Genomic DNA, 55,511 nt, shown 5'->3' on the forward strand with positions numbered 1-55,511 from the left:
AAGGTCCAGTTGGAGGCTTCGGTGTCGACGAAGATGATGCGTGCGTCTTGGTATTGCTTGTCGTCGTCGGCCCAGACGTAGTAGTCGCCGTAGGGGCCTTCGGGGTCGGTGCGTGAGGCCTGGAACCACGGGTGCTGGTCGCTGGTGTGGTTCATCACGAAGTCGATGATCACGCGCATGCCCCGCTGATGCGCGGAGTCCACGAATTCGACGAAATCCCCGAGATCGCCGAACTCGGGCAGGACGGCGACGTAATTGGCCACGTCGTAACCGCCGTCGCGCAATGGTGAGGTGAAGAAGGGCGGCAGCCACAGGCAGTCGACGCCCAGCCACTGCAGATAGTCCAGCTTGGCGGTGATGCCCTTGAGGTCGCCGATGCCGTCGCCGTCACTGTCGTGGAAGGAGCGGACAAGCACCTCGTAGAAGACGGCGCGCTTGAACCACTCGGGATCGCGGTCCTTGGCGGGCGTGTCCTCGAACAGGTCGGACACAGGCTTGTTGACGGTCATGCATCCTCCGTTGCCGCACGGCTGATGGCGCGTGCTTCCTCACTCGACCGCGCATACGTGCGCGGGGGAAACGCCCGGTGTGAGACGGACGTATATGACCTCGCCCCACGTGTACGTCGTGTCGCTCAGTTCGTCGCGCACGCGGAAGGAAGAGCCGGGCGCGATGTTCAGAAGCGTGGGGTCGAGGCGTACCGTCGCCTCCTGGGTGTGGTGCGGGTCGAGGTTCACGACCACCAGCACCGTGTCGCCGGACGCGTGACGGCTGTACGCGATCACCTGGTCGTTGTCCACGGGGTGGAAGTGCACGTTGCGCAGCCGGTGCAGCGCCGGGTGGCGTCGACGGATCGTGTTGAGCGTGGTGATCAGCGGCGCGATGGTGGTGCCCGCGCTTTCCGCCGACTCCCAGTCGCGGGGCCGCAGTTGGTACTTCTCGGAGTCCAGATAGTCCTCGCCACCCGGCTGGAGAGGCGTGTTCTCGCAGAGTTCGTATCCGCTGTAGAGGCCCCACGTCGGCGCGAGGGTCGCGGCGAGCACCGCGCGCAGCTCGAAGGCGGGGCGGCCGCCGTTCTGGAGGAACTCGGGCAGGATGTCGGGGGTGTTGACGAAGAAGTTCGGCCGCATGCAAGCGGCCGTCTCGCTGGCCAACTCCTGCACGTACGAAGTGAGTTCAGGTTTGGTGTTGCGCCAGGTGAAGTATGTGTAGGACTGCTGGAAGCCGATCGCGGCGAGGGTGCGCATCATGGCGGGGCGGGTGAAGGCCTCCGCCAGGAAGATGACGTCGGGGTCGGTGTGGTTGATGTCGGCCAGGACCTGCTCCCAGAAGGCGACCGGTTTGGTGTGCGGATTGTCGACGCGGAAGATGCGCACGCCGTGGTCCATCCAGAACCGCAGCAGGCGTACGGTCTCGGCGACCAGGCCCGGCATGTCGCGGTCGAAGGCCAGGGGGTAGATGTCCTGGTACTTCTTGGGCGGGTTCTCCGCGTAGGCGATGGAGCCGTCGGCGCGGTGCTGGAACCACTCGGGGTGTTTGTTGACCCAGGGGTGGTCGGGGGAGCACTGCAGGGCGAAGTCCAGGGCGACTTCGAGGTGCAGGTCCGTGGCGCGGCGTACGAAGGCGTCGAAGTCGGCCAGGGTGCCCAGGGCGGGGTGGATCGCGTCGTGGCCGCCCTCGGGGGAGCCGATGGCCCAGGGCACGCCCACGTCGTGCGGGCCGGGGGACAGCGAGTTGTTGGGACCCTTGCGGAAGGTGGTCCCGATGGGGTGGATCGGCGGCAGATAGACGACGTCGAAGCCCATCGCGGCGATGGCCGGAAGCCGCTCGGCGGCGGTACGGAAGGTGCCGGACTTCGGGGCCTGGCCCTCGCGGACGACGGCGCCCTCCGAGCGCGGGAAGAACTCGTACCAGGAACCGAACAACGCCCGCTCCCGCTCCACCAGCAGCGGCAACGGCGCGCTCTCGGTGAGGCGTTCGCGCAGGGGATGGGCCGAAAGGAGCGCGCGCACTTCGGGTGCCGTCGCTGCCGCGAGGCGGTCGAGCGGGGTGCGGGTGTCATCGCGCAGCAGACCGAGCGCGGACTGCAGGGTGGAGCGCGTCGTGTCGTCGGGGGCCTGGGCGACGGCACGCTCGAAGAGCAGGACCCCGTCATCGAGGGTGACCCCGGTGTCCACGTCGGCGTGCACCTTGATCACCGCGTCGCGCTGCCAGGCGGCCATGGGGTCGGTCCAGGCCGCGACGGTGAACGACCAGTGGCCGACCGCGTCCGGGGTGACGTCGGTGGTCCACCGGTCCGTCCCGGGCGCCGACTCCCGCATGGCCCGGCGCCGGGGGGCGCGGCCATCGGGCGCGTACAGGACCGCCTCGGCGCCGACCACTGCGGAGCCTTCGGCGAACACGACAGCCGTGACCTCGACGGCCTCGCCGACGACCGCCTTCGCCGGGCGCAGGCCACCGTGCACACAGGGCCGCACATCCTCGATGGGGATGCGGACGTGGCTGGGGTCCACCGACATGTTGTCCACCTCCGTGGGTCGTCCGGTGCGTTGCTCGTCTCGGAGTACGTCTCGGCTTCGTTCCTTGCGGCGTCGTTCCTCGCGGCTCCGGCTCCCGCGTCGGCCGACGCGCGTCATCCGCCGCGTGTCGGGCGTTCCGCGGCCTCGGCCGCCTCCCGCCCGCAGCGTTCGCTCGTCACCGCGCACAGTGCGGCCACGGCGTCCTCGAACCGGGCGCGCACCGCGGGGTCGCCGGGCGAGGCGAGGAAGCGGCGCTGCCATGCGCGGTACCTCACCAGTTGCCGGTCAACGTCTTCTGTGACGCGCTCCAACCGCATCGCACTCGACCTCCTGGACCCCCGCGACGGCGAGTCCCGGCGGGGCTCGCGGGCCGTTCACGGAGGGGGAGCGAGCCGTCACAACGGGTTTACTCCCTCCCCCATGGTGCGAGCTGAAGCGCGCCGCGTCCTGTTGAACGCAGCGCACTCGGCCGATCACGCTCGTGTTGCACGAATGGAGTAGGGGGGTGAAAGTGGTGCTGACTCTCGAGCGAACACCGCTCACGTTCTGTGCACATACCGGCTCTGCCGAGGCATCGGAGCGCGAGCTTCCGCGGTGAGGAGCATGAACGATGAACCACCACGCAGTGCCCCGCTACTACCACCTCGACGTGGATCTGGTGCCTGAGCGCGTCGGTCAGATCCGACGCATCCTGGCAGCCCATCTGAGGTACTGGGGGCTGAAACAGCTTGTTCCGGACGTGTCGCGAGGTGTCGGTCTCCTGCTGGAGCCGACGGCACGGAACGCCTCCGCGGGACGGACCGCGATCGAGACCTGGTGGACCGGGCAGCATCTGATCACCGCGGTCTCGCACGGCGACGCGGCCACCGAGGGGGAGCATCGCGCGGAGCCGGACTTCCTGGCCGAGATCGCGGCGCTCAGTGACGGGTGGGGCCGCTGCACCGCCGACGACAAGCACATCGTGTGGTTCTCGCTGCGCAGCCGTACGGAGGTCCGCGAACCGCTGCTTCCCAAGGGCCCGGCGCCCATCACGATCGAGGCGCGGCCGCTGCCCCGGGCCGTGCCGCAGCCGGTCGGCGTGGGAACGCCCGAGCCGGCACCGCCTCTTGAGGTCGCCGAACCCGCCTGACCGGACCGTGGCGGCGATCGTGCGGCGGGTGCGTTCCCGGAAGGGCGCGCACCCGCCGCATGCCCGATGGTCGAACCAGGGACACCAGGGACGACGACGGGAGACCTTGTGCGCGTGTGGACCGGCCGACCTTTTCCGCTCGGCGCCACGTACGACGGCGACGGGACGAACTTCGCCCTCTTCAGCGAGGTGGCCGAGCAGGTCGTCCTCGTCCTCCTGGACGAGGACGGCACCGAACAGGCCGTGACGCTCACGGAGGCCGACGGCTCGGTGTGGCACGGCTATCTGCCCGACGTCGGGCCGGGCCGGCGCTACGGATACCGGGTGCACGGCCCCTGGATGCCGACCGCCGGACATCGCTGCGACCCGGAGAAGTTCCTGCTCGATCCGTACGCACGGGCGATCCACGACCTGGCCGACGACGGGCCGCGGAAGAAGGCGCCCACTCGTGGCGCGGCATCCCGCGAGGGCACCGGACCGGCCACCCTGTGCGGTGTCGTCGTCGATCCGTCCTTCGACTGGACCGGGGACAGCCCGCCCTCGCACGCCTACGCCGACTCGGTGATCTACGAGACGCACGTACGCGGACTGAGCCGCACCCATCCCGGCGTCCCCGAAGAACTCCGCGGCACCTACGCGGGCCTGGCGACACCGGCCGTCATCGACCATCTGACCTCCCTGGGGGTCACCGCGGTCGAACTGATGCCGGTGCACCAATACGTCCAGGACGGGTTCCTGCTCGACAAGGGCCTGTCCAACTACTGGGGCTACAACACGATCGGATTCTTCGCGCCGCATCACACCTACGCGGCCCACGGAACGCTCGGACAGCAGGTCACCGAGTTCAAGTCCATGGTGAAGGCCCTGCACGCGGCGGGCCTCGAAGTGATCCTGGACGTGGTGTACAACCACACCGCGGAGGGCAACGAGAACGGCCCCACCCTCTCCTTCCGCGGTATCGACAACGCGTCCTACTACCGGCTGTCCGACGAGGACTTCAGCCGGTACTACGACACCACGGGGACCGGCAACAGCCTGCTGATGCGCCACCCCAACGTCCTTCAGCTGATCATGGACTCCCTGCGCTACTGGGTCACCGAGTGTCACGTCGACGGTTTCCGCTTCGACCTGGCCGCCACCCTCGCCCGGCAGTTCCACGAGGTGGACCGGCTCTCCGCCTTCTTCGACCTCATCCAGCAGGACCCCGTGATCAGCCGCGTCAAACTGATCGCCGAGCCGTGGGACCTCGGTGACGGCGGCTATCAGGTCGGCAACTTCCCGCCGCTGTGGTCCGAATGGAACGGGAAGTACCGCGACTGTGTCAGGGAGTTCTGGCGCGGCGGCGAGGGGGCGCTGGCGGAGTTCGCGTCACGGCTGACGGGATCCGCAGACCTCTACCAGCACGACCGGCGCCGCCCGCGCGCCAGCGTCAACTTCATCACCGCCCACGACGGATTCACCCTGCGCGACCTCGTCTCGTACGACACCAAGCACAACGAGGCCAACGGCGAGGGAAACCGGGACGGCGAGAGCGACAACCGCTCCTGGAACTGCGGCGCGGAAGGCGCCACGCGCAACCCCGAGGTGCGTGCCCTGCGCGCACGCCAGCAGCGCAACTTCCTGGCGACGCTGATGCTGTCCCAGGGCATTCCGATGCTCGGCCACGGGGATGAGATCGGCCGCACCCAGCTCGGCAACAACAACGCGTACTGCCAGGACAACGAGACGGCGTGGATCGACTGGGACCTCGACGAGGAACGCGAGGACCTCCTTGACTTCACCCGCCGGGTGGTGGCGCTACGCACCGAACATCCCATCCTGCGCCGCCGCCGCTTCTTCCGGGGCGACACCGTCACGCACCAGGGGCAGCCGCTGCCGGACCTGGTCTGGCTGCGGCCGGACGCCGAGGAGATGACGACGGAGGACTGGGACCGCCCCGACGCGCACTCGGTGGCCGTCTTCCTCAACGGTGACGCCATCGCGGAACGGGACCGCGTCGGCCGGACCGTCGTCGACGACTCGTTCCTCGTCCTGTTCAACTGCTTCTGGGAGCCGATGGAGTTCCGGCTGCCCGACGCCGCCTACGGCTCGTCCTGGACGACCCTGCTCGACACATACGAAGCCGGCCTGCCGGACGAGACGGAGCACAAGGCCGATACGACCCTGAGCGTGGGCCCGCGTTCCCTCATCGTCCTCTCCCGCCCACCGGGCAGATGAAGCTCCCCCGCCCACCGGGCAGATGAAGCGACCGGGTCACGGGCGGTCCAAGTCCACCTTGAGGTCGTCCGTCTCCGTCCAGAAGCCCTCGTCCGCGTCCTGCAGCCGGGACGCCGCGTGCTTCATGTGACGGCGTACGGCGCTGCGGGCCGCCCCCGCGTCGCCCGACTCGATGGCCGCCAGAATCGCGTGGTGCTCCACCCGCACCGCCTCGATGAAGTCGTCGCGCCGGGCCTCGTTGGCCCGCGTGACGCGGATACCGCCGCGCATGACCTCGCCCAGATACCGCACGGTCGACACCATCACCGGGTTGCCGGTCGACTCGGCGATCGACTGGTGGAACGCCAGATCCTCCTCCACCCCGTCGCCGCCCGCCGCAACCGCCTCGTCGATCGCGGCCAGCGACCGCCGCATCCGGGTGACGTCGTCCGGCGTGGACCGGGTGGCCGCCAGGGAGGCCGCCTCGCCCTCCATGGCGCGGCGGACCTCCACGATCTGCAGCACCTTGGACTTGGTACCGGAGGCCTCGGCCTCCAGGTCGAGCGGCCTGGTGCGCCGGGGCATCACGAACACGCCCCGGCCCTGTCGCGGTTCGACCAGGCCCGCGTTCCGCAGCCGGGAGACGGCCTCACGGATCACGGTGCGGCTGACGCCGAGCTGCTTGACCAACTCGACCTCGGTCGGCAGCTTGTCGCCCTCGGCGAGACGCCCGGACTCGATCTCCTCCGAGAGGATCGCGGCGACCCGGTCCGCGAGCCGAATGGGGCCACTCACCTTGGAGAACATGCTCGTCAGTCTATCCGTCAGGCCCCGATCGCCCCGGGCGCGGGCAGGTCTCCCGCGGTCACCGCCCCGGGGTGGTCCTCGACGTACGCCCGGACGACCGACTCGAAGCTCGCGTCGGGACGCAGGCCGAGCGCGGTGGCGCGCGCGTTGTCGAAGACGGCGGGCCACGAGCCGACGATGGCCTCGACGGCGGGGTCGGGCGCGAGCGTCACCAGGTCGGCGACGGCGTCACTCGCCACCCTGCGCAGCGTGTCCAGCATCTCGGCGACCGAGACCGTCAGCGCGGGAAGGTTGACCGGAAGCCCGCCCTCCAGCTCACCGGGGCCACTGCCGCGCCCGGCCTCCGCGATGCGCAGGATGCCCTCGACGGTGCGCCGCGGCGAGGCAAGGGCGACCCGCAGCTCCGGGCTGACCGGGCAGGTGGCCGGCAGTCCCGCCAGGGGCTCGCGGATGATGCCGGACAGGAAGCCGGAGGCGGCGGCGTTCGGCTTGCCGGGACGCACCGCGACGGTCATCAGACGCGCCACGCGGCCGTCGACGAAGCCCCGCCGCGTGTACTCGGCGACCAGCTGCTCGCAGACGCGTTTCTGCGTCCCGTAGCTGGACTGCGGGGTGGCCAGCGTCGACTCGCTGACCACGGGCGGCAGCGGCAGCGCGGCATCGGAGCCGTAGACCGCGACGCTGCTGGAGAACACGACCCGGGGCGTCGGGCCTCCTGCGGCCGACTGTGCGCGGGCGGCGTCGAGCAGCGCGCGGGTGGTGTCCAGGTTGGCGCTCATGCCGAGGTCGAAGTCGGTCTCGCACTCGGCGGACACCGCCGACGCCAGGTGGATCAGGACGTCCACCGGCCGCGCGAAGATCTCGTCGAGGCGCTCGCTGAGGTCGCCCTGGACGACGGCCACCAGTGGATCGGCGGCCACCGCTGCCTCCTCCGGCACGAACCGGTCGGCGAGCACCAGTTGGCCGATGGGCGCCCCGCACAGGGTCCGCCGTGCGAGCAGGGCGTCGGCGACCTGGCGGCCCAGGAAGCCGAAGCCACCGGTGATGACGATCCTCATGCGTGTTCTCCTCGGTCGTTCTCGATCCGGCGGTAGTTCTCGAACCAGCCGAGCCCCTCGCTCGTACCGGCTCGCGGGATGTACTCGCAGCCGATCCACCCGTCGAAGCCCAACTCGTCGACGACGGCGAAGAGATGGCGGACGTCCAGTTCGCCCCGGTCTGGCTCATGGCGGTCGGGCACGCCGGCGATCTGCAGATGGCCGACGCGTCCTGTGGGAAGGTCGCGGCGCAGTGTCGTGGTGAGGTCGCCCTCCACGATCTGGCAGTGGTACAGGTCGAGTTGCACCTTGAGGTTCGATGCGCCCACCTCCTGTACGAGAGCGTGCGCCTCGGCCTGCCGGTGCAGGAAGTAGCCAGGCATGTCCCGGCCGTTGATGGGCTCGATCAGGAGGTCGACGTCCATGGCGGCGGCCCGCTCGGCCGCCCAGGCCAGGTTGGACAGATAGGTCTCGCGGTGTCCGGCCCGCTGCTCAGGTGTGGCTTCCGGCGGCAGGAGACCGGCCATCACATGCACCTGGCCGCAGCCGAGCGCGGCGGCGTACTCCAGCGCCCGCTCGACCCCGGAGCGCAGCTCGCCCTCTCGGCCGGGCAGCGACGCGATGCCACGCTCCCCGGACTCCCAGTCGCCGGGAGGCGCGTTGAACAGCACCTGCCGCAGGCCGTGTTCGTCGAGCCGACGGCGCAGCTCGGCGGGCTCGTAACCGTAGGGGAAGAGGTATTCGACGGCCTCGAAGCCGTCCTGTGACGCCGCGGCGAAGCGGTCGAGGAAGTCGTACTCGGTGTACATCATGGACAGGTTCGCGGCGAACCTCGGCATGCTTGCTCCTGTGGTGGGGCCGGGACCGGACCCGGTCAACGGTTGACGACATCCTTCTTGGTGGTCAGCACGGCGGCAGCGCCGATCACCAGACTCAGGGCAAGGACGTACATCGGGATGGACGTCGAGCCCGTGGCGTCCTTGAGCCCGCCGATCATGTACGGGCTGACGAAGCCGGCCAGGTTGCCCACCGAGTTGATCAGAGCGAGCCCGGCCGCCGCCGCGGTGCCGCCGAGGAACGCGGTGGGCAGCGACCAGAACAGCGGGGCACAGGTCAACACGCCCGCCGCGGCGAAGGACAGGGCGATCAGGGACAGCACGGTGGAGCCGCTCCAGCCGGCGGCCAGGGAGAAGCCGACGGCGCCCATGAGACTGGGGACGACCAGGTGCCAGCGGCGCTCGCGGCGCTTGTCCGCGGAGCGTCCGAAAAGGTTCATCGCGATCAGTGCGGCCACGAACGGCACGGCGCTGAGCACACCGATCGTGAAGGTGTCGTCGATGCCGGTCGACCTGACGAAGGTGGGCATCCAGAACGTCAGGGCGTACTGGCCCATCACGAAGCAGAAGTAGATGAGGCACATCAGCCACACCTTGGGGTCGCGGAAGCCGTCCCACACCCGGCCGTGCTTCTGGTGGGCGGTGTCCCTGGCGATCGCCGCCTCGACGATGTCCTTCTCCTCGTCGGAGAGCCACTTGGCGCTGCGCACGCCGTTGTCGAGGTAGAACATCGTCGCAACACCGATGAGGAGCGCCGGAATCGCTTCGAGCAGGAACATCCACTGCCAGCCCTGCCATCCGCTGACCCCGTCGAAGGTGTCCATGATCCAGCCGGAGAGCGGGTTGCCGAAGATGCCTGCCACGGGGATCGCCGACATGAACATCGCTATCACGCGGGCCCTGCGGTGGGAGGGGAACCAGTACGTGCAGTAGAGGATCACACCCGGGTAGAAACCGGCCTCCGCTGCTCCGAGGAGGAAGCGCAGCACGTAGAACGTCGTCTCGTTCGTGACGAACGAGAACGCCCCGGAGACCAGACCCCACGTGATCATGATCCGGGCGATCCAGGTGCGCGCGCCGACGCGTTGCAGCATCAGGTTCGACGGGACCTCGAAGAGGAAGTAGCCGATGAAGAACAGACCTGCGCCAAGCCCGTACGCCGCTTCGCTCAGGCCCAGGTCGTCGGACATCTGCAGCTTCGCGAAGCCGACGTTGACGCGGTCCAGGTAGGAGAAGACGTAACAGAGGATCAAGAAGGGGACGATGCGGAGGACGACCTTACGGAACACGGCGTTCTCACGGGCGAGTTCGGGGGTCTCGGCCGTCGCGGTGGACGTGGACATGCGGAATCCTTACTGCGGCTCAGGGGATTCTCCGACGGGCGGTGTGCGGCGCGGGCGGTCACCAGGAGGCGCCGAACACGGCCTTGAGTTCGTCGAGAGCGGGGGAGGGGAGCGGCTCGGGGCGACGGTCGGTCAGGAGCCAGAGGCGCGCCGTTTCCTCGAGTTCTTCGAGGACGGCGAGAGCGGATGCGGCGTCCGGGCCCCAGACCACCGGGCCGAGACGGTCGAGCAGCACGGCCCTGATCGGCGTGCGTCCCGCCGCGCGGTCAGCCATATGGCCGGTCACCAGGTCGGCCACGCGGGGATCGCCGGGCCGGTGGTAGGGGATGAGCGGGACGTGCCCGACCTTCATGACGTAGTACGGCGTGAGGGGCGGAAGCACGTCGTCCTGACTCCACACGCCGGCCAGGGTGAGCGCGACGAGATGCGTGGAGTGGGTGTGGATGACGAACCGTGCCGCGGGGTCGGCGGCACAGATGCGTCGGTGCAGGGTGAGGGTCTTGCTGGCGCGCTCGCCCGCGATCTGCTCGCCCCCGGCGTCGACCAGGGCGAGGCGCTCGGGCGACAGGAACCCCAGGGCGGCGTCGGTGGGCGTGATCAGGTGGGAGTCGCCGACCCGCGCGCTGATGTTGCCGGCGCTCGCGTGGACGTACCCCCGGGCGAACAGGCTGGAGCCCACGCGGACGATCTCGGCGCGCGCCGCCTGCACGGCAGCGCTCGGCGTTTCGCTCACGACTCCCCCCGTTCGAGGCGGGTGAAGGCCGAGGTGAAGAAGTCGGGGCCTCCGAAGTTGCCGGACTTGAGCGTGATGTGGAGCGGGTCCCCGCCGGGCAGGGAGGCCGCGCACCAGGGCACTCCGGGGTCGATCTGCGGTCCGATGCGCAGGCTCGTCAGGCCGAGGGCCTGGACGACCGCGCCCGAGGTCTCGCCACCGGCGACGACGAGTTGGCGGACACCCAGCTCCACGAGCCCTTGGGCGACGCGGGCCAGGATCTGCTCGACGAGCTCACCGGCCTCGGTGACGCCGAGGCGGCCCTGGACGTTGCTGACCGCTTCGGGTGCCTCGGTGGAGTAGACGAGGACCGGCCCGTCGGTCAGGTGCGCGGCGGCGAAGGCCAGGGCCTGGCCGGCCACGCCCTCGCCGGCCGCGATCCGCAGCGGATCCACACGGAACGCGGGACGGCCACCGCGCAGGAACTCCCGGACCTGTCCGTTGGTGGCGGTGGACACCGACCCCGACAAGACGGCCTGATGACCGCAGGGCGGCGGCAGTTGGGCCGCGGCGGGGGACGGCTCGAACCCCCAGTTCGCGGGAAGCCCGATCGCCAGACCCGACCCCGCGGTCACCAGCGGCAACCCCTTGACCGCCGCACCGAGCCGCAGCAGGTCGTCGTTCGAAACGGCGTCCACGATCGCGGCGCCGACACCCTCCGCGCGCAGCACCTCGACGCGCTTCCGGATCGCTTCGGCACCGGCGGCGACCGCGGTGTGGTCGATGAGGCCGACCGGACGCGCGGTCTGCGCACCGAGCACGGACACCAGGTTGGAGTCCGTCATCGGCGTGAGCGGGTGGTGCCGCATGCCGCTCTCACTGAGGAGTACGTCGCCGACGAAGAGGTGGCCCTTGAACACGGTGCGCCCGTTGTCGGGGAACGCCGGGGTGGCGACGGTGAAATCGGTGCCGATGGCGTCCATCAAGGCCTCGATGACCGGACCGATGTTCCCGGCCCGCGTCGAGTCGAAGGTCGAGCAGTACTTGAAGTAGATCTGCTCGGCGCCCGCGGAGCGCAGCCACTGGAGCGCCCGCAGCGAGGCCGCGACGGCCTCGGATGCCGGGGTGGTCCGCGACTTGAGGGCGATGACGACGGCGTCGGCGTCCCCGACGAGGTCTTCGGCGCCGGTGGGCGGCACGTCGATCAGCTGGACCACGCGCATGCCCGCGCGCACCAGGTTGTTGGCCAGGTCCGTGGCGCCGGTGAAGTCGTCGGCGATGCAACCGAGGCGGATTCCCACGTCAGACCTCTTCCTGTCCGGGCAGCTCCACGCCCGCGTCCTGTCCCGGCAGTTCGATTCCCGGGAAGATCTTGATCACCGCGCTGTCGTCCTCGCCGCCCAGGCCCGAGGCCGATGCCTGCAAGAACATCTGATGGGCGGTGGCCGCCAGGGGGAGGGGGAACTTCTCCGGCCGGGCGGCGTCGAGCACGAGCCCCAGGTCCTTGACGAAGATGTCGACCGCGGACAGCGGCGTGTAGTCACCGGCGAGCACATGCGCCATGCGGTTCTCGAACATCCACGAGTTGCCGGCGCTGTGTGTGATCACTTCATAGAGCGCTTCGGCGGGTACGCCCGCCTTGATGCCCAGTGCCATGGCCTCCGCCGCCGCGGCGATGTGCACGCCCGCGAGCAGCTGATTGACGACCTTGACCTTGGAACCGGTCCCGGCCTCGTCGCCCAGGCGGTAGACCGTGCCGCTCATGGCCTCGAGCACCGGATCGGCGATCGCGTACGCGGCGGGGGCGCCCGAAGTCATCATGGTGAGCTGCCCACTTGCCGCCCGCGCGGCGCCGCCGGAGATGGGCGCGTCCAGGTAGAGCACGCCGAACTCCGCCAGGCGCCGCTCCAGGTCGGCGGACCAGGCGGGGTCGGCCGTGGAGCACATGACGTAGACGGAACCGGGGCGCAGCCGTCCGGCCGCGCCGCCCTTGTCATTGCCGCCCCCGCCCCCGCCGTTGCCGTCACCGAACATGACGGACTCGACCTGCGCCGCGTTGACCACGACGCCGACCAGGACATCGACGGAGGCCGCCAGTTCACCGGCGGAGGTGAACGCGGTGCCGCCCTCCTCGGCGAAGGCCGAGGCCACGTCGGGCCGCAGATCATGGACGCCTACGTGGAAGCCCGCGGCCCGCAGGCTGCGCGCCATGCCGAGTCCCATGGCCCCGAGCCCCACCACGCCCACGCGCGGCTGCGCCTGCCTGTCCTGGTCGTCCATGCCCATCCTCGTCTCGCTGTGCCGGGCCGAGCCCGTCCTGGGGGCGCGGTGCGGCTCTGAATCCATGCGGCGATCGGGTCATATGATGACCTGAGGATGTGGGGTGGCGCACTGTGATGCCGGTCACAGGGTGGGCGAGTTCGCTAAGTCGTGGCCGACGGGCGGGGCCGCTCAGATCTCCGCTTGCCCCATACCGGCGAACCACCGGGCCGCCACGGCTGCGGCCTCGTTCAACGCTCCGGGTTCCTCGAACAGATGCGTGGCGTCGGGGATCACGCGCAGCCGGCTCAGGACGCGAAGCCGGTTGGCCACTTCCCTGTTGAGCCGCAGGACCTCGGTGTCGCGCCCCCCGACGAGTAGCAGGACCGGCGCGTGCACATGACCGAGCACATGGTCCCCGGCCAGGTCGGGGCGGCCGTCGGGGCAGACCACGGTGTCCACGAGGCCCGGCCTGGCGGCGGCGGCACCGAGCGCGGCCGCCGCGCCCGTGTTCGCGCCGAACAGGCCGACCGGCAGATCGGAGACGCGAGGCGCGAGCCAGTCGACGGACGCGATCAGCCGGTGCGTCAGGAGCTCGACATCGCTGTGCTCCTTGCCGGTCGCCCTGTCGGCAGCCGCCTCATCGGCGGTGAGCAGGTCGATGCGCAACGTCCCGAGCGCGGAGTTGTGGAGCGTGCCGGCCACGGCCCGGCTGCGGGGGTTGTGCCGGGCACTGCCGCTGACGTGGGCGAGGACCGCGACGCCGAACACCGTGTCCGGGACGGTCAGTTCACCGATGAGTGCCCCCTCGCCGCTGGGTACGGTGACGGTCTCGGACAGCATGTGACCTCCGGGTTCCGGGGACGGGGTGCATGCCGGGTACCCGTCGGGGCCTCCGGTACGCGGCGGCGGTACGGGGCGTACGCATTTACGACGATGCCGGGCGCGACCGAGCAGGCGCGCGTGAGGTGGGCGGGCCTGGCCTGGCCGTTTCCCCACCGGGGGTGCGCCGGGCGCGGGCAAGGGCTCGGCCCTCGGACGCGTACCACTGGTGGCACAGGAGCACGGCAAGCGCGATGCCGACGACGTCACCGCCGTAGTACATGAGGTACGACGCCTGGTGCAGGTCGGCGGCGGCGAACGAGGTGCCGGGAGGGCCCGCGGCGTAGAGCGACTTGGCCAGGATGCCGTGCGCCGCCGACGCGGCGAGCAGGGCTCCGCCGCGCAGCGCGAATCCCGCGCGGTGGCACACGGGGTCGAGGGCGAGGACGGCGAAGGCGAACAGCGCGCCGGAGACCAGGAGATGCACGCTGACCAGCGTGTCCAGCCACGGTCGGTGGTGCGCGGCGGCCATGAGCGGCGTGCGGTACACCGCCCACAGCCCGGCGATGTGCAGGAGCGCGGCCAGCGGCGGCCACACGAGCAGGGCCGCAGGCCGGGAACGTACACAGGAGAGAAGCTGCCGCCGGGGCCCGACCGGCAGAGCCCGCAGCGCCAACGTCACGGGCCGCCCGAGTACGAACAGCAGCGGCGCGATCATCCCGGTGCCCAGATGCGCGGCCATGTGCCCGGTGAACGGCGGCCATTGGTCCCACGAAGCGGTGACCGAGACGATGAGTACCGCACCGCCCGCCCAGACCGCCGCGTCACGCCGGTGCGGCCAGCGGTCGCCACGCCGACGCAGCTGCCGGGCCGCCGCCATATAGGCGAAACAGCCCGCGGCCACGACAAGCATCACGGCCGTCATCGACGGGCCCGGACCAGCAGCAGCGCTCCGGCGAGCAGGAACAGCACGGCGATCACGTTCCAGGTCCAGTCGTACGGCGCCAGATCCACGCCGTAGCGGATCTGGTGCAGCTCCAGTGCCTTGTGCTGGAACGTGCCGTCGTACAGCTGGAAGCCGCCGAGCCCCAGACACAGGCCCGACCACCAGGCGGTGAGGTGGCGGGCGCCCCGGCGCCACAGATCCGCGTACAAGAACAGGCCCGCCACCATCGCCAGCCAGCCGAAGGCATGGAAGATGCCGTCGGAGACCAGACCGGCTTCGCTCGATGCCTTGTCGTAGAAGTGGTGCCAGTGCAGCAGCTGATGGAACACCATCTCGTCGATGAACGCGGCGAACCCGACGCCGACCAGAGCCCCCGAGAGCAGGGAACGCCGGGTCATCGGTCCGTGCCCCTGTACCGCTCCTGCGGAACACATCGCTGTTCGCGGGGATGGAACGTCATCCGGGTCTCCTCGGTGCCAGGGTGGACAAACGGTTGGTACGTGCGGGAAGCGAGGCGCCGGGTACCCGTGAAGCGGAATGACAGGCCACCACTATTGCGCCACTGTGGGTCGGGCCCGGGGTGGGGCCCCGGCCCGGCGGCGTCCGGCCATGCGTGCCGCCCGTACGACTATTACGGTGAAACCCCACTATTACGGTGAAACACGCGAATGACATGACCGTGAATGGAGCCCTCGTGAAGCGTGCCGCCCTGTTCGACGTCGACGGAACGCTCGTCGACACCAACTACCTGCATGTCACGGCCTGGTGGGAGGCCTTGCGGCAGGCCGGTCACCGGGTGCCGATGCGCGCCGTGCACCACGCGATCGGCCTGGGTGGCACCGACCTCATCGAACACGTACTCGGCGATGACCGCGACCCGGAACAGGACGATGCCATCAGCGCCGCGCACAAGACGCTCTACGGCACCCACTTCGACCGGCTCGAAGCCTTCGAGGACGCGGGGCGCCTGCTCCGCTCTCTCGCGGGGGAGGGGTGGACCATCGTCCTCGCCACGTCAGCGGGCGGCGCCGAGCTCGACGCGTTGCGCGCCGCCGTCGACGCGGACGACGTCATCACGGCGACCGCGAGCGCCGACGACGTCGAAGAAGGGAAACCCGCCGCTGAGCCCGTCGTCCACGCGCTCGAGCTGGCCGGGGCGAAGGCACGGGACAGTGTGTTCGTCGGCGACTCGGTCTGGGACATGAAGGCCGCACGACGTGCGGGCGTCACGCCCCTGGCCGTGCTCAGCGGAGGCATCCCCCGGGACGACCTCTCCGGGGCCGGAGCGGTCGAGGTGTACGACGACACCGCCCACCTGCTGTCCTCGCTCAAGAGCAGCGTGTTCGCCCGTCAGGACGGCGCCCGTCAGGACGGCGAAGGATGAGGGCGGCCCTTTTCAGTCGGTTCGGGGGCCCGGAGGTCCTCCGGATCGCGGATCTCCCCGACCCGCATCCGGGTCCCGGCGAGGTCCGGATCGCGGTGCGCGCGGCCGGTGTCAACCCGAGTGACTGGAAGAAGCGCAAGGGCCTGATGGACACAGGGCTCCCGCAGACCATGGGCCACGAGGCGGCAGGCATCGTCGACGAGCTGGGCGACGGCGTCACGGACGTCGCCGTCGGTGATCGCGTCTTCGGGTTCTCCGCCGAAGGGGCGGCCCAGGCCGAGTTGGCGGTCCTGGCCCACTACGCGCCGATGCCGCCGTCACTCGATTTCGCCGGCGCCGCCGCGCTGCCCGCCGCCATCGAGACGGCCACGCGGGCGCTCGACCAGCTCGGCGTCGGCAGCGGTAGCACGCTGCTCATCAGTGGCGCATCCGGCAGCGTCGGCAGCGCCGCGGTTCAGCTCGCCGTGGCGCGCGGAGCGCGTGTGATCGGCACGGCAAGTCCGGTGAACCACGATTACCTGCGCTCGATGGGCGCCGAGCCCGTCGTCTACGGTCAGGGCCTCGTGGAGCGGGTCCGCGCGCTCGCGCCCGACGGCGTCGATCTCGCGCTCGACGTCGCCGGGAGCGGCGTTCTGCCCGAACTCATCGAACTCGCGGGCGGCCCGGAGCACGTGGTGACGCTCGCCGACTTCGCCGGCGCGCAGGATTGCGGGGTCACGTTCAGCCGTGGGGACGCCGGCCGCGCGGTCCACGCGCTCGCCGGGATCGGGGAGCTGATCGAGTCGGGGCGCTTCTCGCTCCCGGTGGCGCAGACGTTCCCGCTCGCGGAAGTGGCGGCGGCGCACCGCGTCAGCGAGGACGGCCGCGTGCGGGGGAAGCTCGTGCTGCTGGTCGGCTGACGCGGCACGCCCGCAGGGGCGGCGGACCCTGTGATGGCCCCGCCCAGTCTTCAGATCCCCAGTCTTCAGATCCCCAGCCGTCAGACCTTCCAGGACCTGATCCGGTCGGCGACCGCGTAGACGGATATCCGGCTGTCACGGATCTTCCGGATGAGGTCGGACAACGCCCCGTAGGGCGGATCGATGCCCTCGCCCGACTGGTCCATGTACTGGGCCGCGACTAACGCCGCGTACAGGCTGTTGCGGTAGGGCAGCGGCTCCAGGCGCACGATGGTGTGCAGCAGTGCGGCGGCGCGCCAGGCGGCGTCCGGGTCGGCGGACTCCAGGGTCGGCAGCTTCGTCTTGTGGCGTGCGACCGCGGCGACCAGCGCGGAGTAGTCCGACACCGTCATGTCCTCGGGGGCGACCGCGAACTCCTGCACGTCCAGGAGCCAGGAAACGTCTACGTACAGAACCATCAGGCGGCCGTGGACCCCTCGTGACGGACGGAGGGCGGAATCTCCTCGGGGATGGCCGCGTCGAACTCGGCCCGCAGCCTGTCGGCCCAGGTGGAGGCGCCCGCGACGAACTTCTGGCGCTCCATCTCACGGACTCCGAGGTCGTGGAGATACTGCTTGAGGCTCTTGCCCTCGGCCGCCGCGGCCGCGCGGACACCCTTGAGCTCCTCATCGGTGAAAGTCACGTTCAGAGACGGCATGCCTCCAAGGTACCAACTAGGTACCTGCTGGGGGAGTGCCTCCCTCGGCCGCACCGGAATCGGGCTGCGACAGCAGGGGGAACAGCCGGGTGATGAGAGCCACCGGGCGAGCTCCCTCAGGGCGGGCGAGTGGGCGTTGCTCGCGATCCGCGTAGGGAGCGAGTGTCCGGCGGACGGTGTCCGCGACCCTGCTCATCTCCGCCGGTGTCAGGTAGGCGATGGCGCTGAAGGCTTCGTCATGGCGCCACTCCGCCGGTGCCCGGTCGCGCTGGGTGAGCCATCGCTGCCAGCTCTCGTCCTCGAGACCGCGGGCCAGGTCGCCGAACTCCTCCTCCGCGGGACCACCTGGGGCGGCACCCTCCTGCCTCAGGCGCCAGGGACGTGCGCGACCCCCGTGGTGAGGGGCCTCCTCGATGTGTCCGTGCCGTTCCAGCTGCCGCAGGTGAAACGAGCAGAGCCCCGAGCTGTAGCCGAGCCGGGCGGCGGCTTCGGTCGCCGTCACGGTGCCGACTTCTGCCAGCAGGCCCATCAAAGCCGTACGGACCTCGTGCTCACGCAGTGGGCCACCCGCGTCGTCGTCGGTGGCGGAGGAAGGGGTGAGGTCATCTTCAGTCACTTTGCAAAGTCTGCTACTTTGCAAAGCGACGTGCAAGTCGCGGAGCAGCAGTCGCAAAAAGTGATGGGGAGACAGCGATGTCCGTTGGTCATGACCGGCCGGAGCGGTGGGAGCGGGTGTACGTACAAGGCAGGCCCGTCGACACGTACCCCGCACTGTCACCGGAGGCGGCACGCGGGGCGGTGCGCCGGATCACGGTGGTGGGCGAGGAGGTCCTGAGCCGTCCGTGCCGGGAAGTGACCGAGTACGGAACCCCGGAACTGTCTGCCCTCATCGACGACATGTTCCTGACGATGTACGTGGCCGAAGGCGCGGGCCTCGCCGCCAACCAAGTGGGCATCGACCTGCGGTTGTTCGTCTACGACTGCCCGGACGACGACGGGATCCGGCACGTCGGCCACATCATCAACCCCGTCCTGGAGCTCCCCGATCCCGCCAGCCGCCGACTGGTCGACGACTTCGAGGGCTGCCTGTCCGTGCCGGGTGCCACCATGGCGGTTCCCCGGACCGATCGTGCCGTTGTCCGAGGTCTCGACAAGGACGGCAACCCTCTCGTCATCGAGGGCACGGGCTACTTCGCCCGGTGTCTGCAGCACGAGACCGATCACCTCGCCGGCCACACGTATCTGGACCGGCTCTCCAAGCGGGACCGCAAGGAAGCCCTGCGGCAGACGGAAGAGCGCCGCGAAGGCGTCTTCGCGCAACGCGAGGCCAGGGCGGGCAGCCTGCGGCGTTGAACCTCAGGCGTTGAACCTCAGGCGTTGAACCTCAGAGAGAGGTGCTGGCTTCGCCGATCGCCTGGTCGAGCATCGTCAGGCCGAGTGACAGCTCGTCCTCGGTGGCGGTCAGGGGCGGCGCCATCCGCAATACCCCGCCCATGTTGGCGAGTTGCACGATGTTCATGTGCAGTCCGAGTTCGAGGCAGCGCCGGGTGACCCGCGCGCCCAGCTCGTTCGAGTGCTGCTTGGTCTCGCGGTCGACGACGAGTTCGAGCCCGGCCAGCAGGCCCCGGCCGCGGATGTCGCCGACGACCGCGTGCCGCGCGGCGATGTCCGTCAGGCCCTGGTGGAGGAACGCGCCGAGCGACTGCGCACGCTCGTCGAGCCTGTCTCGGGTCAGGACGTCCAGGACGGTGTTGCCGACCGCGGCCACCAACGGGTCGGCGACGTGCGTGGTGAAGAACAGGAACCCGCGCTCGTGCGCCTCCTGCTCGATCTCGGCGCTGGTCACCACGGCAGCCAGGGGAAGGCCCGCGCCCAGCGTCTTGGACAGCGTGAGGATGTCGGGGACGACGCCGTCGCGCTCGAACGCGTACCACGTCCCGGTGCGGCACAGGCCGGTCTGCGCCTCGTCGAGGATCAGCAGCATGCCGCGCTCCCGGCACTTGTCCCGCAGCGCGGCGAAGTAGCCGGCCGGCGGTTCGATGATGCCGCCGGAGCTGAGGATCGGTTCGACGATGCACGCGGCCAGGCTGCCGGTCGACTGGGCGTCGATCAGGTCGAAGGCGAAGTCCAGTTGACGTCGCCAGTCGAGCGCGCCGTCGTCCGTGGTGAAGTCGGGCCGGTACGCGTTCGGCACGGGAATGGCGAAGTTGCCGGGTGCGCCGGGGCCGTACCCCTTGCGTCCCGCGCTGTAGGTGGCGGACGCGGCGGCCTGCGTCATCCCGTGCCAGGACCGCGCGAACGAGACGATCTCGTGCTTGCCGGTGACGAGCTTGGCCATCCGGATCGCGGCCTCGTTGGACTCGGCGCCGGTCGTCAGGAGCAGTGCCTTCTCCAGCGGCGCGGGCAGTGTGTCCGCGAGCCGCCGGGCGAGGTCGACCACCGGGCGGCTGAGCATGCCGCTGAAGAGGTGGTCCAGGCTCGCGACCTGCCGCTGGACGGTCGAGACGATCTCCGGGTGCGAGTGGCCGAGGATCGCGCTCATCTGGCCGGAGGTGAAGTCGAGGATCTTGCGGCCGCTCGCGGTGAACACGAAGCTTCCGGCGGCGCTGTCGATGATCTCGCGGGTGAACTCGCCGCCGTAGCGCACGAGATGCCTCTCGGCATCGGACCAGAAGGTGTCGGTGGACGGCAGTGCGGTGGTCGAAGCGGTCATGCCGCCGACGGTAGGCGGCACCCGAGCGACACGTCCATCTCACGATTCCGGCTTTCCTGTTCGGAAAAACCGTACAAGAATGGTGTCCGTGATGAACCCCTGGAGGCTGCGGCTCCTCAGCCAGCTCGACACGCTGGGCACCGTCCGGGCGGTCGCGCAGGCCGCCAACCTGAGCCCGTCGAGCGTGTCCCAGCAGCTTGCCGTGCTCGAGACCGAGACGCGTACGCAGCTGCTCGAGCGGACGGGGCGCCGGGTGCGGCTGACCCCGGCCGGGCTGATCCTCGCCCGCCGGGCGCGGGCGATCCTCGACCATATGAACAGCGTGGAGGCGGAGCTGCGCGGGTTCGGCGAGGAGCCGGCCGGCCTGGTGCGGCTCGGGGCGTTCCAGAGCACGATCCACACCATGGCCGTGCCGGCGGTGCGCCGCCTCGCCCGAGAGCATCCGCACCTCGACGTCGAACTCCTCGAACTGGAGCCGCACGCGAGCATGCCCGCGCTGCGGAACGGCGACGCGGACATCATCATCACGACCACGGACTTCGACGAGCTGCCGCTCGGACCGGACCTCGACCTCGTGCCCCTGGCCAGGGACCCGATCCTGCTGGTGGTCCCGCCCGAGCATCCGGCGGCCGGCCGCGGCGCCGTGGACCTCGCGGCGTACGCGGACGAGCCGTGGTCGTTCGACATCCCGCAGTCGTACATGGCCAATCTCGCGCTGCGCCTGTGCCGTCAGTCGGGCTTCGAGCCGCGCGTGGTGTGCCGGTTCAGCAACTACATGATGACCCTGCAGCACGTCGAGGCCGGACTGTCGATCGCGCTGCTGCCCGGCCTTGCGGTCGACCGCCGCTACCGCGTCGCCACCAGGGAGCTCGCCACTCCCGTGACGCGCTCCATCACGGCGGCGATCCGCCGCGGCTCACCGCCTCGCGCGGCGGTACGCGCCGTACTGGAGGCACTGCGCCACCATCCGGAGCTGCCGCTGCCGGGCGGGGAGTGAAGCCCCGCCGGACCCGGGCGGCGCCCTCAGCCGAAACGCAGGATGCGCGGGGCGAACGTCCCCTCGGGGCCGTCGGCCCTGCCGACCGACCACACCTTCGCCGTGCCCGGCACCGGTGCCAGGTGCAGCCGCGAGGAATCGCCCTCTGAGGCCACCGCCGGTTCGCTGTACTCGGTGAACGACCCGCCGTTCCAGGACAGGAAGTCCGGGCCGGGCACGAACGGCGGCCAGCTGCCCGGCGGGCCGTACTTCTGCGAGCGGGTCACCGCGACCCAGGCGAGCTCGCCGGACGCGCCGGGCGCCAGTGAGCTGATCGAGCCGAAGTCGGTGGGCACGGCGACCCGGCTCCACTTCTGCCCGTCGAAGCGCACCAGCAGGGGCGGAATCGGCTTGCCGACCGGGCCGCCGACGAACCCGTCCGTGCCACCCGCCCACACCTCCGTCGGCGAGACCGCAAGCACGCTGCCCACGGCAGCCCGCGGGAAGCCGTGCACGATCGTCTGCTGCCACTCCCGGCCGTTCCAGTGCGACACGGCGGCGCCCGAACTGGACTCGCCCGCGGCCCAGACATCGTCCGCCGCCAGGACGTGCAGGCCGTATACGGCTCCCGGTGGCACCGGCACCTCCTGCCAGCCGCGTCCGTCCCGGCGCAGCAACACCTGCGCGCCGTCCCGCGAACCGATCAGCCAGGTCTCACCGCCGCCGGCGACGACTTTGGCCAGCGCGACCCCGCCCGGCGCCCGGCTCTCGGACCACGCGTCGCCGTCGTGGCGCAGCAGACGGGCGCCGCCCGCCGAGTCGCGGCCGACCGCCCAGACCGCGGTCGGTGACGTCGCGGCGATGGACAGCAGCTCTCCCTGCCAACGGATGCCGGGCAGGCTCTGGCGCTGCCACGCGGTTCCGTCCCAGCGCAGCGCCAGCGGGAAGCCCGGGGCCTCGCGCCCGACGGCGTCGGCGCCCACCGCCCACGCCCGGTTCGGCCCGAACGCCACGGCCCCGTTGAGAGCGGCCTGGGGGCGCACCTGGGCCGGGACCGGAACGTGTTGCCAGGCCTGCGGCTGCGCCGCGGCCGAGCTCATGACGGTGACGAGGGTCAGGGCGCAGGCGAGGGCCGCGACGAGAAGTCTGCGTAGCATGGTCAGCCTCCCAGCCGCTCGCTCATCAGGTTCGGTTTCGCGCCGTAGATCTCGACGGTCCCGAAGGCCAGCAGCGAGGACCCGGCCCTGGCCAGCGCCCGCGGTTTGACGTCGATCGCGTTCGTGCGTTCAGGGCCGTACGAGAAGGTGGTGCGCTTGCCGTCCACTCGCGCGTACTTCGACTGGAACGCCCGGTCGCTGCGCACCGGCAGCCACAGCGCGCCGTCCGGTCCGCGCACCATGGCCTCGGTGTAGGTGTCGCCCAGCGGTGGGTAACTGGTGCGCCACGTACGCCCGTTGAAGGTCATCAGGTAGGTGCGGGCCGCGCCGTCGGTGTACTGGCTGCCGCCGATGGTGACCCGGCCCGAGGGTTCGAGCAGGATCGTGTGCACGTTGCTGTTCGGCGGCAGCGGCACGTTCGCGTCCCGCCACGCCGTGCCGTCCCGGCGCAGGATGGTGGTCCCGGCGGTCGTGTCCGCCCAGGCCCAGGCGTCGGTGGTCGTCCGCGCGGTGACCCCCATCAGGTACAGCACACCGTCCGGGGTGGACTGGGTGGTCCAGGCGGAGCCGTCGTAGTGCAACACCTTCAGTCCGGTGTCGTCCTCACCGACCACCCACGCGGCGCCCGGTACCGCGGCGAAGTCCTGGTAGACCGACAGGGTTTGAGGCAGCGGGACGGTGCTCCACCCTCCGGCCGACCGGCGCAGGATCTCTCCCGCACCGTCGCGGTTGTGGAAGATCCACACTTCCTCGCCGACGAACTGCACCTTGCCGAGCCATCCCGGCTCACCGGCGCCGGGGAAGGCCGTGTCCCGGCTCCACGCCGTGCCGTCCCACCGGTACAGCACCGGCCGCAGCCCATCGGCCGTGTGCTCGTATCCGGTCGCCCACGCGTCGCTCCGCCCGCGGGCGGCGAGATCGGACACGGTCACCGGTGGGGACGCCGCCGGAACCGGCAGCGCCGACCAGCTCGGCGACACGGCCGATGGCACGTCCACCGCCGCACTCGACGGCACGCTCGGCGTCACGGCCGCCGCCGGGGACACCACCGCGGCACACACGAGCACAAGACAGACAACGACTGCACGGAGACCGTTCACCAGACCCCCCAGTACGCGAAGGTCGCACAGGCTATGGGCGTTCACCCACCCGTGAACAGACGGCATCCGGCCGAACACCGCGAGCGCAGTGCCTGGTCCCGGCCCCCCCGGCGACCTGGGGCGGAGCCCGATTGTCAGTGGTGGCTGGGAGTGTGGGGGCATGGACAGGGACGAGGAGTTGCTGCGCGGCCGGATCTACGGCCAGGACCATGACGACCCCCAGCAGGGCCCGCAGCCGGGGCGGGTCTACGCGGAGCTGGTCGGCGGGCCGCTGGACGGCCTGCTGCTCGACATCACGGGCTGGACCAGGAGTGAGATGGACACCGGCGTCGCCCTGCCCACGGAACTCGGGAAGTTCGGTGCCGGGGGGCGCGCGATGTACGACCCGCGGCCCAGCGATCGAAGGCGCCGCTGGGACTGGTCCGGTGACACTCCCTGACGGCTTCGCGGCCACACAGCGGGAGTTCGGATGGTCCGTGACGCCCGGCGTCAGAAGCACACGCACACAGATCGTAGAGTCGCCATGGTGAACGAAGACAACACTCTCGGCATGCCGGAAGCCCCCGACCGTGACCTGCCGATGCTGACCACCACCCAGGCCGCCCGCCTGCGGACACTCGCCGCCCCGTACGCGCAGGACGGGCATCACTACCCCCTGCACAACTTGGCGCAGACATGCCGTCAGGCGCCGGAGGAGCGCTGGCCGGAGCTGGTCGAGGCCCACTTCGCGGTCCTGGCGGAGGGGAGCCAGGGCGGCGAGAGCCCGGCGGAGCTGCTGCGCGGCGTGCACGCGCGGCTGCTGCCCACGGATTCGCTCACACCGGAGATCGCCGGCGCCATGAGGTACGCGCGCGTGGTGTCCGATGGGCTCGTCTTCGCGTACGCCCTCGACATGCCCACCAGCGTGCGGATGCTCACCGACTCCGACGTGGAGCGCGCCGGGATCGAGGAGTTGGGGCAGGCGGCCTACACGAACCTGATGCGCGTGCCCGTCGAGCACGACGAGGTGTCCATCGAGGGAAGGGCGTTGCTGCACTCCCTGTACGGCGATTCCCCGTTCGTCGCGAGCAAGGCCTTGTTCCTGTCCGAAACGGCCCGACAGGCCACCGGCGAGTCACTCCCGGACGCCGGGGCCCTCTTCGTCGTGCCCACCCGGCATCTGCTGGCGTACCACCCGATCGCCGACGGCTCCGTGGTCGACGCCGTCAACGGCCTTGCCGCGTACGCCCTTGGGGCCCACGAGGACGGGCCGGGTGAGCTGTCCCCCCGGGTCTACTGGTGGCACAAGGGCCGCCTGACTTCGCTCACGGTCATCGACCACGAGACCCGTTCCTTCTCCCTGCAGCCGCCGCCGGAACTGCTCGCCCGCATGAAGGGCCTGGTCCGGCTCGATCGCGCCGGCCGCCTCAACACCGCGGCCGCTGCCAAGACACCCGATGTGGCCGGCCTCACCCACTCCACGGCAGACGCCATAGCCGCTCTCGCCGAGAACCCGGCCGGACAGAACCCTGCCGGACCGGGCGACGCCTTCGCCTCGGCCCTCACGCTCGCCCACGCCCACTGCGCATTGGACCCCGAAGCCTCGCACGTCGACACCTGGGATGCCTGGGTCGTCGCCGTCCAGCTCGGTTCGGCGCTGTTCACCGGTGCGCAGGCCCAGGAGTGCCGCCTGGGCGACGACATCGTGCGGCAGCTGCCCGCGACCCAGGCCGCGCCGCCCGCGGACGCCCGCGCCTGGCTCGATGCCTTTTACGTAGCGGTCGCGTGCCGGCAGAAGGGCAGGGCCGACCGGCTGTGCGAGGTACCGATCGAGGTGCTGCGGCAGGATGACGCCGTCGACGCGTACGTACTGCACTGGATCGACACGCTGCAGACGTACTGGTCCGAGCGGCCCATGGACGACGTCGTGGCCAAGCTGCTCGACACCATGAAGACGTCTCACCCGGAGTCCCTGACCCATACGCCGAAGGACTTCTCGGACCTGATCGACTATCAGCCCGTCGCCCTCTTCCACCGCCTGATCGCCCGCGATCACGACGCCTTCGCCAAGGCCCTGGCCGAAGCCGTCGCACACCACGGCACCTACTGGGGCGACTCGGCGGCGCCGCGCGCCCGGGTGGGGCTCGGCACGCTGGCGATGGCGAGCCTGGCGTACGACTACGGCTTCCCGGTCGCCCTGCCGCAGCCGTACCTGCCCACGTATCTGCTCAACCGCGAACGGATCGAGGAGATACCGGCGGGCTGAGGCTCTGGGCTGAAACCCTTTTGAAGCCACACTGAATGCGTCATGCCGCAGCCTCTGCGGCATGACGACAACGACGACACCGTCCTCGCTCGCCATCGCCGCCACGGGGATGCGCAAGGCCTACGGTGACAAGACGGTCCTGGACGGCATCGATCTCACGGTGCCGGCCGGCACGGTGTTCGCGCTGCTCGGCCCGAACGGCGCGGGCAAGACCACCGCCGTGAAGATCCTCTCCACCCTCATCACCGCCGACGCCGGAGCCTTGAACGTCGGCGGCCACGACATCGCCACCTCACCGGACGGGGTGCGTGCCGCGGTGGGTGTCACCGGTCAGTTCTCCGCCGTGGACGGCCTGATCACCGGGGAGGAGAACATGCTCCTCATGGCCGACCTGCACCACCTCCCCAAACGGGAAGGCCGCCGGGTCACCGCCGAACTCCTTCAGCGGTTCGATCTCACCGAGGCCGCGAAGAAGCCCGCCGCCACCTTCTCGGGCGGTATGAAGCGGCGTCTGGACATCGCCATGACGCTGGTCGGCAGCCCGCGGATCATCTTCCTCGACGAGCCCACCACCGGCCTGGACCCCCGCTCCCGGCACAACATGTGGGCCATCATCCGGGAGCTGGTCTCCGGTGGGGTGACCGTCTTTCTCACCACCCAGTACCTGGAAGAGGCCGACGAACTCGCCCACCGCATCGCGGTGTTGAGCAGCGGCAGGATCGCAGCCGAAGGCACCGCCGAAGAACTCAAGCGGCTCATCCCAGGCGGCCACGTACGCCTGCGCTTCACCGACCCGGAGGCGTACCGGTCGGCCGCGGCCCTCTTGCGCGAGGCCGCTCGCAACGAGCGGACGCTGTCCCTGCAGATCCCCAGCGACGGGACCCAGCGCGAACTGCGCTCCCTCCTCGACTGGCTCGACTCGGCCGGCGTCGAGGCCGACGAACTGACCGTGCACACTCCCGACCTCGACGACGTCTTCTTCGCCCTCACCGGCAGCACCCACCTGCCCAACCAGCCCATGGAGTCCCTTCGATGAGCTCTCTCTCCCTCGCTGTCCGTGACTCGTCCACGATGCTGCGCCGCAACCTCCTGCACGCGCGGCGCTACCCTTCCCTCACCCTGAACATCCTGTTGACGCCGATCGTCCTGCTGCTGCTCTTCGTCTACGTCTTCGGTGACGTGATGAGCGCGGGCATCGGCGGTGGCGGCGCCGACCGGTCGGACTACATCGCCTATCTCGTGCCGGGCATCCTGCTGATGACTCTCGGCGCCACCCCGGCCGGCACCGCGGTGTCCGTCTCCATGGACATGACCGAGGGCATCATCGCCCGCTTCCGTACGATGGCGATCCACCGCGGCTCCGTCCTCATCGGGCACGTCGTCGGCAGCGTGCTGCAGGCCATCCTCAGCGTGCTGCTCGTGGGCGCGGTCGCCGTGGCCATCGGGTTCAGGTCCACCGACGCCACGGTCCTGGAGTGGCTCGCGGCGTTCGGGCTGCTCTCGCTCGTCGCGCTCGCCTTCACCTGGGTCGCTGTCGGGATGGGGATGGCGAGCCCGAATGCCGAGGCGGCCAGCAACAACGCGCTGCCGCTGATGATCCTGCCGCTCATCTCCAGCGCCTTCGTGCCGGTCGACGCGATGCCGGGGTGGTTCCGGCCGTTCGCCGAGTACCAGCCGTTCACACCCGCCATCGAGACCCTGCGCGGGCTGCTGCTCGGCAGCGAGATCGGCAACAACGGGTGGGTCACGATCCTCTGGTGCCTCGGCCTCGCGGCCCTCGGATACCGCTGGTCGACGTCCCTGTTCAACCGCGACCCGAAGTAGCGCACCGGCCCGAAGCGGCGCGCGACCCGCCCGCCCCGAAGTAGACGGCTGCCGCGTCAAACAAGCGCGCGGACCGCCTCCCACAGCTCGTCCCGTTCCAGGGCGGCGTACCGAGACACCGCGTCCGCGTATGCCGCCCGGTCGGCGTGCTCGGCCGCCTGCCGCGCGCGGCCCGCCGACATCGTCGGCTGGAACTCGCGCGGCGCACGCAGCCGTTCGGCCAGCGCGATCATGCGTACGGCGGAGGCGTCGCCGGACGCGAGCCCGACCATGCCGAGCGCGTGCAGCACCGTCCCGAGCACGGGCAGATCCGTGGGGGAGCGGGGCGGGCCACCGAGCAGTGTCCGCAGCCGCGCCCGCAACAGGTCGACCTGGACCGCGACCAGATCGAGACGGCCGGCGTGCGCGTGCGCCGTCACCGCCGCCGACTGGATCTGCAGCGCCCACGGGTCGAGCCCCGGGTCGCCGCCGTACAACGAGCCCGCCTCGGCCGTCCGCTCCACCGCGCCGCGCCACAGGCCGAGCCCGGCCTCCGTCAGCCCACGGGTGAGGGCGATCTCCGCTCGTCCGCCGAGGTCGGGGCTGTAGAAGGCGTTCTCGTCAGGGGCGGTGCCTCCCTCGGTCTGCCGGAGCCAGTACTCGGCCTCGTCGGGGTCGCCCCGCTGCAGACAGGCGAGGACGAGAGCTGAGCGAATGCCGATGTGGTCGAGCTCGTCACCGATTCGCGGGAGCGCCTTCAGCGCAGCCCTGAGGTTCTCGTGGGCGGTCTCCCCGAGCCCCATCCGCAGGGCCAGTTCACTCACCCGCGAGTGGCCCATGAGCTGGAGGGACGGCTGGTCGAGCGGAGTCAGCGCGGTGAGCATCCGTCGAGCCGAGGCGAGCGCGCCGTCGATGTCGTGCTCGTACTCCCATACGTACGTGGCCACGCACTCGGCGATGCCGGCGACCAGCGGCTGGTCGCTGTCGCAGAGTGCCCGGAGCACCGCGTAGTCGGGAGGGCGCATCTCGGGGAGTGCGCTCAGGACTGCCGCCGTCGCCCGCGGCAGCGTGTCCGGCGGAGCCGTGGGCAGCCGGCGGAGGGTGACGAGCTGGCGCACGCCCTGCGGGCCATAGTTCATGAAGAGGCCTGCGGCGCACAACACAGCGGCGGTGCGCGTGACTTCGACGTACGCGGGCCCGGGGTGGTAGTGCGAGAGCGGCGGGCCCGAGTCGGCCGCCAGGGCGGCGAGACGGGGGTAGTTGGAGTCGGTGGACCACAGGGCGGCGAGCACGGCGGTGAGGGCGGCGATCGTGGGGCCGTCCGCACGGGCAAGGGCGTGACGCAGGGCCCGTACGAGATTGTCCTGCTCGGCCCTGATCCGCTCCCGGGCGGCGACGGGAGCGCCCCGATCCGGGCGAATCCGGGAGCCTGGGGAAGGCTCCGGGCCGAAGAGCGCGTCGTGCTGAGCGAGCCCGAAGTCCCTTGCCCAGGCGAGGAATCGGCCCACGGCCTCGTCCTCCTCGCCGGCCTCCGCACGGCGGGCCGCGCTGAACTCCCGTACGGCCTCCAGCATCCGGAAGCGCACGCCGCCCGGGGTGTCGACGACGGTGAGCAGCGACTGCCCCGCCAACTGCTCGACGAGCAGCAGCGCATCGTCCCCGAGCACATGCTCCGCCGCGTCCCCGCAGAAGCCCCCGGGGAAGACCGCCAGCGTGCGCAGTGCGGCCCTGGCGTCCGGCGCGAGCAGATTCCAGCTCCACTCCACGACCGCGTGGAGCGTGCGGTGGCGCTCCGGCACGTCCCGCGCCCCACCGCGCAGCAGCGCGAACCGGTCACCGAGCCTGCGCGCGATCTCCGGCACCGACATCACCCGCACCCGCGCCGCCGCCAGCTCCACGGCGAGCGGCAGCCCGTCGAGGTGACGGCAGAGTTCGGCAACGGCGTGCGGTGGCAGCTCCACGCCGGCCCTGGCTGCCCTCGCCCGCTGCGTGAACAGCTCGACAGAGGTGGCAGGACCGAGCTCCGGCAGCGCGTACACGGCCTCCGACGTGAGGTCCAGCGGGGCCCGGCTCGTGGCGAGCACCCGCAGCTCCTTCGAGGACGCGACCAAGTCCTGTACGAGGTCGGCGGCGCCCCTGACGACCTGCTCGCAGTTGTCGAGCACCAGCAGCGCGGGTCCGGCGCCGAGCACGCCGAGGATGCCGGACACCGGGTCGGCCGCAGCGTGCCCGCTCACGACACCGTGCCTCCCCTCGCCCGCCCCGAGCGCCGCGGCCACCTCCATGGCCACGTCAGCGTCCGCGGTGACGGCGGCGAGCGGCACGAAATACACCACCCGCTGCTCGGCGCGGCGGCTGACGGCGTGCGCGAGCCGGGTCTTGCCGAGGCCGCCGGGACCGACGACCGTCACGGCCCGGGAGTCGCCCAACAGCCGCTCCACGGCCGCGATGTCCGCCTCCCGGCCAAGGAGCGGATTGGGCTCGTGCGGCACACCGTGCCGGACCACCGGCGGCTCGCCACGCAGCAACTCCCGCTGCACGGCCCTGAGTCCGGCGCCGGGATCCGTGCCGAGCGCGTCGCGCAGCTCACGGCGGTAGGCCTCGTAGCGCGCGAGGGCGGCGGAGGGGCCCGCCGTAGCGGCCTCGCCGCGCAGCAACTCGGCGAGCACCTCCTCGTCACGCGGATGCTCGGCGGCGGCCACGGCCAGCGGCCCTGCCGCCTCCGCATGCCGCCCGAGGCGGGCGAGCGCGAGCGCCTGCACACGTACGAGAGCGCCGCGGACGGGAGCACGCTCGGCGCGCAACGCGGCGACGGGGTCGGCGACGCCGGTCAGCCGGCCAGGAGGACCGCCGGCCTCCCCGCCCGGGACGCCCTCCCACAGGGCGAGACCCGCCTCGGCGGCGGCCAGCGCTGCCGCGTGGTCCCCGGCCCTTGCCCGCTCCGCGCCGGCGGCGGCATGCAGCAGCACGGCGGAGCTGTCGACCTGCTCCTCGGCGAGGTCGAGCCGGTATCCCGTCGGTGTGCTCACGATGACGTCGGCACCCAGCTGCGCCCGCGCCCTGGACACGAGCACCTGCAGCGCCTTCCCCGGCCGCTGCGGCAACGCGTCCGGCCACAGCCCCGCCACCAACCGCTCGGTGCCGCAGCCCGTGCGCACATCGCCCGCGAGCAGCGCGAGGAGGCCGCGGAGCCGGGGCGCGGTGACCTCCCGCCCGCGAAGGGCGACACGCGGCAACAGGATCAGTTCAGTGGCCACCCGTGCAGATTAACCAAGGCGGCGGGTCAACGAGCTGGGACGGCTCCCTCATTGTGAGTGATGTGCGCCCAGCGCGCGTGCCGGTCGGGTGTTGACTCCGCGGGCCGCCGAGCCGCCCTCCACGACGTCCTCATGAAGCCGCACACCGACACAACTGCCGCCGAGCGTCGTCCTGTTGCCGGTCGCCGATGGGTCGCGACCTGTGCGCTGTGCCTGGGTCTTTTCATCCTCGGCATGGACCTCACGATCCTCAACGTCGCCATCCCCGACCTGCTCGCGGACCTGCGGCCCTCCATGGCCCAGATCCAGTGGAACGTCGACGGGTACGCCCTCGTCCTGGGCGGCACCGTCCTGGCCCGCGGAGCGCTCACCGACCGCATGGGACGCCGGCGCACCTTCCTCGCCGGTCTGGTGCTGTGCGCGGGAACGTCGGTCTTCGGGGCCATCGCGCAGACGCCCCTGCAGACGAGCGCTGCCCGTGGCGGCATGGGCGCTGCCGGAGCGCTGATGATGCCGGCCACCCTGTCGATCATCCACTGGATGTATCCGGAGCCGATGTTGCGGCGCCGCGCCATCGCGGTATGGACGGCCGTCGCCGCGGCCGGTGGACTCACGGGACCCGTCATCGGGGGATGGCTCGTCGAGCACTTCTCCTGGCGAGCCGGATTCTGGGTCAACGTGCCGCTCGCGGCAGCGGCGTTCCTCCTCACCTGCCTACTCGTCCCCGAATCACGGGCGAAACGCACCGAGCCCCTCGACGGCGTCGGCACCGCGATGTCCGCGGCCGGGCTCCTCGTCCTGGTCTGGGCGATCATCGAGAGCCCTGTCCACGGCAGGACGAGCGGCCCCGTACTGCTCGCCTACGCGCCAGCATGGCCGCCGTGGCCCTCGCGCTGATGTCCTCGCCCTGTTCGGCGCGCTCTTCGTCATCACCCTGCATCTGCAAGGGGTACTGGGATATACGCCCTGGCAGGCCGGGGTCAGGACACTTCCGCTGCCCTTGGCGCTCGCCGTGGGAGCCATCGCCGCCCTGCCGTTGGGCGGCCGGTGGGGGCAGCGGCTGCCGATCGTCGCCGGGCTGCTCCTCATCACGGCTGCCTTCGCGATCCTGGCCGCGACCACCGCGGCCGACGGATACGCGCACCTGATGCTCTTCCAGGCCGTGGCAGGCCTGGGAGCGGGGGCGACGGCCGCGGCCGGCACCGAATCCGTCATGAGCGCCGTCCCCGGCGACCGCGCGGGCCTCGGCTCAGCGGTCAACGACGCCACCCGGCAGGTTGGTTCATCCCTCGGAGTCGCCGTACAGGGCTCTCTCCTCAGCTCGGTCCACCACGGCCGCATGGCCGAAAGCCCGCCAGGAGCGGGTGACAACATCCTCGCCGTACGTGGCACCGCCTCCCACCTGCCGAAGCCCCAGGCCCTCGAACTCATCGCCACCGCAAAGGAATCCTTCCTCTCCGGCCTCACGCCGACCGGCAGCAGTGGACCCCGACGCTCAGTCACCCTTGACGAACACGAGCCCGTCGACCCCGCTCAGGCGAGCAGGGTCGAGCGGTGCGTAGCCGAACCAGGGGGATTCGCGGGGCGCGGGCGGTGTGTCGCCGAAGGCGGAGGCCAGCTGCGCGGCATCGATGACGCAGCGGTCCTCCGGGAGCGCGTACAGGAGCCCTTCGAGGGTGTCCGGTGGCGGGGCGTCCACGCCTTGGCGGCGGATGGTGCCGAGGGCCGTGGCCAGGAAGGCGTACTCGTCGCCGATGCGGGCGCTGACGAGCGCACCGGCGCTCCACCACTCCAGGAGCGGCTGGTCCCACATGCGTATCGTGCTCTTGTCCCGTTGCAGATGGCTGTTGTGGGCGTGCACGAAGGTGGGGCCGCGCTCGGCGAGGGCGAGGAGGTTGTGGGCCATCATCTGGTCCCGCAGGCCCAGGAGGCGGGTCATCCGGCCCGGCGAGGTGTCGGCCATCCAGTGGTGGTAGCGCAGCAGGCCCGTCGCGGTGCGGCCGTAGAGGCGCGCTCGGTCCAAGGCGTCGCGCGAGGTCGCCGTGAGCAGGTGCGGGATCTGTGTGTCGAGCAGGGCCACGAGGTCGTCGGCGAGCAGTCTTAGGTGCGCCGCCTCGGCCGACTGTCCCACGGACCGGGACGGGTCCATCATGGCGGCGGGATCGGTCCATGGGTCGTCGGCGCCGAGCAGGCGGTCGAGTGCCTCCGCGGTGACGGGGAGGAGGTCCGCGTCCAGGTGGGCCGCGAGGTAGCTGTGGAGTGCGGTGAGGGCCTGGCGGGGGCTCGCGGCGTGGGTGATCTCCAGGGGTCCGTCGAAACCGGCGAAGCGGACCTGTTCGTGTGCGGGCCTGCCGTCGTTGAACGCCCTTGCCCAGCGCACGAGTTCGCGGTTGGCCGCGAAGGTGTCCCAGCCGTGGCTGAAGCCGTGCTGCACGGCCTCGTCGAGCGTGCCGGTGCCCGACGTGACGTAGTCGTCCACTACCAGGCCCATCATGCAGTCGCTCTCGATCGCGATCGTCCGGTAGCCCTCCTGCTCCATGAGCTGCTGGAAGAGCTCGTTGCGCAGGTCGAGCAGTGTGTCCTCGCCGTGGGTGGGCTCGCCCACGGCGAGCAGTCGAGGCCGGGTCCCGAGAAGGTTCATGACGGCGGTCGCGTCGACCGCGTGCACGGTGTCCTTGATGTCAGTAGCCATGCCTTGAACGCTATCGTTGAACCATCGGTTGAAACTTTGCTGCGGCATGGGCGGGCTCATGGGACGAAACCTTCAAAGCGGTGAGCGGCTCAGGCCCGTGGATCTGGCGCGTGGGCACGGTCTGTCCACCCAGGCGGTCAGGAACTACGAGGAGGCAGGGATCCTCCCGGCCGCCGATCGCTCGCCGCACGGCTATCGCGCCTACACCTCGCTGCACGCGCGGGCCCTGCGCGCCTTTCTCGCCCTGGTGCCCGGCCACGGCCACCGGACCGCGACGGCCATCATGCGGGCCGTGAACCGGGGTGAGGTCGAGGAAGCGTTCCGCCTCATCGACGAGAGCCACGTCCAGCTCCTCGAGGACCGGCGGACCCTCCAGGCCGTGGAGAAGGCGCTTCGAGACCTGGGGGCCGCGACGCCGGTGTCCGGTGCCGGGACAGGGGCCTGGGCCGGTCCCGAGGCATTGTTCGTCGGATCGCTGGCCGGGCAGCTCGGGATCCGGCCCGCGACCCTGCGCAAATGGGAGACGGCCGGGCTGGTGAGCCCGCTGCGGGACCCGCGGACGGGCTACCGCGTCTACGACGAGGCCGACGTACGGGATGCCCGGCTGGTGCATCAACTCAGGCGGGGCGGCTATCTGCTGGAGCAGATCGCCCCGCTGATCGCCCAGGTGCGGGCGGCCGGTGGTCTTGAGCCCCTGGAGGCCGCGCTGAGCGACTGGCGCGGCCGGCTGGTCACCCGCGGGCGGGCGATGCTGACCGGCGCCGCCGAGCTGGCGCCGTACCTGAGGGAGAGCGGGCTCTCAGGAAGATCAGGGCGAGCCCACTCGAAATCTGCGGAGTAGCGTTCGAAGTGGGTAGGAGGGTGACACGCGGCGATGAGAGGAGACGGTGTGGCGTCGGACGACAAGGACCCGGAGCGTTTGCTGGACGGGTTGTCGGTGGATGAGGCCCGACCGGAGCGCCCGGTGCTGCTCGACGGGGACGGAGAGCCGCTACGGACCTGGCGGGAGAACTACCCCTACGCGGAGAAGATGAGGCGCAGGGAGTACGAGCGCCAGAAGCGGATCCTGCAGATCGAGCTGCTGAAGCTGCAGAGATCGGTGCGCGAGCAGGGCCAGCGCATCGTGATCGTGTGCGAGGGACGCGACGCGGCGGGCAAGGGCGGCACGATCAAACGCTTCACCGAGCGCCTCAACCCCCGCGGGGCCCGCATCGTGGCGCTGGACAAACCCACTGAACGGGAAGCCGGGCAGTGGTACTTCCAGCGTTACGTGGCGCAACTGCCGTCCGCCGGTGAGATCGTCTTCTTCGACCGGTCCTGGTACAACCGAGCCGGCGTCGAGCCCGTCATGGGCTTCTGCACTCCACACCAGCACGAGGAGTTCCTCCAGCAGGCGCCGCTGTTCGAGAAGATGATCACCGATGACGGCCTCGTGCTGGTCAAGTTCTGGTTCTCCGTCTCCAGGGCCGAGCAGCGCACACGCTTCGCCATCCGCCAGGTCGATCCCGTACGTCAGTGGAAGCTCTCGCCCACGGATCTGGCCTCGCTGGATCTCTGGGACGCATACACCCGCGCCAAGGTGGACATGTTCCGCGCCACGGACACCGCCCATGCTCCGTGGTCGGTGATCAAGTTCAACGACAAGCGCCGCGGGCGCCTCGAAGCGATCCGTCACCTGCTGCTGTCCATCGACTACGCGTCGATGGACAAGGACGCGGTGGGGGAGGCGGACCCGCTCATCATCGGCCCGGCCGACACGCTCCTGGAAGCGGATGAGGACCCGACGGACCTGTCACCCAGCCGAATCGCCCAGAACGAGGAAGGGCCCGGAAAGCACCCGTGACGGCCTGCTCTTCGAGTCCCGCGCCCACACACGTCCCGAGCCTGCTCGGGGTTTTCGCCCACCCGGACGACGAGTCCCTGTCGGCGGGCGGCGTGCTCGCCCGGCACGCAACTGCGGGCGCCCGCACCGCGGTTGTCACGGCGACATGGGCCGCGGACACCACACGCGCCACTGAGCTGACCCGGGCACTTCAGCTCCTCGGCGCGGGTCTACCGCGCATGCTCGGGTACGCGGACGCCCGCGTACTGCAGTCGGCTCCCGGCGCTGCGCGGTTCTGCGATGCGCCGATCGACGGGCCCGTACGGCAACTGGTGGCGCACGTAAGGGAGTTCCGCCCCGAGATCGTGATCACCCACGACGCCTACGGCGGGCTGACCGGCCACCCGGACCACGTGCACACGCACCGGGTGACCATGCTCGCGCTCCAGGCGGCGGGGCTCGAGCGCCTCTACCCGGAGGCCGGAGACCCCTGGCAGCCGGGCGCCCTGTACCTGGCCACACACCCGCACTCGGCGGTACGGGTCTGGGGTGGCCAGCTGGCCGCGACGGGCAAGGCCATGCACAGCGTTCCGGACGAGTGGGTCACCGCGACCGTCGATGTAGGGCCCTGGCTGGAGCAGAAGGTCGCCGCGGTGCTGGCCCGCCGCACCGGGGTGGAGCGGGGGGCCGTCCCCGGGCTGATCGCGGGCCTTTCGGCAGCGGAACGGGCCCAGCTGCTCTCCACCGAGTGGTACATCCGCCACGACCCCGGCCACGCCAGGCCGGCAGTGGCAGCACACACGGAACTGTCGGTCTGAGTGAAGGGGGAGCCCGCGTATGACGGCGTTACATGTGACGGTGTGGGACGAGACCGACGGCGAGGCAGCACCCGCGGTCTTCGCGCACAACATTTTCACGTGGGGCAGCGACGAGGCGTACGGGTTCGCCGCCCAGCGGCCGCTGGCCGACCGCCATCGCCTGCTCTTGGTGGACCGCCGCGGCTACGGCCGAAGCCCCGACACCGACCGGAGTGACTTCGACACGGACGCCGACGACCTGGTGCACCTCCTTGAACAGCAGGGCGCGGGCGCGCACTTGGTCGGCCACGGCAACGGCGGCCTGGCAGCCATGCTCGCCGCCGGACGCCGCCCCGACCTCGTACGTTCCCTGACGCTGATCCAGCCATCCGCGTTCTCGGCGGCGGCCGGGCACCCGGTCGTCAAGGCCATGCTGGACCGGGTGCAGGACAGTGCGGGCGTGCCGGATTCGGTGACGCCGGAGCAGTACCTGCGCGCCTCCACCGAAGGCCTGGGCATGACCATGCCCGCTCCCACCCCGCAGCGCCTTCGCGCCGTGGCCACCTCGATGCGCGAACGCCCGGTGTGGGAAGCGACCGTGCCCCTGGAGCCATTGCGGGCCGCGCCTTGGCCGACGCTGGTGATCTGCGGGACCTGGCAGGACGCGCCGGAGACGTACCGCATGTACGCGGGTGAGCCGCTGATCGCCTGCGCCGAAGCGGTGGCGGACGCCGTCGGTGGCCGGCTGCTGCGTGTGGAGGGCTACTACCCGCACACCCAGCAACCGGCCACGGTCAACGCTGCCTTGAGCAACCTGTGGGGTTGACCCGCGACGACAAGAGAGCCGGCCGTCAGCGCTCCGCGAGGCCCGCGAGCAGCTGGGCGGCGGGCTTCGGGTGGACGAGCCAGCGCAGGTGGCTGCCCTCGAGGGTCCCGACGTCGAAGGTGTTGTCGGGGGTGAGCGCGTCGGCCTCGCGGATCATGCGGTCCTGCACGGCGAGCGGGACGCTCGCATCGTCCGTCAGGCGCACATAGGTCCTGGGAATGCGACCCCACGTGGCGGCCTGCGTCCGGTCGGCGGACGTGCCGACATCGAGATTCTCGTCGGGCTGGAAAGTGTTCAGGAACGTAAGGAACTCATCATCGGTGAGGTCGGCGGCGAAGGCCTGCTTCATCGCGGCGATCGTCTCCGGGGCGGCGGTCCGGAAGTTGACCCGGAGCAGACCGAGTTCGGCGGGGTTCCCGACGAGCGCCGCAGCGAAGGCAGCCGGGTCGACGCTCGCCATCTCCGGCTCGGCGTAGTAGTCGTTGACATCCAGGTCGACGGGGCACCACGCGGAGACGTAAGCGATCCGGTCGACCAGCTCGGGGCGGGCATTGCCCACCGCGGTGATGGTGGCACCGCCTCTGCTGTGGCCGACAAGGATCGTCGGCCCGTTCTGTTTCGCTCTCTCGAGGACCTCGATCACACGGGCGGCATTGTCGGCGAGAGTGACTCCCTTGATGGATCCGGGGGCTCCGGCGAGCGCGTCGAGATCCTGCGGCGCCTGGTATGCCGCGGCGTAGGTCGCCTCGAACCCGTGCCCCGGAAGGTCGACCGCGACCGAACGGTGGCCGAGGAGACCGAGCTCTGCCTGCAGCGGCGCGAACGAGAACGAGTTGGCGAAGGCACCGTGAACAAATACGAAGGTCGGCTGATTTTGCATGCTCGTAGCCTCCAACGAAAGGATCTTCGGAGCAAGCACGATTCGGATACTCCCGCTTACTCCCGCTTCAACCTCCGGCCCCCGGCGTCACCTTGCTGAGCAGCGGTCGGGAACGTATTCGTCTCCGCTTAGCCTTTGCCCATGAGTGACGACACCTGGGACGCCCTGAACACGACTCCGATCGCGGAGATACGGCGACGCGCCGCGATCATCGACACCCTTACCGAGGTCGAACCGGTGACGGTGGTGGGCGCCGAGAGGTTCGCCTGGAACGACAGTGGTGGGCAATCGGCCGTGTGGTACTTCACGCCGGACGGCCGAGCGATGTTGCTGACCTTCGACCACGAGTCGGAGCTGAACCTCTACGCCGAAAGCACCTACGCCGTGCAGGAATCGCTGTACGCCGGAGTCCCCGCGGACCTCGTCCAGCTGGTACGCAACCGCCCCGAGAACTACGAGTCCTTGAACCTGACCGATCCGGAGACCGACGAGACGATCCACTACGCCGGCGGCGTGTTCTGGTTCGACGGCACGCGGTGGCAGGCCGCCGAAGGGTTCCTGGACCACTGTGACCGGGAGGGCCTGGACGCCATGACCGAGTCCGGATTCGGCTACTGCCTCGACGACTACCTTTTCGGCCAGGAGTTCACCGCGGAGAGCTTTGTCGCCTACCGGCAGGACGACGGCTGGTACGACACCCCCGCGGAGAAGGACGAGGCGCTGGCCGCTGCCCGGTCCGTCTTCACCAGGCACGGATGACGTGGCGGAGCGGCCCGCTGGGAGGCCGCCCTGCATAGCATGACCTCATGACCGTAGATCTGTTCGCGGGTATCCCCGTCCGCGACTACACCACGGCGGTGGCCTGGTACCAGCGACTGTTCGGCGGGCCGCCGGCCTTCCTGCCCAACGAGACCGAGGCGGTGTGGGAGCTCGGCGAACACCGGTACATGTTCATCGAGGTGCGGCCCGATCACGCCGGGCACGCCCTGCACACCGTCTTCGTCGAAGACCTGGACGCCCGCCTCTCCGGGATCGCCGACCGAGGTCTGAGACCGGACACACGCGAGACCTACGCCAACGGCGTCCGCAAGGCCACCTACCGTGATCCGGACGGCAACGAAATCGGATTCGGCGGCGGCCCGGCGGCCTGACCGGCCCTCTCGGCGCAGAGGTAGGGGCGCGCGAGGAACAGGGCGGTGGCGCTCAGGATGATGCCGAAGTAGACCGGGGCGAGGTGGATGAGGTCGGTGTAGTGGATCGTGCCGTGCACCACCACGGCCGGCAGGAATCCGGCGGCCGCCGCCGTGGCCAGAGTCCAGAAGACCCAGGCCTCACCCCGTCGCCAGCCCCACGCGCTGAGCAGCACGATCGCCACCGCGGCGGACATGAGGGCGCCCCCGAAACCCGCACGGTCGTGGGCGAGAAACGGCACGAGCCGCGGATTGACGGCTTCCAGGGTGCGTGTGTCGGAGCCCAGGAAGGTCAGGTCCGTCGGGACGAAGACATCGGTCAGACCGACGACCGAGATCACCGCCCCGCCGACGAAGAGCCCCGCGCCCGTGAGGATCATCAGCAGCTGGCCCACCAGGGCGCGTCGGCGCTCTGGTTCCGGGCCTTCCGGCGCCAGGCGCCACCGTGCTGTGTGCGGCGCGCGGCGTACCGCCGCGACGAACATCGGGAACAGCACGAGGGCGGTCGCCGTGTGCAGCGGTTCCACGAAGCCGGTGGCCAGGAAGTAGAACAAGGTGGGGAAGCCGATCGCCCCCGAGAGCAGATACACCTCACGCGCCCAGGGCCAGCCGCGTCGGATGCCGCCCACGGCGAGGCCCGTGTAGAGCGCGCCGATGGCCACCATCGTGCCGGCCATGGTGATCCGGTCGTGCTGGAGGAAGTGCACGAGGTGGTGGTTGGCCGCGTGCAGTTCGTGCAGCGTCATGCCGAGGTAGTCGCGGTCGTACCAGAGCAGCACCGGTCCGAGCGTGATCGCCGCGGCGCCGAGTCCCGCGCCCGTCATGCCGAGCCCGACGAGCAGCGCCCACCACCAGGCGGGCCAGCGCCGTGGATTGCGACCGATGTCGCGCAGCGCCGGAGCGGGCACGGTGGGCGTCGCGGCCTCGGTGACCCGCGCGAACCAGCCGGGTCCCGCGGCCACGAGCACCGCGGGGCGGGCGAGGACGACGGTGCCGGGCTCGTCGAGCGCGGTCGCGGCGGCGGACACCGACGCATCGCACACACGGACGACGTGTGGGTCGTCGGCGCTGGTGAATCCGTCGACATACGGCTTGAGGGCGGCCTCGACCTCCGGGTCGCGGGTGCGGGCGACCACCGGGATCGAGCGTCCTGCCGCGGCCTCGCGTACGGTCCGCGCGTCAGCCGCCGAGACCGGTGACACCTCGACCACTCCGGCCCCGAGCGGGGACATGGCGCGGACGGTGTCGCGGGCGAGCGAGGGCGGGACGGATATGCCGAGGCGGACGGTGACGGGCACACCCGCGATCTCACCGCCGAGCCGCTCCGGCGGATGGCGGTGGCCGAACCCCCGGGCGATCAACCGCGCGCCGGCGGGGCGGGAGCCGACCGAGGCCAGCAGCCGCAGGGCGGTGCGCTGCGAACGGCGCAGGCCGAGTACGGCAGCGGCGGCGCCACGCAGCGGCTGATAAGTCCAGTCAGGCATCAGTGGCCCCCGTCCCCGCCGCGGGCACCTGGTCACCGGGCGCCGTCCAGCTGAGAACCGCCGTCATGGAACGCAGCGCCGCCCGCTCCGGCATCAGCCGGGCGGCGGCGTCACGCAGCAGCACGGCGGGCGGCCAGGACAGTTGGCCCACTGCGCCGAGCCGGGCGGAGCGGCGCGAGATCGCCCGGGTCCTCGGGCGGCGCAGCAGGTCGTACGAGCGGAGCGCGGCCGGCACGTCCGGGGTGCCGTCGAGACAGTGGGCCAGGGTGACCGCGTCCTCCAGGGCCTGGCACGCGCCCTGACCGAGGTTCGGGGTCATGGCATGGGCCGCGTCACCCAGGAGCACGACCCGGCCGCGGACGAAGGAGGGCAGCGGCGGCAGGTCGTACAGGTCGTGCCGGAGTACCGCGTCCGGGGGGACGGAGGCCAGCAGGGTGGGGATGGGCTCGGGCCAGTCCCCGAACCGGCGCAGCAGTTCGCCGTGTTGCGAGGATCCGGAAGCCACCTCGGTCCCCGCCGGAAGCGAAGCGGTCGCGAAGCAGTACATCCGTCCGCCCGGCAACGCGGTGTAGCCGAACCTCTCGCCGCGACCCCAGGTCGCCGCGCCCTCGGAGGGCGGCGCGGCCAGCGGCTCGGTGACCATGCGCCAGGCCGAGTACCCGGCGTACCGAGGGCCTGCCGCATCGGGCCAGAGCGCACCGCGGACAGCGCTGCGCAGCCCGTCGGCGCCGATCACGAGGTCGGGTCGGGACTCACCGCCGGGGTGTTCCACGACCGGGCCGTGGTCGTCGTCGCGGACCGCGGACACCTCGCTGGCCGGCCGCAGACTGTCGGCGGGCAACGCCTCGGTGAGCGCGCGCAGCAAGTCCGCGCGGTGCAGGACCACCAGGGGATGGCCGAAGCGGCGGGCCAGCTCCGCGTTGTCCGTGCGGGACAGCCAGCGGCCACGACGGTCGCGTACGCCGCCGGTGGCCTCGACGGCGCCGAGTGCCCGGACGGTGCGGTCCAGGCCGAGCACTTCGAGCGCCCGGAGCGCGTTCGGCCACAGGGAGATGCCGGCGCCGATCTCGGTGAACTCGGGGGCGCGTTCGAGTACTTCGACACGCCATCCCCGGCGGTGCAGGGCGATGGCCGCCGCGAGGCCGCCGATACCGCCGCCGACGATGGTCGCGGCGCGCTGCGCCATGGTTCCTCGCTCTGCGTTCGGGCGCCACCCCCGGTCAAGTGGCCGTCGATCCGGTGCCCGAACGGCAAGCGACTTACACAAGTCCGCCTGAGCAGCGCCTTATGCCAACATGTCGACAGAGACCTGTCAACGCGACATCGCAGGCCGGCCACAACCAACGGGGTGCGGCCGCCCAGCCGCGAGGCCGCCCCCTTGACTCGGCAGGGCCTGATTACCTCCTGGGCGAGTATGCGTAAATCTATCTTGGCCAGATTAGACATTGAGGCACGGTGGCAGTCACAATGAGCGCGTGCCTGGACCCCGCACGTCTGGAGTTGCCCATGTCCGACAGCGTCAGCCGCCCCAAGTGCGTCGTGGAGCAGTACACGAGGAGGGGCAGTTGGGTCGTCGTCGTTCGGGGTGACCTGGACATGGATTCCGTGCCCTCACTGCGCGAGGTGATGGAAAGGGCTGCAGCCGCACTCCCGGTGCTCGTCCTGGACGCGAGCGGGGTGACCTTCGCGGACTCCTCCGCATTGAATCTCTTGCTGCTCATCCACCAGGCCAGCACGCTGCGCATCGCCGCCGCGCCGCCCCAGATGCTGCGCATGCTGCGGCTGACGGGCGCCGACCAGATCCTCAACCTCTACCCGTCCATGGAAGAGGCCTGCACGGTCGCGGCCGGATGAAGCCGACGCTGAACAAGGTCGACTCTCACGTCAGCAGCCGCAGCACCGCTTCCTCGACGGCCCCCTGCGTCGCCGGATGGCCGAACGCGGCGCTGTCGCCCAGCTGTTCAAGGGCGTCGGCTATCGTCCGGCCTTCGTCGAAGAGCTCGACGACCCGGGGGTTGATGTAGGACGCCCGGCACACCGCTGGCGTGTTGCCCAGGTACCCACTGACCTCGCGGACAGCCCTGGTGACGGCCCCCTTGCGTGCGGCCCGGGACTCCCGGGCGACCCGTGCCGAGACGGCGAGGGCGACCGCCGCGAGGACGGTCGCGTGCCAGGTGCGGAAGTCCTTGGCGGTGATGTCTCGGCCCGCGCGGTGACGCAGGTAGTCGTTGAGTTCGGCGGCGTTCAGCTCGTGCCAGGCCCCGCCCTGCCAGTAGGCGAACAGCCGTTGGCCCCCGCCGCCCCGGCGCAGCAGCGCGCGCAGGACACTGCAGGCGGGCGGATCGACGAGGGCGCGGGTCTGCGTCTTGGAGTACTTCGCCGGATACGTGAGAGAGACCTCACCGCCCCGGCAGGAAGCGTGCTCCTTGAGCAGGGTGGTCAGCCCGTACGTGCCGTTGTCCCGACGGTAGGAGTCGTTACCGACGCGGAAGAAGCCGAGGTCGAGCAGGCGGACGGCGCAGGCCAGGACGCGCTCGCGGCACAGACCACGACGGCCGAGGTCCTCCGTCACCTGTGAGCGCACCTCGGGAAGCGCGCGGGCGACCTCCAGCACGTGGTCGTGCTTCGCCGCTTCCTGCCGCTCACGGAACCGCGGGTGGTACAGATACTGGCGCCTGCCCGCGGCATCGGTGCCCACGGCCTGCAGATGCCCGTTGGGCCACGGACAGATCCACACGTCCCGCCAGGCCGGCGGGACGGCGAGCCGCCGCAGGCGCTCCTTCTCCTGCGGGTCGGTGATGGGGCGCCCCGATGCGTCCTTGTACGCGAATCCCCGCCCACGACGGACCCGGGAGATCCCGGGTCCGTCGACGTGGCTCGTCCGCAGCCGCCGCTTCTCACGCATGACCCAGGAGTGCCCCCGGAGCGCAACCTCAGACATCGCCGTACGAGCGGCCGGGCATCCAGGGCACGTGCGGGAAACGCGTGAGCCGGGACCGGCTGAGCGAGAGCCCACAGACGGTCTCGTTGCGGCCCGGCTGCCAGGCGTGTGCCTTTCACAGGCTCTTACGGCAGCGGCGGGAGAGGTGTGCGGCTCTTGCAGGTCCAGGTGGCGCGGTGGGTGGGGTGGAGGGCGTCCAGGGTCAGGTTGATCACGTTGGGTGAGTACAGGGTGTCGACGTGGCCGGACCTGTCGGTGGGACACACCTGTTGGAGCGTGATGTTGTCGACCGCTGCCGGGCGGTCGGCGGGCGAGGTGAGAAAGCCCGGGGTGTACGGGGTGACCATCTTGTCGTAGGCGGTGGCCACCACTGTGTAGTTGACGCCGGGCAAGGTGTCACCGCCCGCGTTGAGCCGCTTCAAGAACGGAGATCCCACCATCTGCTGCCGCGACGAGGGGCCCACCAGCACATCGGTCGCCGGGGCGACCGCCCTGACCAGCATGTCGAGCCCGTTCGCCGTCGTTCCGTGATGGTCCGGGGCGAGCCCGATCAGTCGGTTCACCTTGGACGCACCCCCCTCGAACTTCAGGTACTGCCGCGGCATGAGACCGCCGAGGGAGTGCCCGACGATGTCCACCGTGCGGGCCCCGGTGGTGCGCAGTACACGGCTGACATACGTGGCAAGTTCTTTGGCCGAGTCTTCGATGCGGCCGGTGCCCTTCGCTCCCAGAGCGTTGAGGGGACTGCCGTGGGCGCCGTAGTTGAGGGCGTAGACGCAGTAGCCCGCGTCGGCCGGGCAAGGGCTGGTGGCGTCCCTCCGGGCCCCGGGTGGGCTGGAGTTGGCGGTTGCGGGGGACAGCAGGGTGGACACCGAGGCCCCGAGAGCGGTGTCGTGGTGAGGCCGGGGTTCAGCGGGTGCGGTGCTCGCCGCGGCGGGCCAGGGCGAGCAGGCGAGTGCGGCAACGGAACAGACAGCAGCGGCCGTGGCGGCGAAACGCGAACGCATGGCAGGTACCTCTCGGCAGGCGGGCTCGACCCGGCAGCCCTAGGGAAAGACCTGTGGGCATCCGCACCGACAACGGGGTGCACGCGCTGGGGGTAATGGTGCGTCACCCGGGCGCACCACGGCCTCGTGAGACGCAGGCGCAGGCTCACCGAATGACTGGTCGGATGTGGCCGTGATCGAGGGTGAGGATCTGGTCGGCGGTGGTGAGGCCCGCGTCGTCGTGAGTGATCAGCAGAGTCGTGCGGCCGTGGGTGGCGTTGAGGATGTCGGTGAGTACGGCATCGGCGGTCTCGGGATCCAGTCCTTCGGTGGGTTCGTCCAGGACGAGGACGGGCGGGTCGGCGAGCAGAGCTCGGGCCAGGAGGAGGCGGCGGCGTTGGCCGCCGGACAGGGCGGAGCCGTTCTCGCCGAGGAGGGTGTCCCAGCGCTCGGGGAGGGAGTCGATCCAGGGGAGGAGCTGGGCGCTGCGAGCGGCTTCGCGCAGCTCGGCATCGGTCGCGTCGGGGCGGGCCAGGAGGAGGTTGGCGCGGATGCTGGTGCGGAAGACGTGGGCGTCCTGGGTCATGCCGGTGATCGCGCGCCGGGCGTCGGTGCCCGCGCAGTCGCGTAGTTCGCGTCCGCCGATACGGATGCTGCCGGACTCGTAGGGGACGAACCGCATGAGCGCCGCGATCAGCGTCGACTTGCCGGAACCGCTGGCGCCCAGGAGCACCGTCAGGCGACCGGGCGGCAGGCTCAGACTCACGCCGTCCAGGGCCGGAGAGACATCGGGGAGGTGGCGTACACGCAGCTCGGTGATCTCCACCCCGACCGGTGCTCGGGCAGCGAGCGTGACCGGAGCGGCCGGGTCGGTGACGGGCGGCGGAGTGTCGAGGAGCTCGGTCAACCTGCGGGCGCTGACGCGCACTTCGGCGAGGTGGCGAGCCGCGGTGGGCAACGGCGTCAAGGCCTCGAAGGACACCAGCGCGAGGACCGCGAGGACGGTGAGCCGCACGGCGGGCAGCTCCCCCGCCGCATGAGCACGCAGCGCGAGCCAGGTCACGCCGACCGTGGCCGCCGCCTGGAGGAGCAGGACCGTGGCCGAGGCGAGCGAAGTGGTCCAGGCTGCCCGGCGTTCCAGCGCGGCGATGCGAGCGGAGGCGTGGCACGTCCGCTCGTGGGCGCGGCCCAGGGCTCCGTAGGCGGCGAGGTCCGCCGCACCTTGGGTCAAGTCCAGCGTGAATGAGCTGAGTTGGGCCCGCGCCGCCTTCTCCGCTCGGCTCGTACGGCGGGACAGTGTGAGCACCAGGGTGGGCACGAGGAGCCCCGCCACGGCGAGCAGCAGCCCCAGCAGAACGCCTGCCTGCGGGAGCAGGGCCGTGGCCACGGAGGTGGTGGCCGCGGCGACCGCGCAGGCAGCCACCGCCGGGATCAAGACCCTTAGCAGGAGGTTCTGCGCGGCGTCGACGTCGTCGACCAGGCGGGTGAGCAGGTCGCCGCTGCGGAAGGCGGGGGTGCCCGCGGGAGCGAGGGGCACGAGGGCCTCGTACACCTGGGTGCGAAAGCCCGCGACGGCCCGCAGTACACCGTCGTGGCCCAGCAGCCGGTCCATGTAGCGCAGGGCCCCGCGCCCGAGGGCCAGGGCGCGGACGGCGACGATGGCAAGGCTGACCGAGGCGAGCGGCGGCTGTTCGGCGGCGCGGGTGATCAACCAGGCGGCGGTGGCCATCAGCGCGGCGGACGCCAGCTCGCTGCCGGCCGAGGCGAGCGCGGCGGGCAGCAGTCGGCGCCAGTACGGCAGGAGTTGGCGCAGGAGGCGGAGGGTCGGGCGGGGGGTCCGTGCCGAGGGGAGGATGGCCGCACCGGAGTGGAGGGTCATCGGGCCATCAGGCCTTCCGCGAGGGCCGGTTGGGCCGGTGGGACAGGCCGGCCGGCCCGGTCCGGTCGGGGTGCTTGTGGCCGGGTGAGGCTGCCTGCCTCTACGGTGATGATCCGGTCGGCGTACGGCAGCAGACTCGTGCGGTGGGCGACCACGACCGCGGTCCTGCCGCGCATGAGGCGGACGGTGGCGTGCGTGACCATGGCCTCGCTCTCGGGGTCGAGGTGGGCCGTCGGTTCGTCCAGGAGCAGTACGGGGGCGTCCTTGAGGAAGGCGCGGGCCAGGGCGATCCGCTGACGCTGGCCCGCGGAGAGCCCGGCGCCGCGCTCGCCGAGCAGGGTGTCGTAGGCCTGGGGCAGTTCCTCGATGAAGTGACCGGCGTAGGCGGCATGTGCTGCCTGGCGCACCTCCGCGTCGCCGGCCTCGGGGCGTGCCAGTCGGATGTTGTCCGCGACGGTGGCGGCGAACAAATGCGGGCGCTGAGGCACCCATGCCACCTGCGTGCGCCATGCGTCGGGGTCGAGGTCGGCGAGGTCGGTGGCGCCGACCGAGACGCGTCCCGAAGAGGGGAGTGTGAAGCCGAGGAGGAGCGCGAGGAGCGTGGACTTGCCCGCGCCGCTCGGTCCGACCAGGGCGATGTGTTCGCCGCGGCGCACGGAGAGGGACACGTCACGGAGGGCTGGGGTCGCACGGCCCGGGTACTGGACCGTGACTTTCTCCAGGCACACGTGCCCCTCGCGGGTGTCGGACACCGGGGTGGCGGCGCCGACGGTGGAGGGGACCCGGGCTTCGGATCCGCCGGGGGTGGCAGAGTCGTCGTCGCAGCCGTCGAGGACGGCGAAGACCCGCTCGGCCACCGCGATGCCCTCGGCGCTGTCATGGAAGGCCGCCCCTGCCGCCCGCAGCGGCAGGTAGGCCTCCGGGGCCAGGAACAGCACCACCAAGGCCGTACGAAGGTCCAACTCGCCGCCGAGCAGACGTAGTCCGACCGGTACCGCCACCAGCGCCACGGACAGGGTCGCGACCGTCTCCAGGACGAAGGAGGAGAGGAACGCCACGCGCAGCGTGCGCATGGTGGCCCGCCGGTGGGCGTCCGCCATCTCGTGCACCACACGGGCCTGTTGCCGCTCCTGCCCGAACGCGCGCAGTGTCGGCAACCCCGCCACCACATCGAGGAAGTGGCCGCCGAGCCGGGCGAGCAACTGCCATTGCCGGGCGGTGCGCCTGGCGGTATGGGCGCCGACCAGCGCACCGAACACGGGGATCAGTGGCAGCGTCACGACGATGATCAGAGCGGAGATCCAGTCCGTCCAGGTCAGCCACCCGATGACCGCCAGGGGCATCAACGCCGTGGCCGTCATCGTGGGCAAGTAGCCCACGACGTACGCGTCCAGGGCGTCCAGGCCGCGGGTGAGCAGCGTGGCTGTCTCGCCGTGGCGCCCGGCCGCGAGCCGCAGCGGGCCGGTGTGCCGCAGCCGGCCGGTGATCCTCTCGCGCAGCGCGAGCTTGGTGTCGGCGGCGGCGCGTTGCGCGAGAATTCCGCGAGCCCAGGCCAGCAACGCGCGCAGCGCCATGACGATGCCCAGTGCTGCCGGCGGTGCGATCCGGAAAGGGCGCCCGGCGAAGCCGTCCGCGAGGACCGCCGCGAGCAGGACCGCCTGGGTGACGATGAGCCCGGCAGCGAGGAGCGCGAGGGCCGCGGATTGTGTCATGTGGCGCCGTAGTACCGGGAGTTCCCGCATCAGGCGGCGTTCGACGGGCTTCATCTGGGGTCCCTCGTTCCTCTCGTCTTGCGTCGCTTCGCTCTCCAAGACCGGGACGGCGAAGCTCAGAAGTAGCTGGGGTGACGGCGGCCGGTCCGGCCCCGGAAGGCCCACCAGCTCCACGTCTGGTACGCGAGGATCGTCGGGGTCACCAGGACCCCGAACGCGCTGAGGATCCGCAACGTGGCGTTGTCCGTGACGGCGTGTCCGATGGTCAGCCCCTCACCCGCCGAACTGATCAGGAGGTACGGGTAGTGACCGGCCCCCACGAGCAGCACCGGCAGCGCTGTCGCACAGCAAGTGGCCGCGAAAGCCGAGGCGTTGTGCCCGCGGGAGAAGTGCCACCAAGCGGCGGCGAGCGCAACCGCGAACAGGGCGGCGACGGCCGCCGATGTCACGCGGTTCGTCATCGATGCGCCCTCGCCGAACAGCGTGAGGAGTATCGCGAGGGAGCCCACGGCCGCGGATCCACGGAGTAGCCATCCGCCCAAGAACCGTGCGGTGGCCGCTGGTTCGGAGTCCGATCGCAGCGCTACGAAGGCGGCGCCGTGCGCCGCGAAGAGCAGCGCGGTGGTGAGGCCGCAGGCCAGTGTGAACGGCGAGAAGACGTCGCCGGCCCCGATGTGGAAGCTCCCGTCGGACCGGCGGGGCACGCCGTGGAGCAGCAGGCCGACGACCAGTCCCCAGCACACGGCGGGCAGGGCGCCACCGAACACGATCAGACCGTCCCACCAGCGACGTCCGCGGACGCTGTGGGACCGACGCCTCAGTTGGACGGCCGCGTTGCCGAGGACCAGGCCGACGAGGATCGCCACGATCAACGGGTACAGGCCGGACAGGAGCGTGCCTTCGAGGTGCGGGAAGGCACCGAACAGGACGCCGGTGAAAGCGACAAGCCAGACCTCGTTGCCGAGAAAGAACGGTGCGATGGCGTCGAGGGCGGGGTTACGGCCGGTGAGCTCCTCCGCCTCCTTCTCTTTCGCTGTCTCACCCTCCGCGCCGCGATCACCTCGGTCGCCGAGGAAGGGGTGCAGCATCTGTACGCCGTAGTCGTAGCCGCCGAGCACGAAGTACCCGGCGAGGAGCAGGCCGAGGAGGGCCAGCCAGGCGGTCTCCAGAGTCATGTCGCTCAACTTTCCGTTACTGCGGGGGAGTACGACAGGGAGGTCATCTCGGCGCTACCGCCGGGCGCCTCCGGCAGGTCGTCGGGGAGGGGCTCGGTGGCGCCGAGCTGGGTGGCTTCCGGGCCTCGGAGGGCAAAGCGGGTGATCAGGGTCCAGTTCGTCGCCGCCAAGGCGAGGAAGATGGCGACGAAGGCGGTGCAGGACACCGCGAGTGAGGCCGTACTGACGTGGGAGAGTGCGTTCTCGACCGTCAACTCGCCGTAGACGAGCCAGGGTTGGCGGCCGACCTCACGGACGACCCAGCCGCCAGCAGAGGCGATGAAGGGGAACGGCACCGTAGCGACCAACAGCCACAGGGCCGGGCGCCAGCGCATCAGCCGGCTCCTCCACAGGAGGATGACGGCGAAGAACGTGATGGTGGAGACGGTGTTGCCGATGATCGTCATCACATCCATCGAGACGCGCATCGTGTCCTGCCAGGGCACGTAGTTGCCGGGCCCGTGTTCTTTGACCAGCTGTGCCTGCAGCTCGGCGACGCCGTTGTTCTCCAGGACCGCGTCCTTCATGGGCTGCGTCCGCTCGATGACGGGCCGCTGCATCTCGCCGACGATGACGACGAAGAAGGACGTGACCATGGCCACCCACAGGCCCAGGCGCATGGAACCGCGGAACAGCTCGGTCTCCTTGGTGTGCCGGAGGAAGTGGTAGGCGCTGACCCCGGCGATGAAGACACCGCCCGTCGTCAGCGCGGCCAGTGCGATGTGCAGGAGCGCGACCAGGGCGCTGGAGTTGGTCAGCAACGCCCCGAAGTCCGTCAAGTAGGCTGCGCCGTCGCGGACTTCGTAACCGACCGGGTTCTGCATGAAGCCATTGGCGATCATGATCCAGTACCCGGAGGCGTACGCGGTCAGGGCGACCAGCCAGATGAGTGTGACGTGCACGCCCCTGCGCATACGGCCCCAGCCGAAGATCCACATGCCGAGGAAGGTGGACTCGGCGAAGAAGGCGATGAGGGTTTCGAGCGCCAGCGGTGCGCCGAAGACATTGCCCGCGAACTTGCTCAGGCCGCTCCAACTGAGCCCGAACTGGAACTCCATGACCAGGCCGGTGACGATGCCGACCGCGTAATTGATGACGTAGAGCTGGCCCCAGAAGCGGGTCATGCGCTCCCGGACGGCCTTCTTGACGGGGTCACGGGCGTACGCGGCGCGGGTGTGCATGATCGCCACGAGGGGGACGAGCCCCATGGTGAGGATCACGAACAGCCAATGGATGCCGGTCGTGGCCGCGAACTGGAGTCGGGCCAGATCCGCAGCGCTCATGGTGGGACCTTCCTGGGGGACGGGTGGCCGTACCTGCGAGGCATCACCCCTGTTGGGGTGCCGCGTCGCGTGCCCGACGGCCTTGATGAAGACCGTAGGGAGAATCCCTTATGCGTTCCAAGACTTCTTTTGGCATGTGAAGATGACACTGAAGGCATAAGGGAAGGTGGATGGATCATGGATCTTCTGCAGCTGCGGTACTTCCAGACCGTCGCCCGTTTCGAGCACATCAGCCGCGCCGCACAGGAACTGCGCGTCGCCCAGCCTTCGTTGAGCCGCACCATCGCCCGCCTGGAGTCCGAACTCGGCTCCCCGCTCTTCGACCGGCAGGGGCGCCGCATCCGGCTCAACCCGTACGGCGCGATGTTCCTGCGGCATGTGGAGCGGGCCCTGAGTGAGCTGGACGACGGCCGCAGGGCCGTGCGAGAGGCCCGCGACACCGGGCTCGGACGCGTAAGCGTCGCATCCGAAACTCTCCTGACGATCACTCACATTCTTGGCAGCTTCCGGGCCGGTCATCCGCGTGCGGACGTACGGCTCTTCCAGTCGACCGCCCAGGAGATGGACCGTCGGCTGCGTACCAGAGAGGTCGACTTCTGCGTGGCCTCACAGCCGCTGACCGGCACGAATCTCGCGTCGGTCGAGCTCGCCCGCGAGGAGGTACTGCTCGCGGTGCCGCCCGGTCACCGGCTCGAAGCGCGGGAGAGCGTGACGATCCCCGAGATCGCCGACGAGCCTTTCGTCACCACGCGTCCCGGCCACTGGCAACGCGCGCTCCTGGACAGGCTGTTCGCGGCCGAGGGACTCACGCCACTGCTCTCCTGCGAGGGCGACGAGCCGGGCGCCAGCCAGGACATGATCAGCGCGGGCCTCGGTATCGGCCTCATTCCGGCGATCTCCCGCCAGGTCGGCACGGAGACGCAGGTCCCGGTGGCTTGGGTCCACTTGGACGCACCGGCCTGCGAGCGGGTGCTCACCCTGGTGTGGAGCCGGGACAGCTACCTCTCCGAAGCCGCCCTGCGATTCAGGGAGTTCATCACCAGCAAGCCCTTCATGTCCCACCGCATGCCGGCAGGGCGCGGCGAGGCCACACTGTAGGTCGGGGGGAGCTGACTGTGGAGAACATTCTGACCGTGGCCATCGGGGCCGCAATCGGCCTCATAGGTGCGGTGTTCGGTTCGTGGTTCACCGCGCGCCGACAGGACCGCATGTGGCTCCGCGAACAGAAGCTCAAAGCCGGGATCGGCTTCAACACGGCCGTGGTTCAGCTACTTGACTACCTGAAGGAAGCGCAGCTGAGTGACGACGGCCCCGGAGCCAACGAGTTGGCGGACCGGATGCAGGAAGCACGCTCAGCCCTCTACCTGCTCTGTGCCAGCGACACAGTCGATCTCGCCGATGCTCTCGCGCGTAGGGTCTGGAGGACCCGCCCCACGGACGGCAGGGACGACCGCCGGGCCGAGTTCCGAGAGACGCTGGACCTCCTGCGTCGCTTCACCCACCAGCTCCGTGAAGAGATCGCCAGGTCGTAGTCCCGAACGAAGCGGAAGCGATGGGCTCGGGCGCCACGACCGACACCTGGCCGGCTACTCCCTGGGGGCGACGGTCGCAACCGCTGTCCCCGCCGAGCGCCTAGAAGGCGTGGCCCACCAGGCCGAGCTGAACACCCGGGTGGACATCACCGCGGTGCTGCGCCGCATCACCACGCCCACCCTGCTCGTATCCGGGTCGCAGGGCCTGATCGTCCCGCCGCACCACCAAAGGGAGTTGGCGGACACCAGGACGCCGCGGGCGCACCGGACGCTGGACACCGCGGACGCACCGGTCGGCTAAGGCTCCGCCCCGGCGGGTACCGCTACCTCACGTGCCCCACGAGCGCCGACACCCGCACCTCCTCCACGAACGGGGCGGGCGGAAGCGCCAGCCTGACGCGTTCGGCGAAGGCGAGCCGTTCGTCGGGGCGGGGCAGGGCTTCGGCGGGAATCGCGGAGAAGACCCCGCCGATGATCCGGTCGAAGCTCAGCTCCTCGCGGCCCTCCGTCACGATCTCGCGGACGTCGTCGAAGCCTGCCGCTTCCAACGCCCGCGCATAGCGGGCCCGATCGTCGGCGCCGGTGCCGCACGAAGCCCTCAGTTCGGTGTCGAAGTGCTCCTCCAGGCTGTCGCGCAGCGCCCGTGACCACGCGCTGTCCTGCAACCACAGCGGTGTGCCGTTGGCGATGACGGCGATGCCACCACCGCGGCGCAGCAAGGGCGTCAACTCCCGGAAGAGAGCGTCGTGTTGCATCCAGTGCAGCGCTTGCCCGATGACCGTGACCGCCAGCGACCGTTCGCCCATCAGTGTGCCCAGCGCAGGGACGTCGGTGTCGGCGCCGAGCAGCCACGTCGCGTTGTGCACCCCCTGAGCGATGGCCGCTTCCCGGGCCAGTCGGAGCATGTCGGGCTCGGGGTCCATGCCGATCACCGAGCCGACCCGGGCCGCGAGCGGCAGCGTCAGCTGACCCGTACCGCATCCGAGATCCAGTACGGTGTCGTCGCCGCCGAGACCGAACGCGGCTTGCAGGGCGTCGAGCAGTCGCGGGGGATACCCCCGTCGGAACTTCGCGTAATACTCGGCCACGTCCCCGCTGAATCCCACCGTCATGGCCCCACCCTGCCAGGCACCGGCCGGCCCAAGCGTTGTTCGCGGCACCCCAAGGCGCATCCTGGGGCGGGCGGCGTCAGCCGATGGGGTCGGGCAGCGGTACCACCCGGTAGGCGAGTTCGATCGTGTTGCCGGTGGCGGGGTCGCCGAGCTCCACGCGCCAGCCATCGGCGAACTGGTCCACGCCCTCGGCCATGGGGATGGTGCCCGAGATCAGGACGGTGCCCGGGGTCAGGCCGCCGCGCTCACGCAGTACGCCGGTCCAGTAGCCGGGGGTGAGGAGTTCGGCCAGCGTGCCGTGCTGGATCTCGCTCTGCCGGCCGTCGGCGTGGGTGACCCAGGCCCGCAGGGTCAGTTCGTCGATGCGCGACTCGACGTCGGCCAGGGGCCAGGCATGCCGGGCCAGGACATCGGGTGCCGCGTTCTTGCTCCAGGCCACGCCGTGGACCTCGAGGTCACGATCGGTGTGATCACAGGCCGCGGTCAGCAGCAGCTCGCCGCCGTCCGCGACGACCAGTGCCCATTCCGCCTCGCCGGACGTGCGGGCGTGCGGGGCGGCGACCCGGTCGGTCTGCTGGGCCAGGTAGGGGGAGACGGGGTAGAGGGCCGGGGTCACCGACGGCGCGGGCACTCCCAATTGGGCGAGCTCGGCGACATGCGCGGCGACATCGGCCTGCTCGCGCCCGGCGTATCCGGCGTTCAACACCTGCACGACATCGACGTCACGGGTGGAGCCGTCAGGAAGTTCAAAGGTCAGCACGGCCATGAGGCACTCCAAAGGGGGCAGGTCTCGACAAGGGTCTCGACGGTCTCGACACGGTCAACTTCTGGCGCGGGGGTTGCGCATACGACCTGTATACAAGAAGTATGCCGGAAGGTCGATGTCCAGGTCGATGTCCCCTCGACGCAAGGATCGGGAAGCATGCAGCACACCCCTCAGGGCCCACCGACGGCTACACCGGGCCGCTCCGGCATCCGCCGGGCCTTCTTCGCCAGCCTCACCGGCACCGCTCTGGAGTGGTACGACTTCGCGGTCTACTCCGCTGCGGCGGCCCTCGTCTTCGGTGACCTCTTCTTCCCCTCTGAGGACCCCCTCACCGGCACCCTCCTGGCGTTCTCCACGTATGCCGTCGGCTATGTCTCCCGCCCACTCGGCGGCTTCGTCTTCGGCCGCCTCGGCGACGTGATCGGCCGCAAAAAAGTCCTCATCGCCACCCTGGTCCTCATCGGCGCCGCCACCTTCCTCATCGGCGTCCTGCCCACGTACGGCACCGCCGGCATCACCGCCCCCATCGCCCTGGTCCTGCTGCGGTTCGCGCAGGGCGTCGGCGTCGGCGGCGAGTGGGGTGGCGCGGTCCTGCTGTCCAGCGAGTTCGGCGACCCGCGCCGGCGCGGTTTCTACGCCTCCGCCGCACAGATCGGCCCACCCGCCGGAAACCTCCTGGCCAACGGCGTACTGGCCGCCCTGGGTGTGCTGCTCACCGAGGAGCAGTTCCTGTCCTGGGGCTGGCGCGTGGCCTTCCTGCTCTCGGGCGCCCTGGTCGCCTTCGGCCTGTGGATCAGGGCGAAGCTGGAGGAGACCCCGGTCTTCAAGGCCATGGAAGCCGAGGAGTCCCGGCCGCAGGCGCCGATCCGCGAGGTCTTCACCACCCAGCCCCGCGCCCTGTGCGCCGCGATCCTCAGCCGGGTCGCCCCCGACGTGCTGTACGCGATGTTCACCGTGTTCGTCCTCACGTACGCCACCGACGAACTCGGCATGACACGCGGCTCCGCCCTGACGGCCGTCCTGGTCGGCTCCTTTCTGCAGATCTTCCTCATCCCCCTGGCGGGCGCCCTGTCCGACCGGGTCAACCGCCGTCTGCTGTACGGCTGTTCCGCCCTCGCCGCGGGGGTGTGGCCGTTCGTGTTCTTCCTCGTGGTCGACGGCGACAGCTGGTTCCTGCTGGTGTGCGGCGTCGTAATAGCACTGGCCATCCACTCCTTCATGTACGGCCCGCAAGCGGCATTCGTCGCCGAACAATTCTCGCCCCGCCTGCGCTATACGGGATCGTCGCTCGCCTACACCCTGGCGGGCCTGATCGGCGGAGCGGTCGCCCCGCTGCTCTTCACCGCCCTGCTCAGCGCGTACGGCAGCTGGGTCCCGCTGGCGCTCTACCTCGCCGCGGCGGCAGCCGTGACCCTCATCGGGCTCGGCCTGGGCAGGGACGCCGCCCACGCCGAGAAGGAGGACGAGCTGCTCGCCGGCGCCACCACCCCGGAGGCGGCCCCCGCAGCCCGCGTTCCGTAACGTCAGCGCTCTTGGTCCCTGCCCGCCCTGCCCGCCC

General features: G+C 70.6%; 54 protein-coding genes. 22 read left to right on the plus strand and 32 right to left on the minus strand.

Annotated features, from left to right (window positions below):
• From ACIBCK_RS21140 to ACIBCK_RS21150, 3 genes are all read right to left on the minus strand, one after another.
• The coding region (locus ACIBCK_RS21140; RefSeq protein WP_399392330.1) for an alpha-amylase family glycosyl hydrolase at window positions 1–509 on the minus strand (509 nt) is incomplete at its 3' end.
• A 39-nt stretch (window positions 510–548) separates the two neighbouring features.
• Window positions 549–2,519, minus strand: a complete 1,971-nt coding sequence (locus ACIBCK_RS21145) for a maltotransferase domain-containing protein (RefSeq protein ID WP_399392331.1) — start codon at window positions 2,517–2,519, stop codon at window positions 549–551.
• A gap of 113 nt (window positions 2,520–2,632) precedes the next feature.
• Window positions 2,633–2,836, minus strand: a complete 204-nt coding sequence (locus tag ACIBCK_RS21150) for a DUF5133 domain-containing protein (RefSeq protein ID WP_399392333.1) — start codon at window positions 2,834–2,836, stop codon at window positions 2,633–2,635.
• Between the two features lie 293 nt (window positions 2,837–3,129).
• Between ACIBCK_RS21150 and ACIBCK_RS21155 the strand changes: the two genes are divergently transcribed.
• The gene (locus tag ACIBCK_RS21155; protein ID WP_399392335.1) at window positions 3,130–3,648 is read left to right on the plus strand and encodes a pep a2; all 519 of its coding nucleotides are present in this window, start codon (window positions 3,130–3,132) and stop codon (window positions 3,646–3,648) included.
• A gap of 66 nt (window positions 3,649–3,714) precedes the next feature.
• Complete coding sequence (gene glgX, locus ACIBCK_RS21160; protein ID WP_399392336.1) at window positions 3,715–5,865, plus strand: glycogen debranching protein GlgX; 2,151 nt, start codon at window positions 3,715–3,717, stop codon at window positions 5,863–5,865.
• A 36-nt stretch (window positions 5,866–5,901) separates the two neighbouring features.
• Here glgX and ACIBCK_RS21165 read toward each other — a convergent pair whose 3' ends face one another.
• The 10 genes from ACIBCK_RS21165 to ACIBCK_RS21210 form a co-directional block, all read right to left on the minus strand.
• A complete protein-coding gene (locus ACIBCK_RS21165; protein ID WP_399392338.1) occupies window positions 5,902–6,651 on the minus strand; it encodes a FadR/GntR family transcriptional regulator in 750 nt (249 codons plus the stop codon).
• A 17-nt stretch (window positions 6,652–6,668) separates the two neighbouring features.
• Window positions 6,669–7,709 carry a D-erythronate dehydrogenase gene (gene denD, locus ACIBCK_RS21170; RefSeq protein ID WP_399392340.1) on the minus strand — a complete coding sequence of 347 codons (1,041 nt, stop codon included), beginning with the start codon at window positions 7,707–7,709 and terminating at the stop codon, window positions 6,669–6,671.
• On the minus strand, window positions 7,706–8,527 hold the full coding sequence (otnI, locus tag ACIBCK_RS21175; protein ID WP_399392342.1) for a 2-oxo-tetronate isomerase: 822 nt from the start codon (window positions 8,525–8,527) through the stop codon (window positions 7,706–7,708). Before otnI ends, denD begins: the two co-directional genes overlap by 4 nt.
• A 35-nt stretch (window positions 8,528–8,562) precedes the next feature.
• Entirely contained in the window at window positions 8,563–9,867 is a 1,305-nt protein-coding gene (locus ACIBCK_RS21180) for an MFS transporter (RefSeq protein ID WP_399392344.1), read from the minus strand.
• A 58-nt stretch (window positions 9,868–9,925) separates the two neighbouring features.
• Complete coding sequence (locus ACIBCK_RS21185) at window positions 9,926–10,600, minus strand: aldolase (protein WP_399392345.1); 675 nt, start codon at window positions 10,598–10,600, stop codon at window positions 9,926–9,928.
• Window positions 10,597–11,880, minus strand: a complete 1,284-nt coding sequence (otnK, locus tag ACIBCK_RS21190) for a 3-oxo-tetronate kinase (protein WP_399392347.1) — start codon at window positions 11,878–11,880, stop codon at window positions 10,597–10,599. The genes ACIBCK_RS21185 and otnK overlap by 4 nt, the downstream gene beginning before the upstream one ends.
• 1 nt (window position 11,881) lies before the next feature.
• Window positions 11,882–12,859 (minus strand): L-threonate dehydrogenase, encoded by a 978-nt coding sequence (gene ltnD / locus ACIBCK_RS21195; protein WP_399393107.1) that lies wholly within the window; start codon window positions 12,857–12,859, stop codon window positions 11,882–11,884.
• A 171-nt stretch (window positions 12,860–13,030) separates the two neighbouring features.
• Window positions 13,031–13,681: a hydrolase gene (locus ACIBCK_RS21200; protein WP_399392349.1), complete on the minus strand. Its 651-nt coding sequence runs from the start codon at window positions 13,679–13,681 to the stop codon at window positions 13,031–13,033.
• A gap of 85 nt (window positions 13,682–13,766) precedes the next feature.
• Window positions 13,767–14,585, minus strand: a complete 819-nt coding sequence (locus ACIBCK_RS21205; protein ID WP_399392351.1) for a cytochrome c oxidase assembly protein — start codon at window positions 14,583–14,585, stop codon at window positions 13,767–13,769.
• Window positions 14,582–15,004 carry a DUF2243 domain-containing protein gene (locus ACIBCK_RS21210; protein WP_399392353.1) on the minus strand — a complete coding sequence of 141 codons (423 nt, stop codon included), beginning with the start codon at window positions 15,002–15,004 and terminating at the stop codon, window positions 14,582–14,584. The genes ACIBCK_RS21205 and ACIBCK_RS21210 overlap by 4 nt, the downstream gene beginning before the upstream one ends.
• 296 nt (window positions 15,005–15,300) lie before the next feature.
• Here ACIBCK_RS21210 and ACIBCK_RS21215 point away from each other — a divergent pair, with 296 nt between their 5' ends.
• Window positions 15,301–15,990 carry an HAD family hydrolase gene (locus ACIBCK_RS21215; RefSeq protein WP_399393109.1) on the plus strand — a complete coding sequence of 230 codons (690 nt, stop codon included), beginning with the start codon at window positions 15,301–15,303 and terminating at the stop codon, window positions 15,988–15,990.
• The gene (locus ACIBCK_RS21220; RefSeq protein ID WP_399392355.1) at window positions 15,987–16,889 is read left to right on the plus strand and encodes an NADP-dependent oxidoreductase; all 903 of its coding nucleotides are present in this window, start codon (window positions 15,987–15,989) and stop codon (window positions 16,887–16,889) included. Before ACIBCK_RS21215 ends, ACIBCK_RS21220 begins: the two co-directional genes overlap by 4 nt.
• A gap of 80 nt (window positions 16,890–16,969) precedes the next feature.
• Here ACIBCK_RS21220 and ACIBCK_RS21225 read toward each other — a convergent pair whose 3' ends face one another.
• Genes ACIBCK_RS21225 through ACIBCK_RS21235 form a run of 3 tightly spaced genes read right to left on the minus strand, consistent with a single transcriptional unit; the run spans window position 16,970 to window position 18,202 of the window.
• Window positions 16,970–17,347 carry a toxin Doc gene (locus ACIBCK_RS21225; protein WP_367048096.1) on the minus strand — a complete coding sequence of 126 codons (378 nt, stop codon included), beginning with the start codon at window positions 17,345–17,347 and terminating at the stop codon, window positions 16,970–16,972.
• On the minus strand, window positions 17,347–17,586 hold the full coding sequence (locus ACIBCK_RS21230; protein WP_399392357.1) for a hypothetical protein: 240 nt from the start codon (window positions 17,584–17,586) through the stop codon (window positions 17,347–17,349). The genes ACIBCK_RS21225 and ACIBCK_RS21230 overlap by 1 nt, the downstream gene beginning before the upstream one ends.
• Before the next feature lie 16 nt (window positions 17,587–17,602).
• Complete coding sequence (locus ACIBCK_RS21235) at window positions 17,603–18,202, minus strand: helix-turn-helix domain-containing protein (RefSeq protein WP_399392359.1); 600 nt, start codon at window positions 18,200–18,202, stop codon at window positions 17,603–17,605.
• 77 nt (window positions 18,203–18,279) lie between these two features.
• Here ACIBCK_RS21235 and def point away from each other — a divergent pair, with 77 nt between their 5' ends.
• Window positions 18,280–18,939, plus strand: a complete 660-nt coding sequence (def, locus tag ACIBCK_RS21240; protein ID WP_399392361.1) for a peptide deformylase — start codon at window positions 18,280–18,282, stop codon at window positions 18,937–18,939.
• A gap of 31 nt (window positions 18,940–18,970) precedes the next feature.
• Here the strand turns inward: def and ACIBCK_RS21245 are convergent, their stop codons facing one another.
• Complete coding sequence (locus ACIBCK_RS21245) at window positions 18,971–20,299, minus strand: aspartate aminotransferase family protein (protein ID WP_399392363.1); 1,329 nt, start codon at window positions 20,297–20,299, stop codon at window positions 18,971–18,973.
• A gap of 91 nt (window positions 20,300–20,390) precedes the next feature.
• Here ACIBCK_RS21245 and ACIBCK_RS21250 point away from each other — a divergent pair, with 91 nt between their 5' ends.
• A complete protein-coding gene (locus tag ACIBCK_RS21250) occupies window positions 20,391–21,296 on the plus strand; it encodes a LysR family transcriptional regulator (RefSeq protein ID WP_399392365.1) in 906 nt (301 codons plus the stop codon).
• A 26-nt stretch (window positions 21,297–21,322) separates the two neighbouring features.
• Here ACIBCK_RS21250 and ACIBCK_RS21255 read toward each other — a convergent pair whose 3' ends face one another.
• On the minus strand, window positions 21,323–22,432 hold the full coding sequence (locus tag ACIBCK_RS21255; RefSeq protein WP_399392367.1) for a hypothetical protein: 1,110 nt from the start codon (window positions 22,430–22,432) through the stop codon (window positions 21,323–21,325).
• 2 nt (window positions 22,433–22,434) lie between these two features.
• Window positions 22,435–23,532 (minus strand): hypothetical protein, encoded by a 1,098-nt coding sequence (locus ACIBCK_RS21260; protein WP_399392369.1) that lies wholly within the window; start codon window positions 23,530–23,532, stop codon window positions 22,435–22,437.
• Window positions 23,533–23,692: 160 nt separating this feature from the next.
• Here ACIBCK_RS21260 and ACIBCK_RS21265 point away from each other — a divergent pair, with 160 nt between their 5' ends.
• The 4 genes from ACIBCK_RS21265 to ACIBCK_RS21280 all read left to right on the plus strand — a co-directional run bounded on the left by ACIBCK_RS21265 (window position 23,693) and on the right by ACIBCK_RS21280 (window position 27,601).
• Entirely contained in the window at window positions 23,693–23,971 is a 279-nt protein-coding gene (locus ACIBCK_RS21265) for a hypothetical protein (protein ID WP_399392371.1), read from the plus strand.
• Between the two features lie 84 nt (window positions 23,972–24,055).
• Complete coding sequence (locus ACIBCK_RS21270; protein ID WP_399392373.1) at window positions 24,056–25,777, plus strand: immunity 49 family protein; 1,722 nt, start codon at window positions 24,056–24,058, stop codon at window positions 25,775–25,777.
• Between the two features lie 61 nt (window positions 25,778–25,838).
• Window positions 25,839–26,813 carry an ATP-binding cassette domain-containing protein gene (locus ACIBCK_RS21275; RefSeq protein WP_399392375.1) on the plus strand — a complete coding sequence of 325 codons (975 nt, stop codon included), beginning with the start codon at window positions 25,839–25,841 and terminating at the stop codon, window positions 26,811–26,813.
• Complete coding sequence (locus tag ACIBCK_RS21280) at window positions 26,810–27,601, plus strand: ABC transporter permease (RefSeq protein WP_399392377.1); 792 nt, start codon at window positions 26,810–26,812, stop codon at window positions 27,599–27,601. The genes ACIBCK_RS21275 and ACIBCK_RS21280 overlap by 4 nt, the downstream gene beginning before the upstream one ends.
• A 56-nt stretch (window positions 27,602–27,657) precedes the next feature.
• Here ACIBCK_RS21280 and ACIBCK_RS21285 read toward each other — a convergent pair whose 3' ends face one another.
• Entirely contained in the window at window positions 27,658–30,837 is a 3,180-nt protein-coding gene (locus ACIBCK_RS21285) for an ATP-binding protein (protein ID WP_399392379.1), read from the minus strand.
• Window positions 30,838–31,071: 234 nt separating this feature from the next.
• Here ACIBCK_RS21285 and ACIBCK_RS21290 point away from each other — a divergent pair, with 234 nt between their 5' ends.
• Window positions 31,072–31,734, plus strand: a complete 663-nt coding sequence (locus tag ACIBCK_RS21290) for an MFS transporter (RefSeq protein ID WP_399392381.1) — start codon at window positions 31,072–31,074, stop codon at window positions 31,732–31,734.
• Window positions 31,735–32,332: 598 nt separating this feature from the next.
• Here the strand turns inward: ACIBCK_RS21290 and ACIBCK_RS21295 are convergent.
• Entirely contained in the window at window positions 32,333–33,529 is a 1,197-nt protein-coding gene (locus ACIBCK_RS21295) for an erythromycin esterase family protein (RefSeq protein WP_399392383.1), read from the minus strand.
• A gap of 58 nt (window positions 33,530–33,587) precedes the next feature.
• Between ACIBCK_RS21295 and ACIBCK_RS21300 the strand changes: the two genes are divergently transcribed.
• From ACIBCK_RS21300 to ACIBCK_RS21315, 4 genes are read left to right on the plus strand one after another with little or no spacing between them, the layout of a single operon-like run.
• A complete protein-coding gene (locus ACIBCK_RS21300) occupies window positions 33,588–34,370 on the plus strand; it encodes a TioE family transcriptional regulator (protein ID WP_399392385.1) in 783 nt (260 codons plus the stop codon).
• Window positions 34,371–34,403: 33 nt separating this feature from the next.
• Window positions 34,404–35,372, plus strand: a complete 969-nt coding sequence (gene ppk2, locus ACIBCK_RS21305) for a polyphosphate kinase 2 (RefSeq protein WP_399392386.1) — start codon at window positions 34,404–34,406, stop codon at window positions 35,370–35,372.
• Entirely contained in the window at window positions 35,369–36,169 is an 801-nt protein-coding gene (locus tag ACIBCK_RS21310) for a PIG-L family deacetylase (protein ID WP_399392388.1), read from the plus strand. Before ppk2 ends, ACIBCK_RS21310 begins: the two co-directional genes overlap by 4 nt.
• 19 nt (window positions 36,170–36,188) lie before the next feature.
• Window positions 36,189–36,974 (plus strand): alpha/beta fold hydrolase, encoded by a 786-nt coding sequence (locus ACIBCK_RS21315; protein ID WP_399392390.1) that lies wholly within the window; start codon window positions 36,189–36,191, stop codon window positions 36,972–36,974.
• 25 nt (window positions 36,975–36,999) lie between these two features.
• On the opposite strand, the gene ACIBCK_RS21320 is transcribed toward ACIBCK_RS21315, so the two are convergent.
• Entirely contained in the window at window positions 37,000–37,854 is an 855-nt protein-coding gene (locus tag ACIBCK_RS21320; RefSeq protein WP_399392392.1) for an alpha/beta fold hydrolase, read from the minus strand.
• A gap of 141 nt (window positions 37,855–37,995) precedes the next feature.
• On the opposite strand from ACIBCK_RS21320, the gene ACIBCK_RS21325 reads away from it, so the two are divergent.
• Together ACIBCK_RS21325 and ACIBCK_RS21330 are read left to right on the plus strand one after the other, a co-directional pair.
• Window positions 37,996–38,613: a hypothetical protein gene (locus tag ACIBCK_RS21325; RefSeq protein ID WP_399392394.1), complete on the plus strand. Its 618-nt coding sequence runs from the start codon at window positions 37,996–37,998 to the stop codon at window positions 38,611–38,613.
• Between the two features lie 47 nt (window positions 38,614–38,660).
• Window positions 38,661–39,005, plus strand: coding sequence for a VOC family protein (locus ACIBCK_RS21330; RefSeq protein ID WP_399392396.1), 345 nt, complete (start codon window positions 38,661–38,663; stop codon window positions 39,003–39,005).
• Here ACIBCK_RS21330 and ACIBCK_RS21335 read toward each other — a convergent pair.
• Together ACIBCK_RS21335 and ACIBCK_RS21340 are read right to left on the minus strand one after the other, a co-directional pair.
• Window positions 38,951–40,528 (minus strand): hypothetical protein, encoded by a 1,578-nt coding sequence (locus tag ACIBCK_RS21335; RefSeq protein WP_399392398.1) that lies wholly within the window; start codon window positions 40,526–40,528, stop codon window positions 38,951–38,953. The genes ACIBCK_RS21330 and ACIBCK_RS21335 overlap by 55 nt on opposite strands.
• Window positions 40,521–41,714: an FAD-dependent monooxygenase gene (locus ACIBCK_RS21340; RefSeq protein WP_399392400.1), complete on the minus strand. Its 1,194-nt coding sequence runs from the start codon at window positions 41,712–41,714 to the stop codon at window positions 40,521–40,523. Before ACIBCK_RS21340 ends, ACIBCK_RS21335 begins: the two co-directional genes overlap by 8 nt.
• Before the next feature lie 320 nt (window positions 41,715–42,034).
• Between ACIBCK_RS21340 and ACIBCK_RS21345 the strand changes: the two genes are divergently transcribed.
• A complete protein-coding gene (locus tag ACIBCK_RS21345) occupies window positions 42,035–42,382 on the plus strand; it encodes an STAS domain-containing protein (protein ID WP_399392402.1) in 348 nt (115 codons plus the stop codon).
• 25 nt (window positions 42,383–42,407) lie between these two features.
• Here ACIBCK_RS21345 and ACIBCK_RS21350 read toward each other — a convergent pair whose 3' ends face one another.
• The 6 genes from ACIBCK_RS21350 to ACIBCK_RS21375 form a co-directional block, all read right to left on the minus strand.
• Window positions 42,408–43,433, minus strand: coding sequence for a DNA topoisomerase IB (locus ACIBCK_RS21350; protein ID WP_399392403.1), 1,026 nt, complete (start codon window positions 43,431–43,433; stop codon window positions 42,408–42,410).
• 161 nt (window positions 43,434–43,594) lie between these two features.
• The gene (locus ACIBCK_RS21355) at window positions 43,595–44,476 is read right to left on the minus strand and encodes an alpha/beta fold hydrolase (RefSeq protein WP_399392405.1); all 882 of its coding nucleotides are present in this window, start codon (window positions 44,474–44,476) and stop codon (window positions 43,595–43,597) included.
• Window positions 44,477–44,621: 145 nt separating this feature from the next.
• Window positions 44,622–46,334 (minus strand): thiol reductant ABC exporter subunit CydC, encoded by a 1,713-nt coding sequence (cydC, locus tag ACIBCK_RS21360; protein WP_399392407.1) that lies wholly within the window; start codon window positions 46,332–46,334, stop codon window positions 44,622–44,624.
• On the minus strand, window positions 46,331–48,100 hold the full coding sequence (gene cydD, locus ACIBCK_RS21365; RefSeq protein WP_399392409.1) for a thiol reductant ABC exporter subunit CydD: 1,770 nt from the start codon (window positions 48,098–48,100) through the stop codon (window positions 46,331–46,333). The genes cydC and cydD overlap by 4 nt, the downstream gene beginning before the upstream one ends.
• A gap of 62 nt (window positions 48,101–48,162) precedes the next feature.
• A complete protein-coding gene (locus tag ACIBCK_RS21370; protein ID WP_399392411.1) occupies window positions 48,163–49,221 on the minus strand; it encodes a cytochrome d ubiquinol oxidase subunit II in 1,059 nt (352 codons plus the stop codon).
• Between the two features lie 5 nt (window positions 49,222–49,226).
• A complete protein-coding gene (locus ACIBCK_RS21375) occupies window positions 49,227–50,543 on the minus strand; it encodes a cytochrome ubiquinol oxidase subunit I (RefSeq protein WP_399392412.1) in 1,317 nt (438 codons plus the stop codon).
• A 177-nt stretch (window positions 50,544–50,720) separates the two neighbouring features.
• Here ACIBCK_RS21375 and ACIBCK_RS21380 point away from each other — a divergent pair, with 177 nt between their 5' ends.
• The 3 genes from ACIBCK_RS21380 to ACIBCK_RS21390 all read left to right on the plus strand — a co-directional run bounded on the left by ACIBCK_RS21380 (window position 50,721) and on the right by ACIBCK_RS21390 (window position 52,376).
• Window positions 50,721–51,641: a LysR family transcriptional regulator gene (locus ACIBCK_RS21380; protein ID WP_399392413.1), complete on the plus strand. Its 921-nt coding sequence runs from the start codon at window positions 50,721–50,723 to the stop codon at window positions 51,639–51,641.
• 17 nt (window positions 51,642–51,658) lie between these two features.
• Complete coding sequence (locus ACIBCK_RS21385; protein ID WP_399392415.1) at window positions 51,659–52,075, plus strand: hypothetical protein; 417 nt, start codon at window positions 51,659–51,661, stop codon at window positions 52,073–52,075.
• A gap of 109 nt (window positions 52,076–52,184) precedes the next feature.
• Window positions 52,185–52,376: an alpha/beta fold hydrolase gene (locus ACIBCK_RS21390; RefSeq protein WP_399392417.1), complete on the plus strand. Its 192-nt coding sequence runs from the start codon at window positions 52,185–52,187 to the stop codon at window positions 52,374–52,376.
• A 22-nt stretch (window positions 52,377–52,398) separates the two neighbouring features.
• Here ACIBCK_RS21390 and ACIBCK_RS21395 read toward each other — a convergent pair whose 3' ends face one another.
• Window positions 52,399–53,187: a class I SAM-dependent methyltransferase gene (locus ACIBCK_RS21395; protein WP_399392419.1), complete on the minus strand. Its 789-nt coding sequence runs from the start codon at window positions 53,185–53,187 to the stop codon at window positions 52,399–52,401.
• Between the two features lie 76 nt (window positions 53,188–53,263).
• Window positions 53,264–53,953, minus strand: coding sequence for a DUF2848 domain-containing protein (locus tag ACIBCK_RS21400; RefSeq protein ID WP_399392420.1), 690 nt, complete (start codon window positions 53,951–53,953; stop codon window positions 53,264–53,266).
• 156 nt (window positions 53,954–54,109) lie between these two features.
• On the opposite strand from ACIBCK_RS21400, the gene ACIBCK_RS21405 reads away from it, so the two are divergent.
• Complete coding sequence (locus ACIBCK_RS21405) at window positions 54,110–55,474, plus strand: MFS transporter (protein WP_399392422.1); 1,365 nt, start codon at window positions 54,110–54,112, stop codon at window positions 55,472–55,474.
• The last annotated feature ends 37 nt before the right edge of the window (window positions 55,475–55,511 follow it).

It is taken from the genome of Streptomyces sp. NPDC051218, assembly GCF_044455475.1.
In the GTDB taxonomy this organism is placed as follows: Bacteria; Actinomycetota; Actinomycetes; order Streptomycetales; family Streptomycetaceae; genus Streptomyces.

Bases quoted from the DNA above. Each gene is read 5' to 3' on its own strand.
- ACIBCK_RS21145 (WP_399392331.1), bottom strand. From the start codon at position 2,519: ATGTCGGTGGACCCCAGCCACGTCCGCATCCCCATCGAGGATGTGCGG.
- ACIBCK_RS21150 (WP_399392333.1), bottom strand. From the start codon at position 2,836: ATGCGGTTGGAGCGCGTCACAGAAGACGTTGACCGGCAACTGGTGAGG.
- ACIBCK_RS21155 (WP_399392335.1), top strand. From the start codon at position 3,130: ATGAACCACCACGCAGTGCCCCGCTACTACCACCTCGACGTGGATCTG.
- glgX (WP_399392336.1), top strand. From the start codon at position 3,715: ATGGTCGAACCAGGGACACCAGGGACGACGACGGGAGACCTTGTGCGC.
- ACIBCK_RS21165 (WP_399392338.1), bottom strand. From the start codon at position 6,651: ATGTTCTCCAAGGTGAGTGGCCCCATTCGGCTCGCGGACCGGGTCGCC.
- denD (WP_399392340.1), bottom strand. From the start codon at position 7,709: ATGAGGATCGTCATCACCGGTGGCTTCGGCTTCCTGGGCCGCCAGGTC.
- otnI (WP_399392342.1), bottom strand. From the start codon at position 8,527: ATGCCGAGGTTCGCCGCGAACCTGTCCATGATGTACACCGAGTACGAC.
- ACIBCK_RS21180 (WP_399392344.1), bottom strand. From the start codon at position 9,867: ATGTCCACGTCCACCGCGACGGCCGAGACCCCCGAACTCGCCCGTGAG.
- ltnD (WP_399393107.1), bottom strand. From the start codon at position 12,859: ATGGACGACCAGGACAGGCAGGCGCAGCCGCGCGTGGGCGTGGTGGGG.
- ACIBCK_RS21200 (WP_399392349.1), bottom strand. From the start codon at position 13,681: ATGCTGTCCGAGACCGTCACCGTACCCAGCGGCGAGGGGGCACTCATC.
- ACIBCK_RS21205 (WP_399392351.1), bottom strand. From the start codon at position 14,585: ATGACGGCCGTGATGCTTGTCGTGGCCGCGGGCTGTTTCGCCTATATG.
- ACIBCK_RS21210 (WP_399392353.1), bottom strand. From the start codon at position 15,004: ATGACCCGGCGTTCCCTGCTCTCGGGGGCTCTGGTCGGCGTCGGGTTC.
- ACIBCK_RS21220 (WP_399392355.1), top strand. From the start codon at position 15,987: ATGAGGGCGGCCCTTTTCAGTCGGTTCGGGGGCCCGGAGGTCCTCCGG.
- ACIBCK_RS21225 (WP_367048096.1), bottom strand. From the start codon at position 17,347: ATGGTTCTGTACGTAGACGTTTCCTGGCTCCTGGACGTGCAGGAGTTC.
- ACIBCK_RS21230 (WP_399392357.1), bottom strand. From the start codon at position 17,586: ATGCCGTCTCTGAACGTGACTTTCACCGATGAGGAGCTCAAGGGTGTC.
- def (WP_399392361.1), top strand. From the start codon at position 18,280: ATGTCCGTTGGTCATGACCGGCCGGAGCGGTGGGAGCGGGTGTACGTA.
- ACIBCK_RS21245 (WP_399392363.1), bottom strand. From the start codon at position 20,299: ATGACCGCTTCGACCACCGCACTGCCGTCCACCGACACCTTCTGGTCC.
- ACIBCK_RS21250 (WP_399392365.1), top strand. From the start codon at position 20,391: ATGAACCCCTGGAGGCTGCGGCTCCTCAGCCAGCTCGACACGCTGGGC.
- ACIBCK_RS21255 (WP_399392367.1), bottom strand. From the start codon at position 22,432: ATGCTACGCAGACTTCTCGTCGCGGCCCTCGCCTGCGCCCTGACCCTC.
- ACIBCK_RS21265 (WP_399392371.1), top strand. From the start codon at position 23,693: ATGGACAGGGACGAGGAGTTGCTGCGCGGCCGGATCTACGGCCAGGAC.
- ACIBCK_RS21270 (WP_399392373.1), top strand. From the start codon at position 24,056: ATGGTGAACGAAGACAACACTCTCGGCATGCCGGAAGCCCCCGACCGT.
- ACIBCK_RS21275 (WP_399392375.1), top strand. From the start codon at position 25,839: ATGACGACAACGACGACACCGTCCTCGCTCGCCATCGCCGCCACGGGG.
- ACIBCK_RS21280 (WP_399392377.1), top strand. From the start codon at position 26,810: ATGAGCTCTCTCTCCCTCGCTGTCCGTGACTCGTCCACGATGCTGCGC.
- ACIBCK_RS21290 (WP_399392381.1), top strand. From the start codon at position 31,072: ATGGACCTCACGATCCTCAACGTCGCCATCCCCGACCTGCTCGCGGAC.
- ACIBCK_RS21295 (WP_399392383.1), bottom strand. From the start codon at position 33,529: ATGGCTACTGACATCAAGGACACCGTGCACGCGGTCGACGCGACCGCC.
- ACIBCK_RS21300 (WP_399392385.1), top strand. From the start codon at position 33,588: ATGGGACGAAACCTTCAAAGCGGTGAGCGGCTCAGGCCCGTGGATCTG.
- ppk2 (WP_399392386.1), top strand. From the start codon at position 34,404: ATGAGAGGAGACGGTGTGGCGTCGGACGACAAGGACCCGGAGCGTTTG.
- ACIBCK_RS21315 (WP_399392390.1), top strand. From the start codon at position 36,189: ATGACGGCGTTACATGTGACGGTGTGGGACGAGACCGACGGCGAGGCA.
- ACIBCK_RS21320 (WP_399392392.1), bottom strand. From the start codon at position 37,854: ATGCAAAATCAGCCGACCTTCGTATTTGTTCACGGTGCCTTCGCCAAC.
- ACIBCK_RS21325 (WP_399392394.1), top strand. From the start codon at position 37,996: ATGAGTGACGACACCTGGGACGCCCTGAACACGACTCCGATCGCGGAG.
- ACIBCK_RS21330 (WP_399392396.1), top strand. From the start codon at position 38,661: ATGACCGTAGATCTGTTCGCGGGTATCCCCGTCCGCGACTACACCACG.
- ACIBCK_RS21335 (WP_399392398.1), bottom strand. From the start codon at position 40,528: ATGCCTGACTGGACTTATCAGCCGCTGCGTGGCGCCGCCGCTGCCGTA.
- ACIBCK_RS21340 (WP_399392400.1), bottom strand. From the start codon at position 41,714: ATGGCGCAGCGCGCCGCGACCATCGTCGGCGGCGGTATCGGCGGCCTC.
- ACIBCK_RS21345 (WP_399392402.1), top strand. From the start codon at position 42,035: ATGTCCGACAGCGTCAGCCGCCCCAAGTGCGTCGTGGAGCAGTACACG.
- ACIBCK_RS21350 (WP_399392403.1), bottom strand. From the start codon at position 43,433: ATGCGTGAGAAGCGGCGGCTGCGGACGAGCCACGTCGACGGACCCGGG.
- ACIBCK_RS21355 (WP_399392405.1), bottom strand. From the start codon at position 44,476: ATGCGTTCGCGTTTCGCCGCCACGGCCGCTGCTGTCTGTTCCGTTGCC.
- cydC (WP_399392407.1), bottom strand. From the start codon at position 46,334: ATGACCCTCCACTCCGGTGCGGCCATCCTCCCCTCGGCACGGACCCCC.
- cydD (WP_399392409.1), bottom strand. From the start codon at position 48,100: ATGAAGCCCGTCGAACGCCGCCTGATGCGGGAACTCCCGGTACTACGG.
- ACIBCK_RS21370 (WP_399392411.1), bottom strand. From the start codon at position 49,221: ATGACTCTGGAGACCGCCTGGCTGGCCCTCCTCGGCCTGCTCCTCGCC.
- ACIBCK_RS21375 (WP_399392412.1), bottom strand. From the start codon at position 50,543: ATGAGCGCTGCGGATCTGGCCCGACTCCAGTTCGCGGCCACGACCGGC.
- ACIBCK_RS21380 (WP_399392413.1), top strand. From the start codon at position 50,721: ATGGATCTTCTGCAGCTGCGGTACTTCCAGACCGTCGCCCGTTTCGAG.
- ACIBCK_RS21395 (WP_399392419.1), bottom strand. From the start codon at position 53,187: ATGACGGTGGGATTCAGCGGGGACGTGGCCGAGTATTACGCGAAGTTC.
- ACIBCK_RS21400 (WP_399392420.1), bottom strand. From the start codon at position 53,953: ATGGCCGTGCTGACCTTTGAACTTCCTGACGGCTCCACCCGTGACGTC.
- ACIBCK_RS21405 (WP_399392422.1), top strand. From the start codon at position 54,110: ATGCAGCACACCCCTCAGGGCCCACCGACGGCTACACCGGGCCGCTCC.